The organism is Methanosarcina sp. 1.H.T.1A.1, from assembly GCF_000979295.1.
In the GTDB taxonomy this organism is placed as follows: Archaea; Halobacteriota; Methanosarcinia; order Methanosarcinales; family Methanosarcinaceae; genus Methanosarcina.
This window is the reverse complement of record NZ_JJQY01000008.1, coordinates 1-40,477: the sequence shown is the minus strand read 5'-3', so window position 1 is coordinate 40,477 and position 40,477 is coordinate 1. Positions and strand designations below refer to the sequence as shown.

Annotated in this window: 33 protein-coding genes; 10 read left to right on the top strand and 23 right to left on the bottom strand. The window is 40.7% G+C overall.

Features of this window, described 5'->3' with window-relative positions; all coding sequences use genetic code 11:
• Nucleotides 1-34 precede the first annotated feature (34 nt).
• Together EO95_RS01200 and EO95_RS16625 are read right to left on the bottom strand one after the other, a co-directional pair.
• Entirely contained in the window at nucleotides 35-271 is a 237-nt protein-coding gene (locus EO95_RS01200; protein ID WP_048131440.1) for a hypothetical protein, read from the bottom strand.
• Between the two features lie 441 nt (nucleotides 272-712).
• Entirely contained in the window at nucleotides 713-3,073 is a 2,361-nt protein-coding gene (locus EO95_RS16625; protein ID WP_082105882.1) for a disaggregatase related repeat-containing protein, read from the bottom strand.
• Between the two features lie 1,172 nt (nucleotides 3,074-4,245).
• On the opposite strand from EO95_RS16625, the gene EO95_RS01190 reads away from it, so the two are divergent.
• Entirely contained in the window at nucleotides 4,246-5,448 is a 1,203-nt protein-coding gene (locus tag EO95_RS01190) for a hypothetical protein (protein ID WP_048131439.1), read from the top strand.
• A 464-nt stretch (nucleotides 5,449-5,912) separates the two neighbouring features.
• On the opposite strand, the gene EO95_RS01185 is transcribed toward EO95_RS01190, so the two are convergent.
• Nucleotides 5,913-6,710 (bottom strand): AIM24 family protein, encoded by a 798-nt coding sequence (locus EO95_RS01185; protein ID WP_235282806.1) that lies wholly within the window; start codon nucleotides 6,708-6,710, stop codon nucleotides 5,913-5,915.
• 797 nt (nucleotides 6,711-7,507) lie between these two features.
• On the opposite strand from EO95_RS01185, the gene EO95_RS01180 reads away from it, so the two are divergent.
• Both EO95_RS01180 and EO95_RS01175 read left to right on the top strand, forming a co-directional pair.
• Nucleotides 7,508-8,209, top strand: coding sequence for a S4 domain-containing protein (locus EO95_RS01180; RefSeq protein ID WP_048131437.1), 702 nt, complete (start codon nucleotides 7,508-7,510; stop codon nucleotides 8,207-8,209).
• The gene (locus EO95_RS01175) at nucleotides 8,199-8,852 is read left to right on the top strand and encodes a DUF2119 domain-containing protein (RefSeq protein WP_048131436.1); all 654 of its coding nucleotides are present in this window, start codon (nucleotides 8,199-8,201) and stop codon (nucleotides 8,850-8,852) included. The genes EO95_RS01180 and EO95_RS01175 overlap by 11 nt, the downstream gene beginning before the upstream one ends.
• Nucleotides 8,853-9,107: 255 nt before the next feature.
• Here EO95_RS01175 and EO95_RS01170 read toward each other — a convergent pair whose 3' ends face one another.
• The 4 genes from EO95_RS01170 to aspS form a co-directional block, all read right to left on the bottom strand.
• Nucleotides 9,108-10,103 (bottom strand): zinc ribbon domain-containing protein, encoded by a 996-nt coding sequence (locus EO95_RS01170; protein WP_048131435.1) that lies wholly within the window; start codon nucleotides 10,101-10,103, stop codon nucleotides 9,108-9,110.
• 597 nt (nucleotides 10,104-10,700) lie between these two features.
• The gene (thsA, locus tag EO95_RS01165; RefSeq protein ID WP_048131434.1) at nucleotides 10,701-12,344 is read right to left on the bottom strand and encodes a thermosome subunit alpha; all 1,644 of its coding nucleotides are present in this window, start codon (nucleotides 12,342-12,344) and stop codon (nucleotides 10,701-10,703) included.
• Nucleotides 12,345-12,812: 468 nt separating this feature from the next.
• A complete protein-coding gene (rpiA, locus tag EO95_RS01160; protein ID WP_048131433.1) occupies nucleotides 12,813-13,517 on the bottom strand; it encodes a ribose 5-phosphate isomerase A in 705 nt (234 codons plus the stop codon).
• 92 nt (nucleotides 13,518-13,609) lie between these two features.
• Nucleotides 13,610-14,944: an aspartate--tRNA(Asn) ligase gene (aspS, locus tag EO95_RS01155; RefSeq protein WP_048131432.1), complete on the bottom strand. Its 1,335-nt coding sequence runs from the start codon at nucleotides 14,942-14,944 to the stop codon at nucleotides 13,610-13,612.
• A gap of 283 nt (nucleotides 14,945-15,227) precedes the next feature.
• Between aspS and EO95_RS01150 the strand changes: the two genes are divergently transcribed.
• Together EO95_RS01150 and EO95_RS01145 are read left to right on the top strand one after the other, a co-directional pair.
• Nucleotides 15,228-15,638: a cupredoxin family copper-binding protein gene (locus tag EO95_RS01150; RefSeq protein ID WP_235282805.1), complete on the top strand. Its 411-nt coding sequence runs from the start codon at nucleotides 15,228-15,230 to the stop codon at nucleotides 15,636-15,638.
• Nucleotides 15,639-16,322: 684 nt separating this feature from the next.
• On the top strand, nucleotides 16,323-17,063 hold the full coding sequence (locus tag EO95_RS01145; RefSeq protein WP_082105881.1) for a metallophosphoesterase family protein: 741 nt from the start codon (nucleotides 16,323-16,325) through the stop codon (nucleotides 17,061-17,063).
• 162 nt (nucleotides 17,064-17,225) lie between these two features.
• On the opposite strand, the gene EO95_RS16910 is transcribed toward EO95_RS01145, so the two are convergent.
• A complete protein-coding gene (locus EO95_RS16910; protein ID WP_268767879.1) occupies nucleotides 17,226-17,873 on the bottom strand; it encodes a phosphoribosyltransferase in 648 nt (215 codons plus the stop codon).
• A gap of 1,487 nt (nucleotides 17,874-19,360) precedes the next feature.
• Between EO95_RS16910 and EO95_RS01125 the strand changes: the two genes are divergently transcribed.
• A complete protein-coding gene (locus tag EO95_RS01125; RefSeq protein ID WP_235282804.1) occupies nucleotides 19,361-20,278 on the top strand; it encodes a hypothetical protein in 918 nt (305 codons plus the stop codon).
• A 149-nt stretch (nucleotides 20,279-20,427) separates the two neighbouring features.
• On the opposite strand, the gene EO95_RS01120 is transcribed toward EO95_RS01125, so the two are convergent.
• The 4 genes from EO95_RS01120 to EO95_RS01105 all read right to left on the bottom strand — a co-directional run bounded on the left by EO95_RS01120 (nucleotide 20,428) and on the right by EO95_RS01105 (nucleotide 23,651).
• Nucleotides 20,428-21,789 carry a PFL family protein gene (locus EO95_RS01120; protein WP_048131428.1) on the bottom strand — a complete coding sequence of 454 codons (1,362 nt, stop codon included), beginning with the start codon at nucleotides 21,787-21,789 and terminating at the stop codon, nucleotides 20,428-20,430.
• Between the two features lie 26 nt (nucleotides 21,790-21,815).
• Complete coding sequence (locus EO95_RS01115) at nucleotides 21,816-22,094, bottom strand: ACT domain-containing protein (RefSeq protein ID WP_048131427.1); 279 nt, start codon at nucleotides 22,092-22,094, stop codon at nucleotides 21,816-21,818.
• A 283-nt stretch (nucleotides 22,095-22,377) separates the two neighbouring features.
• Nucleotides 22,378-22,926, bottom strand: a complete 549-nt coding sequence (locus EO95_RS01110) for a shikimate kinase (RefSeq protein WP_255350190.1) — start codon at nucleotides 22,924-22,926, stop codon at nucleotides 22,378-22,380.
• A 308-nt stretch (nucleotides 22,927-23,234) separates the two neighbouring features.
• The gene (locus EO95_RS01105) at nucleotides 23,235-23,651 is read right to left on the bottom strand and encodes a hypothetical protein (RefSeq protein WP_235282803.1); all 417 of its coding nucleotides are present in this window, start codon (nucleotides 23,649-23,651) and stop codon (nucleotides 23,235-23,237) included.
• Between the two features lie 182 nt (nucleotides 23,652-23,833).
• Between EO95_RS01105 and EO95_RS17360 the strand changes: the two genes are divergently transcribed.
• A complete protein-coding gene (locus EO95_RS17360) occupies nucleotides 23,834-24,010 on the top strand; it encodes a hypothetical protein (protein ID WP_156161204.1) in 177 nt (58 codons plus the stop codon).
• Between the two features lie 158 nt (nucleotides 24,011-24,168).
• Here the strand turns inward: EO95_RS17360 and EO95_RS01100 are convergent, their stop codons facing one another.
• The 9 genes from EO95_RS01100 to EO95_RS01060 all read right to left on the bottom strand — a co-directional run bounded on the left by EO95_RS01100 (nucleotide 24,169) and on the right by EO95_RS01060 (nucleotide 33,741).
• Nucleotides 24,169-24,702, bottom strand: a complete 534-nt coding sequence (locus EO95_RS01100) for a tRNA (cytidine(56)-2'-O)-methyltransferase (protein WP_048131426.1) — start codon at nucleotides 24,700-24,702, stop codon at nucleotides 24,169-24,171.
• Between the two features lie 82 nt (nucleotides 24,703-24,784).
• Nucleotides 24,785-26,305 carry an AMP phosphorylase gene (locus tag EO95_RS01095; protein ID WP_048131425.1) on the bottom strand — a complete coding sequence of 507 codons (1,521 nt, stop codon included), beginning with the start codon at nucleotides 26,303-26,305 and terminating at the stop codon, nucleotides 24,785-24,787.
• A gap of 314 nt (nucleotides 26,306-26,619) precedes the next feature.
• Nucleotides 26,620-27,495: a DMT family transporter gene (locus EO95_RS01090; RefSeq protein ID WP_048131424.1), complete on the bottom strand. Its 876-nt coding sequence runs from the start codon at nucleotides 27,493-27,495 to the stop codon at nucleotides 26,620-26,622.
• Nucleotides 27,496-27,733: 238 nt separating this feature from the next.
• Nucleotides 27,734-27,940, bottom strand: coding sequence for a hypothetical protein (locus tag EO95_RS01085; RefSeq protein WP_048131423.1), 207 nt, complete (start codon nucleotides 27,938-27,940; stop codon nucleotides 27,734-27,736).
• A 552-nt stretch (nucleotides 27,941-28,492) separates the two neighbouring features.
• Complete coding sequence (locus EO95_RS01080; protein ID WP_048131422.1) at nucleotides 28,493-28,810, bottom strand: hypothetical protein; 318 nt, start codon at nucleotides 28,808-28,810, stop codon at nucleotides 28,493-28,495.
• Nucleotides 28,791-29,795: a hypothetical protein gene (locus EO95_RS01075; protein ID WP_048131421.1), complete on the bottom strand. Its 1,005-nt coding sequence runs from the start codon at nucleotides 29,793-29,795 to the stop codon at nucleotides 28,791-28,793. Before EO95_RS01075 ends, EO95_RS01080 begins: the two co-directional genes overlap by 20 nt.
• A gap of 16 nt (nucleotides 29,796-29,811) precedes the next feature.
• Nucleotides 29,812-30,597: a hypothetical protein gene (locus EO95_RS01070; RefSeq protein ID WP_048131420.1), complete on the bottom strand. Its 786-nt coding sequence runs from the start codon at nucleotides 30,595-30,597 to the stop codon at nucleotides 29,812-29,814.
• A 608-nt stretch (nucleotides 30,598-31,205) separates the two neighbouring features.
• Nucleotides 31,206-31,427, bottom strand: coding sequence for a hypothetical protein (locus tag EO95_RS01065; protein WP_200894970.1), 222 nt, complete (start codon nucleotides 31,425-31,427; stop codon nucleotides 31,206-31,208).
• Between the two features lie 880 nt (nucleotides 31,428-32,307).
• A complete protein-coding gene (locus EO95_RS01060; RefSeq protein WP_048131418.1) occupies nucleotides 32,308-33,741 on the bottom strand; it encodes a carbon starvation protein A in 1,434 nt (477 codons plus the stop codon).
• A gap of 689 nt (nucleotides 33,742-34,430) precedes the next feature.
• Between EO95_RS01060 and EO95_RS01055 the strand changes: the two genes are divergently transcribed.
• Nucleotides 34,431-35,288 (top strand): cache domain-containing protein, encoded by an 858-nt coding sequence (locus EO95_RS01055; RefSeq protein WP_162197336.1) that lies wholly within the window; start codon nucleotides 34,431-34,433, stop codon nucleotides 35,286-35,288.
• Between the two features lie 639 nt (nucleotides 35,289-35,927).
• On the top strand, nucleotides 35,928-36,554 hold the full coding sequence (locus EO95_RS16620) for a cysteine hydrolase (protein WP_052733448.1): 627 nt from the start codon (nucleotides 35,928-35,930) through the stop codon (nucleotides 36,552-36,554).
• 763 nt (nucleotides 36,555-37,317) lie between these two features.
• On the opposite strand, the gene EO95_RS01045 is transcribed toward EO95_RS16620, so the two are convergent.
• On the bottom strand, nucleotides 37,318-37,749 hold the full coding sequence (locus EO95_RS01045) for a PKD domain-containing protein (RefSeq protein ID WP_048131417.1): 432 nt from the start codon (nucleotides 37,747-37,749) through the stop codon (nucleotides 37,318-37,320).
• Between the two features lie 523 nt (nucleotides 37,750-38,272).
• A complete protein-coding gene (locus EO95_RS17355; protein ID WP_156161207.1) occupies nucleotides 38,273-38,425 on the bottom strand; it encodes a hypothetical protein in 153 nt (50 codons plus the stop codon).
• A 295-nt stretch (nucleotides 38,426-38,720) separates the two neighbouring features.
• Here EO95_RS17355 and EO95_RS01040 point away from each other — a divergent pair, with 295 nt between their 5' ends.
• A complete protein-coding gene (locus EO95_RS01040) occupies nucleotides 38,721-39,890 on the top strand; it encodes a DEAD/DEAH box helicase (protein ID WP_052733451.1) in 1,170 nt (389 codons plus the stop codon).
• Nucleotides 39,891-40,477: the final 587 nt, after the last annotated feature.

Genomic DNA, 40,477 nt, shown 5'->3' with positions numbered 1-40,477 from the left:
ACCGAGATCTACACCTCTCTATTCGTCGGCAGCGTCAGATGTGTATAAGAGACAGGTACTGCATCAGGGTACCCAGCAAGACCACATAAGGCCTTTTCAGGACTGCAAGGAAACTGTCCACTGACAGTGTGACTCCCATTCCGAGCATGATAAGGCTCAAAAGGGGTACAATGAAGCCTTTATAGGGGACAAAATATTCCGGGTATACATAGGCTACTGCGGATAAAAGAACCGCCCAGAGAGGAAATAAGGATGTGAACTTTTTAAACATTTTTTAGTACACCAGCTCTTCAAATTGACACTTTAGTCATTAAATAAACTGAGATTGTCATTTAAATATATGTCTATTTATTCCCAATAAATAATAAAGCTGTAATTAATTTTGAAATAGTATAAAATGGCAGTAAAGATTATATCAACTTACGCACTTCGCATACTTGTTACCACTCTCGGCTCAAACAAAAAATCCCTATTATTATATTTCGAGCGGCTTTTTTGAATCAGTTTTTGAGCTAGGGTCTTAGAGCGTGTCTTAAAATTAAATTTGATTCTACAATTGGAACACGGAGCATCAATTAATCCAAAAAATTACAGAATTAAACATAAAAACATTTTCTTTTAAAATATCGGATTGTTGATATTTCACTTTGAATCCCCCTTATTCATCTAAACTTCTCTGCCTGTTTATTTCCATATATTTATCAATAGAAATTTAACAAAAATCAGCAAATAAGTCTTCTTTGACATCTTTATAATATGCCGTCATTGATGAGAAAAAGGCCTGCAGTAGGTTCTCTTCTTTTAAGCCACTACTCACAATTCTCCCGTTTTGAACAAAAACAGTATTTAGTTGAAGTTTTGGCACTTGACTTTCGTTTCCGCAGTCACTGCTGTAGAATGCAATATAATCGTTGCTTTCTGTGCGGGCTTTTATCAGAAAACCAGTATTTTCGTACTTTCCACTAGTATACTCTTTTACAAGATCGGTTACATCCAGCTCGTAATATCTGTTATCAGGAAAATCACTACCTTTAAAAGTTAGCGTGGCGTATGGAGTACTGCCCTGAAGAGCACCGTTTTTATCGTACCAGTCTCCTCCAAGGTTTTTCCATGCAATTCCTTTATCCCTTTTACTCCAGCTCAAATAATTTGAGTTCCAGGCATAAGCCGGCCTGTAAATCTCAATTACAGTGTCCTCAGATCTTGTATTTCCTGCGGGGTAATACCAGCAGAGAGAAAGGATCGCATTATCAACCTGAGAGTCACTGTTATAGTTACTCAAGTCAAACCACATTACATCTCTATACCTGACATTATCCCTCCCACCGATATCAATAAAAGGCGAACTCTGGTAGACAGTATAAGGAGATGACTCACGCAAACGGTTGTCAGATATTTCTATTTCGGAAGATACAGGCTCCTCAGATACAGGCTGTTCGGACGCTTCTAATATTTTGTTTCCATTAATAGCAGCGTTTTGGATATTTATGATTGTGATTCCGGAAGAGGAATTCGATATGTTCACATCTGTTAATATATTATTTTGTATTTTCACGTCGCCATTTGTGAACGAATTTCCATCTATATACACTCCATCCAACTTTATATTTGAAAAAGCATTATTGGATATTTCCAAATTTAACCCGTCTATTAGAAACTTCTGATATACCCCTTGATGCGAAAGATTGCTAAAAGTGTTCTCACTTATTAATATATTCCTGACACTTCCCTGAAAGGGGAAAATAATTCCATACTTCCCACTGTTTTGAGTATTATTTCTAATTATAAGAGTGTTATCAATTCCATTTCCTCCCTCATACATAGTACCTAACATACCATTGAACGTGTTATTTTCGTAAATGTGTACTCCGTCGGTTACGGCGCCGCGTTTGAATATCCCTCCATATCCGCCAAAAATTTCATTGTTCGAAAAAATAGACTGTTGGGTACCATCTGAAAATGCAAAATGGTATGGGATCTCCAGTGGCCACCGATAATCTACAAATTCATTATAGTATAGGGTATCAGCTGATATTTGCGGATAGATCTTATTTCCAGTTACGACAAAATTAATAGTATCAGCGTGAGCATCAACAACATTAGCACCGATGATGTTTGCCCCTATCAGAATGTTATCGGTGATAAAAACGTCTCGATTTAAAGATTTGAGTTCAGCTGAATTGCCTGTTATGGCATGCCTGCAATTCTCTATGTGATTATGGTCGATATTGATAAAAGCCGAACCGCTGGCTGCATTTACACCATATCCACTTCCAGGGAGAAGTGAATTGTAAATCTCATTATTATTGACATTCATATTAAAACAGGAATACAGACAAATAGCACCAAACCCACTGTTATTGAACCAGGAATTAGTGACAGAACTGTCTTTGCAATATTGCATAACCAGTCCATGGTGAGACATCGTCGCACCAGTGTCCTCCAGTCTTATATTCTTTATATGCACTTGAATAGGTCTATATACTTCGACCTGTACAGTCTCGGACAAGCTGTAATCTCTAAGAAGTGGTTGATTTAAAGTGACGACATTTCCATTTACACTTTTAACAGCATACATTTCACCTGTCATTTGATCAGGATAATTATCAGGATAATCAAGAGGACACCACTGAACATTTTTCCAAATCTTAATCAAGTCGTTCTGGCGAACCTGGGAAGCGTCAGTTAAAACCACTTGAGATGAATCCTTATTAGCGTTAGAAGATAGGGTTTTACTGGTGATCAGTGATCCACCGAAGTAAATATCGTTAATTTCTTTGTCAGAAGTCTGAATGTGAAGAGTTACATTTCCTTCTCCGATTATGTTCAGACTTTTATCTTTTTGAACTATTCCTTTTGTGATGTAATAGTCCCCTTCGCAAATAGTTATTGTATCTTCGCTTTTTGAGTAGTCCAGTGCCGCCTGAACACAGGCTGCATCGTTTGCATAATTTGGTGTATGAAAAAGACCGGGTTCAGCTGGTCCGGATTGTTTATCAATCACGATATTTGCCGCCAGAGCTGCAGGGCTACTTAATTCAAGACAAAAAAGAGTAAGGGTAAGTATTATCATAAAACTTTTTATATTTTTCAATAAAGATTGCTCCTGGACCTGTTTAATTTAGAGCCTATCCAAAAATTGCTGTGATCACCAATTTTGCAACTGGCATATTCAAAACTGGAATAGATACTCAATATCAGAGCCCTATTATAGACGCCATTTTGACTTTTCGGAAGGCTCTAAAGGAATTTCAATAAGTTAATTTAAAGAAATTCGTGTTTTACTTTAATTAAGCCTTATTAATAATTTCATGAATTATTTCATGAAATATCAAATTTCCTATTTTATCTAAAAATCCTAACTCTTTAGAAGTTTTCGTGTGACTACTAAAACAAATTGATTGAAAAGAATACTAAATCAAAATAAAATTACGACCTCTAAATGAGCCTTATTACAGCTTATTGAGAAATACTTTCTGGCTTGAAGATATTCGTCTTTATCTTTCAAATCATCATAATTTAGACACAATGCCAGAATCTAGTGATGAACTCAAAATTAAAAATCACTAGATTTTGAAAATGGTCACAATCCTTTGAACATGACCTATTGATTGATGCCGGAAGATCTCGAATATTGAGTTTGATTGAATCCTGAATTCGTCTTGGAAATTCAAGATTTCAATCAAAAAATGCAAAAATTACTAGATTTTGGAACAGAGTCATAATTTAACGAGTTTTATAAATATAAAAACTAAAAAGAAAAAATTTAAAAGCACTTTACAAAATATATCTCCACCCAATTCATTTTTAAAAAGAGGAATATTACATACAAAGGGTGAAGTATAAATGTAAACATCAGGAAAACCATATCCAACTTATTTAGCTACAACGACCTTTATTTTAATTTTAATTATTTCTCTATTAATTATAAGGTAGCTACTGCACAAAGTTCTTCTTCAGCGACATATGCATATATCTAAATCGGTTCCATTGCAAAAAATCTGGCTTTGTTATAAAATCAGTGAAAATCTTCACAATTAGGAAAGTTGATCATCTCACCACGGAGAGAATGATACACAAAGGTAATAATTATAGTATCAAACTGAGGAAATATTATTTTTGCAACAGAACCTAAACGTTGACCATTTTCTTCATAGCTGGTATGTGTATGTTTTTGTACTTCGTTGTGATGCCATCATTTAGATTATACAAATTATTTACGACAGATTGGAAATTGGGGTTAAAATGAAACTGACACTAAAAATAGAAAGTGTCTTCTTAATCTTCGCTCTGCTGACATCATGTGTAGCAGCAACTGAAAACAAAGATCTCCCGACAAAAGAAGAAATAACTGAATTTATTTCTGGTATACCAGTATCTTCTAACTATATTATCACAACATTTGATGCCGTGAAAGAGAAACATCCTGCATGGAACTGTGATACATGGGTAGATAAAAATGGTAATCAGATACTCAGTTTGTATTATGTAGATCCAGACTCAGCAAAAGGATACGGTAGTATATACTTCAATGAGTTAGGGAAAGAGATCTCTATGCTTGGAGTTGAAGCCAGTCTGGTAAATCATTACGTAGGAGAGGCGGGTTCTGAAGAACAACCGGCTGAGGAGGAAGCCCAGCCAGTTGAAGAGGAAAACCAGCCAGTTGAGGAGGAAACCCAGCCAATTAAGAAGACGGAGCAGCCGGCTGAAACTGAAAACAAAGATCTTCCTACAAAAGAAGAAATAACATATTTTATTGCTGGCATACCAGTATCTGAGAATTATATTATCACAGTGTTTAATGCCGTGAAAGATAAACAGCCGACATGGAACTGTGATACATGGGTAGATAAAAATGGTAATCAGATACTCAGTTTGTATTATGTAGATCCAAACTCAGCAAAAGGATACGGTAGTATATACTTCAATGAGTTAGGGAAAGAGATCTCCATGCTTGGAGTTGAAGCCAGTCTGGTAAATCATTACGTAGGAGAGGCGGGTTCTGAAGAAAACACTCCTGTAAAAACCATGGCTGGTTTAATTCAAGAACAACCAGCTGAGGAGGAAAACCAGCCAGTTGATATGGAGGTTCGGTCGATTGAGGACAAACAACTGGCTGAGTATAAGGAACAGCTAGCTGAATATGAGGAACGTCTGGATAAATATGAGGAGAAGCAGTCGGTTGGGTATGGACTGCAGACTAAAAATGCAGTCCGCTCGATTGAGGGGGAAGATCAGTCGGCTGAATATAAGGAACTGCTGGTTGAGTATAAAGAATTGCTGGATGAGTATCAGGAAGCTCAGAAGGTTGGGATTGTGACCCCACCGACTGAGCCTGAAGATACAAAAAGGGGTATAGGAATCTGTGACGGGATTTTTGTTACAGTAGTTGGAGGCGTAATTGTAGAGTTTCTGATGCGGAAGCGTAGGAGGAGATCTAATCTATGACTAAAATTGCGTAATTTTAAACAATAAGACGGGACTGAAAGGAGATTAATTTTTGACTTTTACTCTTCTCTGTAGATTTCTCAGTTGTAACCACCTTTTTCAGTCAAGTCGTTCTTAGTACCTGAAAAAATCAACAATAATGATATATGACAAACTTTTTGATTGGAATCATTTGTATTCGGTAAAAATACAATCTATCAGAAATGTGTTCTTTTCATAGTTATTTTGTAAACTTATAAATATAATTCGAGATAAATTGACGATTGCAGTAGTCATTTTGATATCAACAGATTCCTTAACCGAATACAATGATTCTTTTTTAGCTCGTTAATCTATTTTGTCAGTTTGTTAAGTTGCTAGTGTTTTTGATGAATTCGTCTTTAAGTTTCTTCAAGTTCTCTTCAGTTTTCGAAATGTCTTAATTTTTTCATGATACTGTACTTGCAAGATAATTAAAATTAAAATCAGCTTTCATCACTGTCTCCAATACGGTTTGCAGTAGGCGAATAGTTACACTGTGCAAGTGTTTTATACACGGACTGCGTGGGAGCCATCCAGACCTGTCCAGTGCCTTCATAGGTATGAAGGGATCTTTCTCCACTGGTAAGATTTCCAACCAATTTCTTTGCAGATCTCTCAACAGTAAATTTGATAGAGGATGATCTTAGGAATACGAAATTTCCATCGACTTGCAATCTTTCGTTATTAAGCTCATATTTCAGAACCTCATCCATAGGCACTGGGATTTCAAGTACACATAAGCCTTTCCCACTGAGTTTGGTCTGGAACCAACCTTCTCCCCCAAAGAGCCCCGATGATAGGTTCTTCTGGGATGAGACTTCTACACTGACCCCACTTTCACAGCAGTAGAACATTCCCTTATCTACAATAATTGAATCATTATCCAGTTCCTTCAATATGAAATGGCCGAAACTTGGCTCAAGGAAAATCTCTCCAGTACCTGAATAGGTAGGAGTGAAGGCAGATTCCTCAGTCAGTGAATTCTTAATCAATTTCTTTGCAAGGCCTCCAACCCCTCCTATCTTGCATTCTGCACAAATATTCCCTTTATGAAAGTAAAGAGCTCCCGATTCGGTAGTTACCGCACTGTTTCTAAGGGTGATTTTTACTTGCTTGAGACTCATTCCTGCTTTCTCAATATGGTACAGGTTTTCTGCAAAGCAAACGTCTCTAAGCCCTCGCAGAGTTTTATACTGGAGGATCTCAATCTTGACCCCATCTTTCTCAATATGTTCCAACACATTGATGTTATCATAAAAATTTTGCTCGATTATGGGCTCACCACCTTTCGGTTAACTTGAAAAAAATTCATAATTCTATGCTTAAATTAAAGAAGATTTAAAGAAGATTTGAAGGAACTTGTAAAAAATTTTAGAGGATTAAACTTTTAATAAACTGGTTTTAAAATTCCGATTCATGTTTTTGACTAACATTGGGTATCCCATTTAGTTTAATTGATCTTGATAATTTACCAAGAAATTTTGATTCAGACGAATTATATTTAATTTTTAACCAAGATCAGTAATAATACTGTAAACTTAAAGCCAATTTTTTTGTCACTGTGCATCATTCGTTCTTTCTATATAGGATTATCTAAATAGGATTATCTAAATAGGATTATCTAAATAATAACTTCTTGATTTTTGTGATTTTACAGAAAATCAGCACACTGCCAGCAGGCTGCCTTAGAACGAAACTTGATTCTATGATTAGGATAAATTAATATTGTACAATGTCAATGTGTACCTTAATTTTGGAAAAATATATCATATAGAGTTTTATGCACTTGAGGTACAAAATCAAGCACATTCGATTTTGTTACTGGTTCACAGTTTTAGACAATAAAAAGTTTAATGTTATTGATCTATCAGTTCAACCGCGTAAGTCCTAAAAAGGAAAACTGTATACCTTTGGCTATCTATCCTTCCGGGAAACGGTCTTTTGCACTGTACTTTATTGAGTGTTTTCCTGCTTTTCTTACTTACTACCTGTTTTTACTTGCTACTTATATATACAGGCTCTGCCGATACAATCCCCCATGAGACTGGATTCATACCTTGTAGATATGGGACATTTCAAGTCAAGGGGACGAGCCAAGACTGCCATTCATGAAGGAAACGTTAAAGTTAACGGCACTGTGGTAACAAAAGTTTCCAGGGATGTCTCAATTGATGATGTAATAGAAGTTGCCGAAGGCCTGGACCAGCCGCAGGGCTACTTCAAACTCCGGTTTATTCAGGAAGAAAGCGGGGTCCTTAAACCCGAGGACAGAGTTCTTGACCTGGGATCGAGTGCAGGCGGTTTTCTCCTTTTTGCGTCAGAGATTGTAGACCATATAAAAGGCATAGAGTTCAGCCGGGATTTCAGAAGCGAGCTTGGAAAAATTGCATATGAGCGGGAAAACGTTGAGGTAATATTCGGGGATGTTTTCACCATACCTCTTAAAGAGCTCTCTGAGGAGCCTGTGGATGTTATTCTCTCAGACATGACTCTTGAGCCTGAAAACTCAATCAAAGCTCTTGCCAGAGTGCTCCCTCTCCTGAAAGAAGGGGGAAGGCTGCTCCAGGTAATAAAAACCGGAAAGAAGAAAAATCCGAGGCCAGTCCTGAGCAGGATTGAGAACCTGGGGCTTGAAATCCAGCAGGTCATCAATTCCGAAAAGCAGGAGGTTTACGTGGTTGCAAGAAAACTTCTGCCTGAAGAAAAAGAGTCCAGAGGAATTCAAACGGATGAAAGCTGATGAAAAAGCAGGCTTCTCTCCGAATAAGCACAACTGTACGGACAAGTACGCTAACGAGACCGGACTAAGGGTCTATGGGCATGGAAAACCTGTTCGCCTCTTTGCTGCAGGGCTGCATGGAGATGAATGGAGGGACACAACGGAAATCCTGATGAAAATAGAGCCTCCTGAAAAAGGCACCCTTGCGTTGATCCCTCTTGTCAAAAAGGGAGAATATACTTCAACTCTGGACCCGGCTTACTATCAGGTTATGGGGCTAAGTATACTCGAAGCCATTGAAGACCTGAACCCTGAAATTTATATTGAGCTCCATTCCTATTCCAGAGAAAACCTTGAAAAACTTGCAGGCAGGGACAGGCTGGAAAGGACCGGAGTACCTGCCTACAGCGTCCTGAAAGCAGGGGCATTATTGGGCTCGGTTTCTCCCTGGATTCGAAGGAAGTATTTCCCAAAAGAAGCCCTATGCCTCTCTTTTGAGGTCCAGAAAGGAAACCCCGGGTCAAGGGAGTTTGTTGCCAGTATGCTTGAAGTCCTCAAAGAAACTGAGTCAAGGGATGAGTTCGTTGAATACCTGAGAAAAGAATTTCCTGAACAGGCAAGAAAAGCTATCGAGGATTACCGGCGCTTTTATGGGGAAATCTGAGAGCTTGCCTGCTGAGATATAGATAAGAAAGGAGACTTCCCTCCTGAAAAGGGAGTCTTAAAGCACGGGAAGTGCATATTGAAATAGTAATATATTGAAATAGTAATATATTGAAATAGTAATATATTGAAATAGTAATATATTGAAATAGTAATATATTAAAATGGTACTATATTAAAATAGTAATATATTGAAATAGTAATATATTGGAGTAATAAGATATTGAAAAGAGTGATTATATAAAAAAATGAATATTTATCCGTACCGCAGTAAGGCATTCAGTTCCGAGTCTGTTTTAAGGAACGCCTGCTCTTTTTCATGAAGTGTGCGTTGAGCGACGTCAATCCCGCTTTTCATGGCAATCTGTTCGGACTGGCTTGCGTTATTGTACGTCTTTATAAGTTCGTTATAATAGGATCTTTCGTTCTCATAGTCAAGAGCCTTTATTTTCCAGTCCCTGTATAGGGAAAGGAAATCTCTATAGTTCCCCGGGTTACTGAAGGTCAGTCCCTGGTAGTACATTTCGTTTTCATCACTATAAACAATATACCCACCAGTACATTCTACGGCTAACCATGAACCCGGAGAAACTTCAGCCAGAACCCATGCATGATTGAAGCCGTCAATGGTGCTCGAGTTCGACACATTATATGTACGGCCAGGAACTTCAATCTCACCAAGGTTCCCGGAATCAGGGCTTTTATGGACAGTTTTCCCATTTGCAATTATACTATCGCCTGCAGATTCAAAATTTCCGACTGCTATTCTTGAGTTAATGCCTTTTGCCTTTAACATGTTCCAGACGTCCTGGGCCATGTTGTCGCAGTCATAAACATCATCTTTTGAATATGTGTGGCTATTGGAGTACTCGGTTGCTATTTGCTCGCATAACCGGATATTTTTATCAGTCTGTATCCGGTCCTGTGATATAGGACTGTTTGCACCAGGATATTCATTAGAGCCAAGGGCAAAAGTTGAATATGCAGTCAATAAGGTTCCTAAAATACAAATTAAAGCCACAATCCAGATCCCTTTAAAAATACACCTGTGGATGGGTATTTTATGGTTATTAAAAGAGAAGAATACTGTTTTAGTAAAATTGAGTTTTCGGGAAGTAGAGGTTTCGGACTCGAAATCCTTCATCTCAGGTTCAGAACTCTCTATATCAGGTTTGTTTTTAATTCTCTTTCCGCAACCTGAACAAAAAAAGTCTTCCGGATCTATTTTTAATCCGCAGTTATTGCAGTACACCTTCCACTACCTCTTAGGGGGGTTATCTTATACTCTTCGGGGGTTATTTTATAATTTTAAAGGAGCTTAAGGTCTCAGAACCTGTTAAGTGAAAAATGAAGCTTAACCAGCCAGTTCAAACTCTTTTTCCCAAAAGTCCGTTCAGGAGCCAATTTTTTGGACTCAGTTGACTAAGGGTCAGTTGACTAAGGGTCAGTTTGAGAGTCCAGTGATTTGCCCTCCATTTCCCGGAGACCAGAAACATGCAGCTTGAAAAGTATCCTGTAAATTGAGTTTTCTGGTTAGCCAAAAGCTGGACTTTAAATCCTCTAAATTATTTTCAATTCAAATATAAAATTTACTTACATATATAATTGAGGTAGTTTAATGATAGTTTAATGGTAGAAAATAATAGAGAAATCATAAGATCGAAGATAAAAACAGATAATCTTAAAAGAGGAAAGTAAAACAGATAATCTAAAAATCCAAAAAGAAGAAAATAAACCTGAAGTGATGACACTTCTTCCAAAAAAGAGAGTTGCAGAAAAGAATCTGCAACTTTTCCTGTAATAAACTAAGTTACTTCCTTTTCAATTGTTAAACTGAAAGGGTCAGGTTTTACCTGCGCATATTAAGTGCAGGTGCTGACATGCCGTCGTAGGTACTTGCCATATGCTCGGGTCTGACGTCCTGCATTGAGGAACTCTGGGCGCGGAGCATACTGTCCACACGAAGTACCATTGCAGCAGTTTCGGAGCCTGCTTTGATGGAGTTAACCTTTACCCTGAGAGGGTCAACAACACCTTTTTCAAGCATATCTTCAGCAGCACCGGTCAGGATGTTTAAACCGGCGTTTTTGTTTTCTGCATGCTTTGCGCGGAGGTTCAGGATGGTGTCGATGGTATCCAGGCCTGCGTTTCTTGCAATTGTCCTTGGAATCTCTTCAAGAGCTTCAGCAAAAGCTGTGATTGCCGTCTGTTCACGTCCACCTATGCTGGAAGCATAAGAACGGAGTAAGAGTGCAACTTCCATTTCCGAAGCTCCACCTCCGGCAACGACCTTGCCGTCTTCAACCACACATTTCACAACTTTAAGGGCATCATCAATTGCACGTTCCAGGTTGTCCACCACATGCTCGGTCCCGCCGCGAAGAACGATTGAGACTGATTTTGCACCCTTGCAGTCCCTGAGGTAGGTTTTACCCTGATCGCCGTCTCTGTCCTGCTCAAGGAGCCCTGCGTGCCCGAGTTCTTTTTCTGTAAGTTCTTTGATGTTCCTTACAGGTCTGCCTCCCGTAGCGTCAGCGAGGTGCTGCATATCGTCGTTTTTCACCCTGCGAGTTGCGTAGATTCCCCTGCTCTGGAGGTAGGCTGCGACCTTGTCATCCATGCCCTTGGAGCAGAAGACAGCATTTGCGCCTGCCCGGATTATGTAATCCGCCATCTCTAAAAGGGCTGCATCCTCTTGCTTTACGAAATTCTCAATATCACTTACGTTGCTGATCTGAAGCTTTGCCTTGTTTGCGGTCTTTTCGGTCTCCATAGGAGCATCAATGAGCGCGATATTGGGATTTACAATCCTGAGCGAGAAGTTTTTATCGAGTGCAACCTTGTCGATCACAACTCCCTCCACAAATTCAGTCTTCTCAACAAGCCCACCGATATCTTTTGAAAGTATAATGTTTTTAAGGTCAGCTTTTCCGTCCTCATGAATGGCAAGAACTGCATCCACGCAGAGTTCTGCAATCAAGCGGTTGTATTTTTCGGAAGCTTTGCCAGTGATGGAGGTTCTGGCAGTTTTTATAAGCAACTCTCTGTCTTCCTCGCCTGCAGTAACTGCCAGGTTCTCTAAAATCTCAACAGCTTTCTCTGCTGCAAGTTTGTATCCTTTGACAACAACTGACGGGTGGATTCCCCTTTCAATAATGCCTTCTGCTTTTTCCAGCAGGGCACCTGTGAACACAACAGCGCTTGTGGTCCCGTCACCTGCAGAACTTTCCAGTGACTGAGCAACTTCCACAAGCATCTTAGCTGTCGGATGCTCAATGGACATATCGTGTAAGATAGTAGCACCGTCATTTGTGATGGTGATATCCCCCAGAGGGTTCACAAGCATCTTATCCATGCCTCGGGGTCCAAGCGTACTCTTAACTATGGTTGCTACTGCTTTTGCAGCTGCAATATTCATGCTGAGTACATCTTTTCCCTTTGTTTGTTCTTTTCTCGGATCTATTATGAAGATTTGCTGGCCACCTTTGTCCATATGAACAAAACCTCCTGAAAATACATAGTATGAATTGAAGGATAAATAATTGATAATTTGAAGTTGTTTTCTGGCTTGCGGTTGCTTTATCTCAGGTATCGAACCCGAGAACCCTGTTTTGCGCAATTTGTTTGACTTGCAGATAGTAATTTTATCAGGAAATTACTGATAATACTTCTATAAAAATATTCCGGTAAGACCTGTGATTTTTCAAAATAAACGCTGTTTCCGCTTCCTGTTATGCTGTGATGAAAAAGGCAGTACCCTGTCCTGCTTGCAACAGGGACTTGAAGGAAAATGTTTGCAGGAAGCACTTCTGCCTTTAACTTCTATCACTTAAAAGAATATTTTAATATATTCATTCTTTTATGTGAAATATCGGTTTTTATGCTCTTTTCCAGGGAATTTATTTGTGATTCTGTTTATTTCTACCGAGTTATCCGGCTTATTTCTACCGAGTTATCCGGCTTATTTTTGCTGTGTTATAATCTTCACAGACCCGTCTTTATTTCCTATGTAAAGCTCATCCACATTGCAAAAAATCCCGTGTTCAACCACTCCTGGAATTGCAGATAGTTGAAGAGCAAGAGCTTCCGGGTCTTTTATAACACCAAATTCTGCATCAAGGACAAAGTTCCCGTTATCCGTTATTACGGGCCCGTCTTTTTTTACAGCAGACCTGAGTTGTGGTTTTCCACCCAGTTCCAGGATTTTCTTTACGGCAAGTTCTTTTGCAAAAGGCAGGACTTCCACAGGCACGGTTTTATCAAGCTGCGTGCTCGTTTTCGACTCATCAGCTACAACCACAAACCGTTTTGCAGAAACAGAAACGATCTTTTCCCTTGTATGAGCTGCCCCTCCTCCTTTAATGGCACGGAGTTCGGAGTCGATCTGGTCAGCTCCGTCAATGGCAAGGTCCAGTTCAGGGTGCTGGGAAAGGGTGGTCAGCCTGATTCCGGCATCTATCGCGAGCATCTCGGATTGGTAAGAGGTGACAACCCCCAGAATATCGAGCCCTTCCTCCCGCACAAGGCGTCCAAGTTCCTTTATGGTGTATGCAACTGTTGAACCTGTACCCAGTCCAACAACCATTCCGGGGCTGACAAGCCTGGCTGCAGCAATCCCAGCTGCCCGTTTTTCGGGAGAATCAGTAGAAGTATTTCTTTCCGTCATTTTATGTTCCGCCTTTAAGATTTAAAAAAGTTAACAACTATTTTTCAAAAACAGGAAGTCCTTTCAAGCTTAAAAGAAAAAATTGGAGGGTTTCAGGGAGAAAGTCTTCTCCTGTCCCTCGGGAAGAGTACTGTATCCCTGATATTGCCAGTTCCAAGCATGGTCATGACAAAACGTTCACAGCCCATTCCCCATCCGGCATGCGGAGGCATTCCGTATTCGAAAGCTTTAAGGTAAAACTCAAAACCGTCAGGGTTTAAGCCCTGTGATTCGATCCGGCTCTTGAGCAGGTCAGGAATATGAATCCGCTGAGCTCCTGAGGAAAGCTCCATTGTACGGTGCATCATGTCAAAGGACTTGCTGAATTCAGGCCTGTCCTCATAAGGCATGGCATAGAAAGGTTTGATCTCCGTGGGCCAGTCGATAATGAAGTAGTGGGATTCGCCTGTAGTTTCGTAGACATAATCTCCGACTGTGTGTTCCCCGAGAGTTCCAAGGTCATCTCCCCAGTGCATTTTCTCTTCAGAACGGCTGTTTATGATCTCGATTACCTCGTCATATGTAAGCTTCAGGAAAGGAGTCTTCGGGACCTTAAGCTCAACCCCGAGTGCTTCAAGGGAGACTTTGCAGTTCTCAATTACACGGGCATAGACGTAAGCAACCAGGTTTTCCAGAATTTCCATTACATCGAAGTGGTCGGCAAAGCTGACTTCGACATCTATGGAAGTGGCTTCGTTTAAGTGCCTGCGCGTATCATGCTCTTCTGCCCTGAAGATGGGGCCGATTTCAAAGACCCTGTCAAATCCGCCACTCATGAGGATCTGCTTGAAGAGCTGGGGGCTCTGGTTGAGGAAGGCTTCCCTATCAAAATAGGTGATCGGGAAAAGGGCAGTTCCACCTTCGGTTGCGGTGGCAACGACCTTGGGGGTTGCTGTTTCAATAAAGTTATTCTTTACGAAATATTCCCTGATTGCCTGGAGAGACTCATGCCTGATCTTAAAAACCGCAGTTGTCTCGGCTCTTCTAAGGTCTATAAAGCGGGAGTCAAGCCTCGTGTCAAGTTCGGCTTCTACCTTTCCGGTTGTGTCCATAGGAAGAGGGGAAGCTGCACCGTTCAGGACATTGATCTCGTCAGGGAGCATTTCATAACCGTTCGGAGCTTTTTCTTCAAACTTGACAGAGCCGGTTACGGAAATTACGGACTCGCGAACGAGCCTTCTTGCTGCATCGAAGAGTTCTTTGTCAATTTTTTTCTTTACGAGTGTGACCTGAGCCTTTCCTTCCCTGTCCCTGAGAACAACGAAACAGATCCCTCCGAGGTCTCTGACCTCATGGACCCAGCCTGCGAGGGTTATTTTCTGACCGTTATCAACATTTTCGGGCTTGACATCGGCTGTATAATGTGTTCTGAGATTTGCTAAAGACATAAATTCACCTTGATTAGGGAATAAATTAAACGTAAATATAAGAATGAAGCTGAAACGTAGGTGAATAGTCATAACTCATTATTAATGTATTTGTTGCACCGCCCGAATTGCGCATCGGGATCGCAGGAAATCGGAGATTTCCTGGGAGTTGCGATGTAATCGCAACAGTACGCGGTCCTTTTCGCTTCGCTCAAGAGGACTAACGATTGGATAAAGAAATAAAGAGTAAAAGAGTAGAAGCGAAATAGAAGTGTAAAAACTGAGATTTAGAAGGGAAAAGAGCGTGAGAAAGGAAATAATAATATTTATGATGATTTTAGGTGTGCTTTTTGTTGCGGGTTGTGCTGACAACGGAGTTTCGGAAGAGCCTGCACCTTCCACACCTGTAGACAGGGTGGATAACGAAGGAGCAGCAGGAAACGAAGAAACTGTTACAGAAATTAATTCTAATATTGTTGATGTAGAGATCCGGGGCTACAAATACATACCCCAGAACCTTACTGTGAAAGTTGGACAGACTGTCAGGTGGACTAACAACGATACTGTTCTCCATGATGTGGTAGGTTCGGGTATTAAATCCGAGTACCTTCAAAAGGGAGAGACATTTACTTACACATTTGAAGAGGAAGGAACATATGAGTATATCTGCAAAATACACCCCTGGATGGCAGGAGAGGTAATTGCAGAGGTCTGAATAGAGAAGAGAGTTCCTTAAACGAGCTCAGCAAGAATCAAAGGCTGATATGGAGTGGCGGTTAATAAATCATCACATATCGGCACTCTGGAAATGAGATTCTGAACTGTTGGAAAGGTACGCTGGAAGATCGATTGAACACGCATCTTTTGTAGTAAATATTTGTAGTAAATATTTGTAGTAAATATTTGTAGTAAATATTTGTAGTAAATATTTTGTAGAATATTTTTTTATAAACTCCAAAACTTGAAAAACGGAATTCAATTTCATTATAAGTTCAAAACCCAAAAACAGGGATCTTTTTTAAAAAAATCAACGTTGTGCTGGCGCACCCCACAGCAAGCTAGCGGGGTATTCAACTGAAATAAAAACCTCTGTTGAGAGCCCGAATCTGGCGCGCGCCCGGATTGCATCGAAAAAGAGGCTGAAATAACTGAAGAGATTACTGTATTTATATATTTATTTTTGTGCATATTGTACATGAATGAAAATTAACTAAATATTAATACAGTTTAAATGGGGTCGAATTATAAAGCCTCTTAATTATAACGAATTATAATTAGATTTACAAAAATATGTATTTTTCATAGATACCTATATATAATGTTACTGAACTCCAGGGTTCTGAATACAACTAGTATTATAATATTATAAAATTTCAGAGAAAAGAAGGAGTAAAAAATTATACAGATTGTACATCTATCAGATCTTCATTTTTCAGAAGCGTATTTTGTCCCGGAAATTGCAGAATCCATGCTGCAGAGCATAAATCAACTGGACCCGGACATTGTGGTAATTACCGGCGACCTGACAGAAAATGGGTTTTCAGCCGAATACGATGGAGTAAAAAAGTTTATTGACAGGATCGCGTGTAAAGACAAGGTCCTTGTTCCTGGAAACCACGACTCCAAAAATGCAGGATATATTCACTTTGAGGACCTTTTTGAAAATAGGTTCTCAAACCGGAATCTCGGGGGCGTAACCGTTGTAGGGGTTGACTCCTCCCAGCCGGACATTGACGAAGGACACCTGGGTAGAGAAAACTACGGCTGGATCAAAGAAGCCTTTTCCGGGCAGAATTTCAAGATCTTTGCCCTGCACCACCACCTTGTCCCGATCCCTCTTTCGGGCAGAGAAAACAGCGTCCTTGTCGATGCAGGCGATGTCCTTGATCTCCTGAACCGCTGCAAAGTAAACCTTGTACTTTGCGGGCACTGCCACATTCCTCATGTCTGGAACCTGAACAACATGCTCGTTGTAAACGCAGGTACCTTCTGTTCCTCCAAGACCAGAGGCAAAACCACGCAGTGCTTTAATCTGATCCAGGCTGAAAACGAAAATTCAGATAATAACAACTGGAAGGTCAGGGTTTCCAGGGTTTTCCCGCAGGGGAAAATGGAACTGATCACAAAAACAGTAATGTGAGGGTGCATAAGAAATTTAGACATTTCTTTGTCGCCGTATTTTCCTTCCTTTTTTATTTTTAATTACTCTGATCAGGCTGCAAAAAGGCTGCAAAAAGGCTGCAAAATCAGTGTCACTAAACCAGAAAATCGGATGAAATTAATTACAGTTAGACGAAATTAATTACATATACTTCCTCCGGATCCGCCATCCGACCAGATTATCCGTTTCAACCCTCTCAACCTCTTTTCTCTCAGCCAGGTCGGACAGAATTTCAAGAAGCTCTTTTTCCCCAATCTCAATCTCGTACCTGTCTTTAAACTCAGCAGTGAGCCGGGAGATATCAAGAGTCCTGTCCCCGAGAATCTTTTCCGCAAACCCTGCCAGATCCTCATAGCGGGCCCAGGGGTAGATTATCCAGCGCCACCTGAGAACCTTCTGGCCATAGAAATCCGGGGTGAAGGAAGAACAGGTCTTGTGCTGGAGGACTGCAGTTCTGATTTCAGCAGGTCTCAGGCTCTGCACGTAGTCAACCGAAAGGTTCAGGGTCTCTCCGGTATCGGTGACGTCGTCAACGATGAGCACTTTTTTCCCGCTGATGTCCACAGAGATGGGAAACTTTATCCTCGCTTCTGCCTGCATATCCGCACCCCTCATGTAGTGCTCGACCTTCATAGAAGTCAGGTCATTGAAAAGCAAAAAATCGCAAACCAGCCTTCCAGGCACATAGCCTCCCCTCCCTATGGCAACGATCAGGTCGGGCTGATAACCTGAAGCTTTGATTTTCCGGGCAAGAAGCCTGGAAAGGCGAAAAACCTCTCCAAAGCTTATGAGCTCGCACCTGAAAGATACTTTTTTTACCGGAGAGCACCTGGACTGCAGAGCTGCTTTTTCATTTTCGGTGTTCAGATTAATCGCCTTCTGCCTGTATGTCTTCTGCCGATATTCCTTCTGGCTGTATTAGAGTCATCAGTAAAACCGTAAAGTAAATGAGAAACTTATCCTTCCCGTAGTTGACATAAGCCCGGATAAAAAATGCATCCTTTTATCGGACTCCGGGAGAAAAACAGAAGTCGAAAGCATATTTGAAAAACACCTCCCGATTTTGATCCCCCAATTATAATTTATCTGGAAAATATATAAGGTTACTTCTGCAAAAGAATAAAGGATCTTCCCCTGTTTATTAATTCTAAACAACCTTTAGATTGACTATTTCAAGGTTCTGAAGCCTTAAAAACCAAAATAGACAGCCGGATAAAAAACAAAAACCTAACTCGACTGAAAAAACAGAAATGGGCTTCAAAAGCGGTAAAAAACGGCATTTTTATATACCTGCATTTCAGTACTATTTTTACATACAAAAAGGATTTTTCTTGATAGTTTTTAAAAGGAGGATAACAGTTATGGATTTTAAAGCAATTCTTGCAATACTTGCATTCTGCACTCTTTACTACATCTACCACTATTCATCCGGCGCCATAGTCTGAGAAAAAATTGTAGAAAAAGGAGTGTAAAGCTATGGATTTTAAAGCAATTCTTGCATTATTAGTCTTTGCCGTCCTTTACTATATATACCATTATTCCAACGGAGCCATAGCCTGAAAAGAAAAAATAAAAGCAATGCAATGCAAGAGACTCTCTGAAATTGCATTATGAGATCTAATGGATATGATTGTATTATGTATAAGTGCCGTATCTGGACTTAAGAAATATTTTAATTTATTATTAAAATTACATCGTTCTGCCTGATATTCTAAGTTCTGTGAAAACAAGACTGGAGACAGAGTATTTTCCAGGCAATATTTAATGTAGATTTAATTCGATTTAATTTATATTTTATTTAATTCATATTTAATTCATATTTAATTCGATTTTAATCGCACCCTTACTCGTTTTTTGGCATGTTTTATTCTTACTCTTAATTTTCTGTTACCTCTGAGTTAAAAGATTCAGGGATTTTACGCTTTGTTCTATAAATGCTGTAGAGGATTGCATCATATACTTGAAAATTCATCTTATTACCTGAAAATATTTGAACCAGGGAAAACATAAATATAATGTAAATTAGGGGAAAAAACAGAGGATAGGGGGGATTGATAAAATAAGGGATTTTTTAAAAAGAATAGACTTAAAAACTCTTCTTGCAATTCTCGTTTTTCTGACACTTTACTATATATACCATTTTTCTGGCGGAGCTATAGATTAAAAACAAATAAAATAGAAAGATCAAAAAAATAACATATTAAAGCAGTAACGGACGTCTTAGAAGTACTCATAAAAAGAGAAACAGGAGTATTATACTAATAAAGGCATAACTGATGAAAAGGAGCTTCAAAGCTGTGCTTTCAAGAGAAAATGATCAAGCAATGCATAAAGGGCTGGATTCCATCGATGAGGAGTTTGATGAAGGAGTCAGCCAGGCTCTTACCTCCCTGACAGAGATAGGTAAAGGTTACCTTAGCGAAAGAAAGGAACTGGAAGCTGAGAAGACGGTATCTTCCATAAAAGAAATAGGAAAGGCTGCTGCCCTTCAGGGTATGGAAAACGCAGCAGTCAATGCTATAAGATCCCTGGAGAAGATGCTCCAGATCTCAATGAAGCAGAATATGGAAGGCACAACTGTCAGGGTCCTGCTCTCTTTTGGGGCTATAGGGAAAATCGCTGCCGAACAGCAACTTGAGATGGTAGCCAAACTTGCAGCATCGGTGCTGGGGGAAAGCGGGAACACGGCGGCTCTCCTCAACAGGGAAAGAGAAACCATTGCTGTTACAATCGGCCTTGGGGAAATTGGAAAAGCGGTTGCCAGGATGAAATTCCCTGATTATTCAGAAAATGCCGCTATATGTATCACCTGCCTTGGAGAAACCGGAAAACTGGCTGCTCAGAAAACCCTTGAAGAAGCTGCAATAGGAGCAGAACTTATGTTAGAAGAGATGGCTGCAGCAGCCATGGAAGAAAACCTTCAAAGTGCGGCAGGAAGTATCGCAACTTCTATTGAGGAGATAGGAAAAAGCGCTGAAGAAGAAGATATGGAAAATGCCGTTTTCCAGGCTGCATCCGCACTCCAGACAATTATGAGCAGTGCTGGGAACAGATACCTGAATGATGCCTCAATTGCGGCAAAGGTTGCCCTTGAATCTTTTAACGAATTTGATATAATTAACGACGAAGCCAGTATAAGGAAAATAGAAGAAATCAGGGAAATGATGAGAGCACTGTGGATGAATACGAAGTAAAAAAGCGGAAAAAACAATGAAAGTAAAAAACAATGAAAGTAAAAAACAATGAAAGTAAAAAACAATGAAAGTAAAAAACAATGAAAGTAAAAATAATCCCAAAAAATAATCCCAAAAAATAATTCCGGAAAAAGTTTCCGGAAACAGCCTTAATTTGTCAGTGACTGGATAGGAGCCGGAATTCTTCCTCCCCGCTTTACGAAAGTCTCCGAACTGAAATTGCTTACTGCCATAATAGGTGCACTTCCGAGCAGCCCACCGAATTCCACGGAATCTCCCACTCTTTTTCCGGGTGCGGGAATAACCCTGACTGCAGTTGTCTTTTTGTTTATTACCCCAATTGCCATCTCATCAGCAATGATTGCGGAAAGGGTAGTAGCAGGGGTATCGCCAGGGACTGCTATCATGTCAAGACCAACGGAACAGACGCTGGTCATGGCTTCGAGTTTTTCGAGAGTCAGCGCCCCGACTTTAACCGCTTCGATCATTCCTGCGTCCTCACTGACCGGAATGAATGCCCCGCTGAGGCCTCCTACTGAAGAAGAAGCCATTGCTCCGCCTTTTTTTACGGCATCGTTAAGAAGTGCGAGGGCAGCAGTCGTTCCGTGGACCCCACAGCGCTCAAGCCCCATGGCTTCCAGAATCGCGGCAACACTATCCCCGATTTCCGGAGTTGGAGCAAGCGAGAGGTCGAGAATCCCGAATTCCACACCAAGCTTTCTAGAAACTTCCCTTCCTACCATTTCCCCCATGCGTGTGATTTTGAAGGCTGTCTTTTTGATCGTCTCGGAAATTTCAGTAAGGTTAGGGTTTTCAAGTTCGCGAACGGCTGCGTTAACCACGCCCGGCCCACTTACACCCACATTGATAACACATTCTGGTTCACCTATTCCGTGAAAAGCTCCTGCCATAAAGGGGTTGTCTTCAGGGGCATTTGCAAAAACCACCAGTTTGGCACAGCCTATCCCGTCTCTGTCAGCAGTTAATTCCGCAGTCTTTTTGATTATATTTCCCATCAAGCCGACTGCATCCATGTTAATGCCTGCTTTTGTGGTTGCAACGTTTACGGACGAGCAGACCTTTTCAGTAGAGGCAAGAGCTTCAGGAATGGAATTTATCAGTTTGAGGTCTCCCCGGGTTTCCCCTTTATGCACAAGGGCGCTGAATCCTCCTATAAAGTCCACACCTGCGGCCTTTGCAGCTTCATCCATTGTCTTTGCAACGGAAACGAAGTCAGGAGATTTGCAGCTTTCAGCTACTATCGCTATGGGAGTTACGGAAATCCGCCTGTTGATAATAGGAATTCCGTAAAGGCTCTGGATTTCATTCGTTGTCCGGACAAGCTCCTTTGCCCGGGAAGTTATTTTTTCATAGATGTTCTCGTTGAAAACCTCAATATCAGGGTGGCTGCAGTCCCGGAGGCTGATTCCCATAGTGACGGTCCTTATGTCCAGGTGTTCCATCCTGACCATCTGAATTGTTTCCAGAATTTCTTTCGGGTTTATAAGCATGAAAAATTCTCCTGCGTCCTCACAGATCAGATCCTGTGCATGAAACGGAAAGCATCTTCATGCTGCACCTTGATCTCAACTCCAAGGCTCTTTCCTTCGACACCCATAGCCTGCTGGAAAGCCGCAAGGTCAAAGTTTTCCTTCGGGGCTTCTGCAAGCATGATCATGGTAAAGATGCCCTGCATGATAGTCTGGCTGATATCGACAATATTTACATTGTAACTGGCCATCACCGTGGTGACTCTGGCAACAATACCTACCCTGTCACTGCCAATAACCGTGATAATGAAACGACTTGATGTCATGAAATGTCTCCTGTTGATCCTGCTTTATTCTACAGGTTAATACATAAAAGATGTAAACAAGGAAATTTTGTTCAGATTGAAGACCTGATAGATAATAAAGTAAACTGCTCAGCCCCTAAGTAAACTGCTCCAGTCCCGAAGTAAACCCTCTGATACTGAAGTAGATGCTCTGATCCCGCTATAACTAAAAATCTTGAGAGGATATGTAAAGGAAACAGGGGTTGGAAATAAAACAATATCGATGTCGAATTAACTCATCATCTATGAAAAGCTGATCCTTGGATCAGGCCTCCGTCTCAAAACAGAGCTGGATTATCTTCCCCATAATCCCCTTAATATTTTCCCTTCCTTTAAGTTTTATTGAAAAATCAGCATACTTAGAATACAAAACCAGCCTTTCTTCAAAAAGTTCTTTAAGGCTTCTGTCCCTGAGCCCTACTATGCCCCTCTTTCTTGCGTTAGGGATCCTTTTTACGATGCTTCTGAAAGGGGCGTCCAGAAAGACTATCTTTGAGATATCTGTTAAGTGTCCCATGGCTTTTTCGGAATAAACCACGCTTCCGCCAGGAGAGATAATACAGTTATCCACCTGCCCAAGCCCCAGAATAGCTTCTTCTTCAAACCTGATAAGAGCGTAATCGCCCTGTTTGTCAATCAGGGCTTGAAGAGGCAATCCAGTCCTCTGCGTAATCAGGCCATCGACATCAATAAAAGTATAATCCAGGTGCTTTGCAAGTGCCCTTCCGATAGTACTTTTCCCCGCTCCTGCCATGCCAATTAATGTTATGTTCATTGCCACACGCTTCCTGCCTGCAAAAATCAAGGAATTCACTGACTGAAATTCCCATAGGTGAAAGGCCTGCAGTCCATAAGTAATCAGGACAAAATATAATCTTCTGCTATATAAAATATACAACGCGAGTATTTTTAAAAAAAGGCAAAATTATGAGATGCGTCTTGAATTTCCTCAGTCTGACCAGGAACTTCCCGGAGAGTTTTTACTATTATTGGACAATTTTACGTAAAAATTTCATAAAGATTAGAATATTGCCATCTACTTCACCACATAAGCAGGAAGAGATAAGGCTTATTCTGTAATGCCATGAAAAAGATTTCAAAATAATATAAAACATTGAGAGGCTATTTCCTAACCTGCTGCTCTTTTCTGTTTACTTGCTGAGAGCTCAGGCTGCAAATACATTTTTCAACCTCTTTAGAGGAGTGCATGAAAGCAGAAATATACTCCAGAAGGATAACCCTGCTGCCGGAGATATAATGCCTGAAAAAGCTTCGTGTCGTCAGCTTATCCACCTGTTCCAGGGAAACAATTGAAAGGTACATAAGAAGCCGGATAAAAAATACAAGATGGAGCACAAACATTTTGACCCAGGGGCTGTCAGAACTGATAGCCAGCCCGCAGATCCAGTTGCAGAGCTTGAGGGAGTGCGAGAGCAGCCTGATATTATAAAAGTGCAAAAAAAGAGCCAGGACTGTAAAGAGAAACGCAGATACAGCTAATAAATTAATTTCCTGCGCTGTTAAGTCCATATGGTTCATTAACCTTTATTTCTCGCTATTATTTGAATTTATTCTTTTTTAAGATCCGGTTTTCAATTTAGATCAGTCAGGCATTTGCTGAAAGCAGATTTAAGTTTATACTTTCCCATTTAAAGCTCAATCCAGGGAAGTTTATTCAGAAAAAGAGTAAAGAAAACCGGGAGGGATGCCCGACAAATAAAGTGTCTGACCAGAAAAATTTGTCTGCCTGCACCCCTGTAACCGGACCTTACCTCAATTTTCCGGAGCCGTTAAAAAATCACACCTATCAGCCCCTTCTTATGGGAAAGAAAACGGAAAATCCGGATATTGCCGTTAGCATGAGGAATGGTCTGCCTATGGACACCCCTCTTATGTAAAACTTATATTTAACACTTATCTACAGATTCGTAATAATAGATGAGATCGTGCCTAATTAAAGACTTTAAATCTCAGGGATCTGTCTGTATTCAAAAAAATATAAAAATGGAAATTAATAGCCGGGATAATTTATAGCCCGGATAATTTATAGTCTGGCTTATTCCCTGACGTTTTCGATTACGTGTTTACCCCTTTCAGCAGGGATAATTGTCAGTTCGGCACCTGGAAACTCTTTCTCAAGCGGCTCGCCCTCTGCGATCCTGTCCATTGTGATTGCAACTGCCGCAACTTCGGAATGGGGCTGGCCGCCCACAGCTACGTTCCAGTCAGCGAGCTGGTAAATTTCAGGAGGGACCTTTTCTGCGCCGACAACGATCATGAGCTTTTCGCACTTTTTGAGTTCGCCAGTAACATCTGGCAGGTTAACCCCGTACATGGAAAGGTGACAGACTTTTCCGCCTTCTTCTTTCCAGTTCCTGATTTCCTGCTTGAAGTTAACATTATTTTTAATATAGAAATGCCCACCCCAGCGATTGACCACATCTTCGAGGCTCTGCACAATCCCCGGGTCATCAGAAGCAAGAAGCATGCCTTCAGCTCCCAGCATCCTGGCAGTTAAGCCAACATGGGTGGTAATTCTCTTATCCCTCTCAGGGCGATGCCCCAGGCGCAGCAATACAATCCTCTTCATGCTCGGCTAAAACCCTGACAAGGTATTAAAGGGTTTCACTGAAGTTTCACTGAAACAGGGAAAAAAGGAAAAAATATGGGTATTACTGGAACCCATAAATTCCAGGGATTCTCTTCAGAAGCATGCCTTCGACTATTATCGGGTTTGTTCTCTGGGCCGTTGTCAATGCGATATCGAGCTTGAATTCTTTTTCAGCATAGATTGTGAGAATAGAGTCTCCTTTTTTGACCTGTTCTCCCATTTTCTTGTGGATCGCAACCCCGGCTCCTTTGTCACTCGGAGCTCCTGCAAGCCTGGCAATCTCAATTATCCATTTATTGTCAAACTCGATAACATATCCATCTGTAGAAGCAAAGATATCAGCAGTGTACTGGCCTACCTGTATATCATCGGATTTAATATTCGGATCTCCGCCCTGGGCTTCAATGATCTGTCTCATTTTTTCAAGAGCTTTTCCGCTCCTGAGCGTTTCCAGTGCAATTTCTTTTCCGCGGTCCCTTGGAGCCGCCCCTCCCATCTCAAGAAGAATACCAGCAAGGGCAGCGCTCTTTTCAATAAGGCTGTTTGGACCTTCCATGCTTTCCAGCACTTTCAGGGCTTCCCTGACCTCCAGCGCCGGACCCACCCTTCTTCCTATGGGAGACGAACCGTAGGTGATAGCACACTCGACGTTCATTCCGAGCCTGTGCCCCAGGTTGATCAGGTCTCTTGCCAGTTTCTGCCCTTCCTGGACAGTGGGGACCTTTGTGCTTGGCCCGACGGGGATGTCCATTACCACATTATCGGCTCCTATAGCTCCCTTTTTTGCCATGATTGAGGCAAGCATCTGGCAGTACGGATCAATGGATAGAGGGTACTCAACTCTGATGAGCTTGTCATCCGCAGGTGCGATATTGGTGGCTCCACCCCAGACAAGAGCCCCTCCCACTTTCTCGGTTATCTCCTTGACTTCCTGAGAGCTGAACTCAACAGGACAGAGCACTTCCATGAGGTCTGCAGTGCCTCCTGCACCTGTGATTGCTCTGGAACTTGTCTTTGGGATAAGCAGCCCGTTTGCAGCGACGATAGGGACAACGAGGAGAGATATTTTGTTTCCGGGCACTCCTCCTATCGAGTGCTTGTCCATGATAGGATGAGTATCAAATTCGATCCGGTCTCCGCTGTCGATCATAGCCCTTGTCATCCATTCGACTTCATCATCAGTCATCCCATGAATATAAGAAGATGTTATAAAAGCCGAAAGTTCGATATCACTGAGGTTTTCCTCCACGATATCATTTACAAGCAATTTAATCTCGTCCTGAACAACAGGTTTTTTGTCCATCATCTTCTTGATAACGCTTGCAGATTTGGAGCGGAATGCCGGGACAACTTCTACTGGCTTATCCCAGTCCTGGAAGTGCGCATAAACTTCAGAAAAAACTCCAAGCGTGCCCGGAGGAACCATGTCCTCGGTTGTGTCCACAATAGCAGAAAGGCTTTTATGCCCACGGATGCGGACCCTATCTCCGGGATTAATTCCCAGCTCCTTCGCATCGGCAATATTAAATAATGCTTTGTGCTGCCCTATTTTTATGTCAAAATGTTCCAGTTGCAATTGCATTAATTAAACACCATCCTTTTCATTCTCAATATTATTGTGAATTTGTAATTGTAATTTATTTCGCCCGAATCAGACACTCTGCTGGTTTCTAAACCCCGTAAACCGACAGAAAGTCTGAAAAAGATGGAAATTAAGAGCAGAGATAATAGATATCAGGTAAGATCTCAGATCAGGTAAGATCTTAGACTATAATATTAAACTGAGCTAACATATTAACCTTCATATTATTTTAAGTAGTTCCGTAAAACCTTATTGGAAGCAAAAGAGACCTCAGGAAGAAAGACTGCAGGAAGAAAAAATAAAAGAAAAAAGGTTCATTTTCGGTCCTGTATCAGTATAACTGCCGCAAGTACAAGCAGAACCCCTGCTAACTGCCAGCCTGATAGCATTTCCCTGAAAAAGAAAAAACCTACAAGGGTACCCACAACCGGCTCTACCGTTGCTACTATGGATGCCCTGCTGGATTCGACTTCCTCAAGCCCTTTTGTGTACAGCAGGTAGGCTAGCACTGTAGGAAAAAAGCCCAGGCCTGCAAGGTAGATCCAGAAATTGCCCGTAAAAAAAGCTCCTGTAAAATTTTCAAAATTGTTAAAAGGCAGAAGGGCCAGGCTTGCAAAAATGAAGGTATAAGCTGCAATTGTCATTGTATGGTACTTTTTGAGGGCAGCTTTTCCGAAAATGCTGTAAAGGGCATATCCGAAACCCGCCCCTAACCCCGTAAGAAGCCCTGACCCGGAAATAGAAAAAGAATCCCCGAGCCCCGGAAGATAACCGGTTACAAAAGCGCATCCCACAAGAGTCAGCCCCAGAGAAACAAATTTTTTTACTCCCAGGCTTTCCCTGAAAAAAACTCTGGAAAGGACTGCAACAAATGCAGGAGCTGTGTAGAGCAGAGTAACGGCAATTGCAATCGAGGTTTCCCTGATTGTGGTAAAATAGCAGAGGTTAAAGAAAGCAAGGCTGAAGATGCCTGTCCCCACAAAATAAAGAGAATCCCGAACCCTTATTTTCAGCAGTTCCGGCCTGGTAAAAAGAAGATAAATCAGCATGATTACAGCCGCTGAGAGAACCCTCAGGGTTACAACCTGAAGCGGGGAAAATCCGAAACCATAAAAGCCTCGGACAAAAATCCCTATCGTACCCCACAGGACCGCACCTGCAGCAATCAGTAAATATGCCCGTTTTTGCATTCCGTAACCTTCTTTTGCCAGATCTTCAGTTTAGTGTACCTGTTCCCATTTGAAATCTTCGTTTAGTGGAATTTGTGACCGAAGGATCCAGCTGAAAAAATAGAGCATGATTTGAATAATCACTCATTAAATCAAAAAAGAAAGAGAGAAGAAAGAGAAAAGAAAAAGGAATAAAAATAAGTACGCATTGGAGTTTATTTATTTATTTATTTATTTATTTATTTATTTATTTATTTATTTATTTATACTTAGATATAGAAACAAGACCCCTGGCAATAGCTATTGCAATAATAGATATCAAGAACGTAGTTAAGAGAACCATGGTAAGATTCTCTTCATCAGCAAATTTGAACATAAAATAGAAGAGAATAGCACTTAACGCTAATCCAACAAGCAGCAAGATTGCTGCAGGTCCTCCCAAAATCTTTTCAGTATCCTTACGCATAAAGACAGTCCCTCCTGAGATAATTCACCAGCAAATTATATTTCCAAATTATTATTTTCAAGTTATCCATTTTAAGGATCTTTAATACATCAAGAAACCTGAATGTAACAAAATTAAGCGGTAACTATATTTTCTAACGGAAAGAATTGATTTTAATTCATTAAAGCAACCAGAGATGAGAATGCATTATTAAAGGGGATCTCTATAGCTTTAAGCGTACCGATTCTTAATATTTTAGAAAAGAATCAGGATTATTTAAATATATGCTTCAGGTATGTACAACCTTCTAAGTATTAAATAAATTTATAGTTTTTGATTTTGAAAACCAGATAATGCCTCTTAGAAAACCTGTTTTTTGAAATAACAAATTGCTGGCTCACCCGAATCTGTCACGCTCAACGCAGGAGAGCGGTCTTACAAAACAGCCTGTGAGGGACGGGGTATTCGTGATCCTCCGCACTCCATTAGTAATAAGAGATTGGGCCTGTATAAAGTTCGTCAAAAAAAGGAGTTGATTTTGGAAAAGGGATTTCCCTTCTCCAAAAGCTGTGGTCAACGTTTATTCGGAAGAAGGAGCCGGATTATATAAATTCCTATAACCAGGACTACCAAACTAAAGATTGCCTGCATAAGTGCCTGGTACCTTGGATGGAAAAGGGCAATTATCGCTTCTTGCATATTGAAGAAAAAAGAGAAAAGGGCAATGAAAATCAGCGCCACAAGGACGACCAGCACTGCTGCATTTACGAGTTTTTTAAACGATGCATCATTATTGTCCTGTGCATCCCCTTTCCCCGGCTTTCGGACCTCCATAGCCTGATGATCCGTATCCTTTTCCTCAACGCAGGAATTACCTTCTTCTCCAGCCATATAATCCCTCATTCCCATCTTTCTTACTCTTCGGGCCTTTCCTGTGCATAACACATGCTGTCAGCAAGAGGGCTGCAAATACTATCGAACCCTCAAACCCAGGAGTATCTTCTTTTTCCGGGGCTTCAACAGGCATGTCTTCTTCCACAAGCGGGTAATTTTTGGTAACTTGCCGCTCGATCTTATCCATTTTTATTGGTTCAGGAACTTCGGACGTGACTATTTCCCGGCCATTTTCTTCCACAGTAACCGAAAATGTATATTCGTCCCTTCTAGGGAACACAAAGCGCACATGCCCTCTAAGCCGGCTTGAACCTTTGACAATCCCGAGTTCGTCACTTTCGGTATATGCGGTGTAGGGATCGGTCCTTGCAGTGACCACCATGGTCAGAGCTTTGGAATCTCCTCCCTGATTATAAACCCCCGGAGAGATATCCACCACAACCTTTGCGTCCCTATCAGTGAACTGGGTAATTACAAGGTTCATGTCGGTAAGCAGGATATCGGCCGGCTGGTCCGCGAAGGTTTCCGCTTTTATAGTAACAAAGCTGCCCCCTGAATCAAGAAGCTGGCCTTCCTTGAAAAGCTGGACCTCAACCTCATAATCCCCTGGGTCCGCAACCCCCAGAGAAACACTATTGTAGGCCAGGGACCGGGCTTTGATATAACCCATGTCGAGATCTTTTTCTGCCACAATCAGCCGGGTTTCCTGATCAATGATCTTGACTTTAACGGAAAGCATCGAACTGTCAGTGTTCTGGTCATTCCGGATATAAGGGGTGACCGTCAGAAGAGCACCCTCACCCTGCGGAGTGGACATCACATCCACATCCTGGATGAAGATCTCCTCATACTCCCTGAAAACGCCTCCTGGCTTCTCAAAACAGCCTGAAGAGAAGGTAAAAACCAGGGAAATGCTGATAAAAAATCCAATAAAAAATAATAGGGGAGATTTTTTAGATTTAATCGAAACCCTGAATCCCATGGAAACCAAACCCATATTATAGTTTTACTTTAAGCACAAGGGTCTGGGAATCAATAAGATAATCACCCTGCATCAGATTTACATACACATCGGTCTCCCCGTTGGGAGCGTCGTTCAAAACTGGAAGCTTCACCCCCCAGGTATAGGAGGTCCCACCCTTTGCCATCGCCTCGGTGATGTTAATGCTCGCATTGCCTCCAATTAGCTTATTTTCAATATCAACAAGCACGTACATGGATCCGCCTGTTATGGTTGTCTGTCCATGATTTTTAGCAGAGAATTTCACAGTGACGTTTTCGCCTTTCTCAGTTTCCCAGGTCGAAACAGGAGGTGCTGCACGCAGCTTGTCGATGCTTTCGGCAAAGCCTACGAACTGCAGCTTCGCATCAGGAAGGACAACGGTCTGAACAGGCACGGCCTTTGTCCTGATTACGGGTTTTCCCTCTTCATCAATACCCGAAGCATACGACAGGATCAAGATAGAGGTATTTTCAACCCCGCCAAAAGAAGGAGCCATAACCCTGAAACTGACAGAAGCCCGCTTACCTGCAGGAATATTCACCTGTGAGCTTGACCCGACAATCGTAAAAGGATCAAATGAACTTACAGACACCGCATCAATCGCCTGGACGCTGTTGTTGTTGAATACGGACACGGAAACATCCTGCTCATTAAACTCCTTGATAACCAGGGGTTCTGTGCTCACATCCAGATCTTCAGAATCAACCGGAGAAGTCGTTGATTCGCAGCCAGATACAAAGATTACTGAAACGAGTACTATCAAAGCCAGAAACTTCTTCATATAAGTACCTCCTCAAATTTCAAAGTCCAGTATTTCTGGAGTTAAATAGCGATGAGTAGATGTGACTCCTTAGCCCCCTTAACCCAAAGATCGAAAATAAGCCTGAACATACCCAGTAAGCCGGAGCTTTAGTTTTTAACATATTTTCACTATCAATAAAATCTACATATGAACATATAAGGGTTACTATCCATAGACCGGTATAAATATAAATATTTAATATACAAAAGCTGAATAAAATTGCGTGCGGTCCCCCTCCATAAACAGGCTGTCCTGCAATTACCGCCAGTAAGAACTGAATTCCTTCTTTTTCGATTTAAAGGCTTGAGATACCTTATATTTTACATGTTTTTGCCCTAAAAATGAATTGTCGGACAACCTGCGAAGGACGGAATATTCGTGACCCTCCACACTCCCGTAATAATAAAAATTACATGAAAAGAGCAAATACTAAATAAGATAGAAAAATCGGTACGAGTACAAAAAAAGAGAATTAAGCACGCATTAACAGCACTGTTGTTACTCAAATTTTCATGACAGATCGGCTACAGCATTCGTGGCGAGAGAGGATACGGCCTGAAGAAATCAGCCGATAAAAAATTAAGTTTTTAGAGAAACTCAAGGCATAGGCATACGTAATATTCTCTTGCAATTCTTTTAAGCCAGTCTGGAACAATGCAGTACCTGTCAACAATAAGCTCATTCAGGTAGTAGAGGGACTCTTCAGTTTTGCATTCACTGAGCCTCTTTAAAGCCGTCCTTCTCCCCCATGCAGATCTCTCGTTGTCAAGAGCTTCAAGATAAAGCTGGTATTCTTTGCTGTCATCCATTAAAGTAAAATTATCTAACAAAGAATATAAATATTTGTATCCGGTGTCGGAAGCAGCGATATCCAGAAGGTTTTCAAGAGATTTTCAGAGACTGCAATTGTAGATTTCGATGGACAGGACAATTTTAGGACTTTTCAACGTATCCGAATAATGAACCTTCAGAATTCCGGGTAAATCTAAAAAAATAAGGACTTTTCTGAAGAAAAGGCCAGGGTAATCAAAAATCGATCCCTGAAAAGAAAATAAAAGGGAATCCCCTTTAGACAGTGATCCGTAAAAAAGTGTTATCAGGTCGTAGAGTATAAAAATAGGAAAGGAGAATTCCCATGCAATGATCAGTTGATGAGAATTCCTGCACAAGGTTTTTTGTTCGCTATGCTGACGAAGTAAGTAATAATTCTTCAAAAAAGATATATAATTACCGGCATTGAAATTTCAATATAGGTAACATATTGGCTCACATTGAAATGTTTAACGCCAGCAATAATTTTAAGAGCTTCACTAATTATTTACATCTAACAATTATTTTGAATTAAACGATGAAAAGTGGAGAACCAGGGAAATAATTACTAATTTAACAGATGTCTTTCCGTGTGTGGGACATACGTATTCAACTATACTTAAGTGCTAATTTATACTTATCTGCACTCATTTATACTTATCTGTACTCCTTATTTTACCTAAGTTTCACATTTTTTTAAGTTTTATTTCCTGAAGGTTGTATTCCCATTCACTGGTCATCGGTTAAGGACTTTGAAGGCAATTTTCCAGATATCTCTATGCAAAAGTGGGGAAAATACTCTATATAAATACTATATATGGACTTTCTGACGGTATAACTATCACAGTAATATACTGTTATCATATCCTCATTCAGCGCTCACTCACTGAGTAAAGCTAATGATAGAGATCTTTTCCTTAAAAAGGTGGCAAATAGAACACAAAAAGCGGCTGCACAGATCATTCCTGCCGGATATGAGATACTGCCTGGTAAGCCGAACCCCTCAGGAGCTTGTAAGATGTATGTTGTTACCACTGCTGTCATAAATGTAGCCGGGATGGTAGCGATCCAGTGAAATTTGTCGTTATTTGACAAATATACCGCAGATGTCCAGAGAACTATGGTAGCCAATACCTGATTCGAGAACGCGAAGTAACGCCAGACTTTACTGAAGTCGATCAGGGTCAGACTGAACCCCATGGCAAATATTGGAAAAGCTATTATTAACCTGTTCTTTAAAGGTCTCTGGTCCAGGTTCATGGCATCAGCTATGGTCAGACGTGCACTCCTGAAGGCTGTATCTCCGGATGTGATGGGACAGGCAATAACTCCCAGGATAGCGAGAATTCCTCCTGCAGGTCCCAGCAAACCCAATGACACATTTTTTACCACCAGGGCAGCACCTCCTGTGGTAGTGATTTCACTCAGGCCGACTACTCCTCCCGGAAAGAAAGACATTGCAGCAGCAGCCCAGATAAGGGCGATAGCCCCCTCTGCTATCATGGCCCCGTAAAAAATACGCCTGCCATATTTTTCATTTGTCAGGCATCGGGCCATTATTGGGGACTGGGTCGAGTGGAACCCGCTAACAGCTCCACAGGCGATGGTTATGAAAAGCATAGGCCACAAAGGAAGGCCGTCAGGATGGAAACTCCTGAAGGCTATTTCAGGGATCTCATATCCTTTGATGAGAAGCATGGAGCCGATGCTTAATGCCATAATCAACAGGACAGCTCCGAATAAGGGATAGATACGGCTTATGATCTTGTCGATTGGAAAGACAGTGGCTGCGAAATAATACAGGAGGATAAGGGCCAGCCAGAAATTCGGGTGGGCCAGCAGCCCTGTAAACCCCAGATTTGTCAGAAGTCCTGCCGGCCCGGACATAAACACCGTTCCTATAAGTATGAGCAAGATGACAGAGAACGCAATCATGGCAATCCTCGCCTGTCTGCCTAAATAGATCCCCACAATTTCTGAAACGCTTTTTCCCTCATGACGGATACTTAACATCCCGGAAAAATAATCATGCACTCCGCCTGCAAAAATACTGCCCAGGACGATCCACAGGAAAGCAGCAGGACCGTATAAAGCTCCCAGAATAGCACCATATATGGGGCCCAGGCCAGCGATGTTGAGAAACTGGATGAGGAATATGCGGGACCAACCGAGGGGGACAAAATCAACCCCATCTTCCTGGGTGTATGCAGGTGTCCTTCGTGAGGGATCAGCTCCAAATACATTTTCGACAAACACACCATAAGAAAAATAACCTAGCACAAGAGCGACTAGAGAAAGCAGGAAACTTATCATATTATTTAAGAATGAAACTTTTTATTATTTGTTGGTTTCCCTTCAAAATTTTTAGCAGCAGTTTTAATAAATCTAATGCGTTTCTTATAGTACTCAGTCTTATAGTACTCAGGGAGTTAATCTTTTTAAAATAATTATGTTAAAATGAAATATAAAGTAGGATTTATACAGAGCTTGAGTTTTCTTAAATTCTTAATAAATTTGATATAGTATTAACTAATAGTATTAAATAATTAATATGCCACGATAATTATAATAGCAATTCGTTGAGATAGGGAGAACAGGATACAGGCGTCACTTAGATACGAAGCTAAGAACTGAAACATGAATCAAAAATTCAGTCCTTACTGTACTAAGGGCTCGTTACAAAATAACCTGAATAACGTACAATTATTTTGGAAGTTAATTGAGTGGCGTGCTTGTGAAAATATCGACTACAGTATAAAAATACATGAATATTTGCAGATATTATTTCGCTGTGGGTCCTAATTTGAGCTTCCAATAAACCCTGATTTCTGTCTCTTCGCTGATTTCTGTCTTTTCGCTGATTCATGCCTCTTCGATGTTTCGAGTGGATAATTTCATCCATTTTTTTAAATATATTTGACAGGTGTTACAATATGAATCATTTTAAAAATGTACTTTGTGTTCTGTTCATTACTGTTCTCTTGCTGGCAGTTTCCGGTTGTGTGCAGTCAGAAAAAACAGGTGTTATTGAACAGAAAGGTGTTATTGAACAGAAAGAACAAACAATTGAAGAAAATCAGACCGACCTGTTAGCCCAGAAAGAGTATACAATGTCCCAGGTCAATGCAGCTATTGACCTGATAGAGGAAAAAGGAGAGCTTGCATTTCCCGATTTCAGAGAAAAAGACAGCCAGTGGTATCATAATGATTCCTACATCACAGTCTGGAAAACTGAAGGAATACGTATTGTTTTCCCTCCAAAAACAAGCGGCGAAGGCGAGAATGTGAGCGATCTTAAAGACTACAACGGCAAACCGTTAGGCAGGATGCTCATAGACACTGCTTTAAGCGAAGAAGGCGAGGGATGGGTCAATTATGACTGGCCAAAACCAGGTGAGACAGAACCTTCAAAGAAGTGCACATTCGTCAAGAGAACTTCTATCGGTAACCAGACATACCTTGTTCATTCCGGCTTTTACGTAGATGACTACATCTATAACAAAAACTTTGAAGACATTGAAGATATCAACTACTTTGGAGACGCAACCGTTAGAAATCTGATCAATCCGAATAGAGTTGAAATGGATCTGGACCTGGATTACAGCATTGCACATTTTCTAGTTAAACCAGGTGATCCCCTTGCTACCCTCATTATGAAGAACCCGGAAACATATTATGTTCTTGAGGGTGAAGGCATGCTCTACATAGAAGATGTACCATTTGAACTGAAAAAAGGAAAACTTGTCCTCGTACCTGCAAACGCAAAGCAATACATCGAGAATACCGGAGATGTTGACCTTGAGTTCCTGGCCATAAACCAGCCTGCATGGGAATCGGCTAACGAGGTAATTCTGGAGTGATTTTTCACTCCACTTTTTTAAAGAGATTCCACATTTATGAAGAATTACTGTCAACAAAAAACGAATCCATGAGTAATTATCTAACGCTCAACCGATGACGCATGTAATTCACTCTATTTTTTGATACCGAAGGTCTGTGAAGGCTGATAGTTTTTATCCGGGTTTTCGGAAATGCTTTTCTCTCAGGACTAAAATATGGAGATTTAATTCATTCTTCGGGATAAAAGTTAATACGGAAATTAATTTCAATCCATTGTAGAGACTCTGCGTGCTTTGTAGGATACCATACCCAGAGGGTTTTGCCTCTGAATTGCTGCAACTTGATTGAAAGAATCGGATATTAAATTTGATTCAAAGGAATTCAGGGGTTAGAATCTCATCCCTCGCACTAAATTAAGGGGATATATGCAACGTTGAAAAAGTGTACGCTATTTTTTGAGGCTAGAATTCTATAAAATATGGACTAATTTATTAATCCATTCAAATAAAATAAGATTCATCGTGAAAAATGATTTCTTTTTCTTCATTTCAATTAGTAATAAAGTTTAGTAAAAATGATTCAAAAATTATATTTTTTTACAAACCAACGTTACTATGTATACAATATTTGTACATTATTTTATTTTAGGGGGTGCATTAATGACGAAGATTAATGGAAATAGTACTGCATTCATCATTGTGGATGCACAGAACTTTGTTCTTCATGAAAACGGGTTTGGTGCAGGTTGGGGTGCCTGGAAATTTGCTCAGGAAAAGGATATGGTGAAAAGAACTGCCAAAGCCATAGAAAGATTCAGGGCAGCAAAGATACCCGTAATCTTCGTTGTAATGGAGCTGCGGCCTCAGATATCACAGGCTCTGAATAACAACCTACCGAACATCGATTTCTGGAAACCCATTAAGGAAATGGACTTCACTCAAATAAGTCATGAAGAAGGAGAATTCCAGGGGAGGATCATAGATGAATTCAAGCCTCATCCGGAAGACCTCATAGTCGCCAAACACCATACAATGAGCGGTTTTCACAATACGGATCTCGACCGGATACTCATGGCCTTGCACTGCGATACCCTGCTCTTTGGAGGTGCTGTGACGAACCTCTGTGTTGAAGGTACGGTTAGGGGAGCTTTTGACAGGGGATATAATTGTGTTGTCCTGAGTGACTGCGTTGCTTCGATTAGCAAAGAGGCTCAGAACTTTGCTACAGATGTGATCTTCCCTATGTTAGGTAAGGTTTGTACTTCTGAGGAACTTGAAATATCATGAAGAAACGTATTGGGAGAAGTAAATGAAGAAACGTATTGGGAGAAGTAAAAATTAGCTGAGTGTTGAGTAGGTATTTTAGAAGAATTATGGTATGACTCTTGTGTTTCGGGATTGATGAGTGTATATGAAAATCAAGCATTAGATCCACATATAAACAGAGAAAGGTTCAGAGAAGAATGGTTTGAATAAAAAGAGTAGATGGAAAAACAGTAAAAAGAGAAGGAAAATAAATCTTAACCGATGACCAATGAATTAGTTGTTATTATTCCTGAATGACCGTAAATTGCATCTCACATTCCTTCTTTCCATCCTCCGCGCTCCGCTTGAACCCTCCCGCGTACAGTAAATAAAAATGAAATCATTAGCCACGCCGGGAAGTCTGACCCCGGAATATCAACCAGATAGTCGGGGAAGACCAGAATTTTGGCTTCAGAAAAATTCATGCAGGTCAGCAGGAAAGTGAAAGTATTCGGTTGAGCCGTTTAAAAGGCAAAAATAAAAAAATCGATTAATTCATTACGGGGCGTTTCATCCTCTCAGGAAGAAATTGAAAAAATGATTGATTAATACTTTCAGTCCGCTATATAACTTTAGGGGGGTAAATGCAAACAAATAGTAAGAAACATATCGCTAAATTAATCTCGCGTTAGATGATTGCGATTTTAAACAAAAAAAGAATTTAATTAATATAAAGAATAATTTATAAAAAATTGAAGGGGTAAGTCAACTTTTAACTTTTTCAAATCATTTAATAACAACAGTCTTATGCTTTAATTATAAGTGTCTTATGAACCCACAACAATCCATTATAACCAGTACACCTGATAGTCAGACCACTAATATAATAACCAGTCTTTGGAAACTTATGTACCGGATTTTTTAGTTGTGGAGTAATTTTTGTTCCTGAGAGAGAAGTTCCATCTCCAAAGTCCCATCTGATATAGGTCTCTTTACCTCTTGAAAGATCCTTAAATTGTACTATTCGTGGATCAGTACTTGAAGCGGCTACTGCTGTATAATCAATGGAATTACCTCCACCGGTTAGACGTTGTGTTGCAGGGGGAGTTCCTGCACCAAGAGGAGTTTTGTATATAGTAAGTGATGCAGAGGCTGCTGTGGACAATAAAGTCAACACCATTAATGCGGTGAAAATAGATACTGTTATTTTCCATATAGACTTTCTATTATTTTTCATTTTATTTCTCCTGTTTTTTTTCTTAGTTTGGGCCGGGAACACCCGTAATCAAAAATAGTAGAGACAGTTAACATATAAACATACTTATATTCTTGAGACCAAATAAAAAACGCGATGCAAATTTAAAACTTTATAAAGCTTTATTTTTGTCTCTAAAACATTATAACACTCTAAATTAATTAAAGAATGTTCTCAATTGTTACAAGTTTAAAAATAAGGATTGTGAGAGGGTTATATAAGTATAGATCTTAAGACAGTTCTTTATTTCCAGAAAGAATCGACGCGTCTGTTGAAAATCAGCTTTGACCCCTTGACTTTAAAACTTAACTCCCCTTAAGCCTTAACCTGACCCCAAAACCAGTTTTTCCCCTGCCTTAACCCGCTCCAAAACGTGTTTGTTAAGGGTGAAAGACATATGGGTGAAAGGCATATCACTTTTTATTTTCCTGTTTCTTGCCTGGGCTGGTTCCTGGCATAGCTATGCTGTCCCAAAGCCGGTCCGCTTAGAGCCTGTCTTCTTCGGTTAAGGGGGTGCCTGACTGAAGATTACACCTTCGCAGGTCGCTATAAACCGCCGCCGGGGGTCATATGGGTGCAGATCTATGCCTTCCCCGTCCGGTTCTGCCATTCTGGGCCACATCTTATCCATTGCAGCCTGATATTCTTCGTAAGTCATGCCATCCGGGTCTACTCATTTGGGGTCGAACCTTTGGAAGAACAATGAATGCTGGGTAATCACATCATCAAAATAGGCAAAAGTATAAAGGGAGAGTTCACCGTTATAAGCGATTACTAACATTTAAGCAGTAAATTAATCTAAACTTTTCTGAAGTTGTGCTTATAGCTCTTAATTGTTTTTGATATATCATAAATATATAAATATGAAAAAGCAATTAAGTAGCTTTTTCAGACAAATCACGGAAAGTCTAACTATGAATAATTTTAAAAAACTAGGTCTCAGTAATGCTGTTTTGAAATCAATAAATGAACATGGTTTTGAAAACCCTACAGCAGTACAGGAAAAATCAATTCCCCTAATACTTGCTGGGGAAGATGTTATAGCCGGAGCCGCAACAGGTTCCGGAAAAACACTCGCATTTGCTTCCGGCATATTACAAAATTCCGAAAAAGGAAAAGGAATTCAGGCTTTGATCCTGACCCCTACAAGAGAACTGGCGGAGCAGGTGGCAAATTCGTTCAGGAAATTCTCAAAATACGACCCGTTAAATATCGTATATATCTATGGCGGTGTAGGGATCAATCCACAAATTAAAGAATTAAAGAATGCCGAGGTTGTTGTGGGAACACCCGGTAGGCTACTCGATCATATCAGCAGAAATACTATCAAATTCAATAATGTGAAAACCCTTGTCCTTGATGAAGCAGACCAGATGTTTGATATGGGATTCAAACCGGATGTAGAAAAAATTATCAAGGAATGTCCTCAAAACAGGCAGACCCTTTTGTTCTCTGCAACCATTACAAAAGATATTGTCCAGCTTTCCCGCAAGCACATGGAAAACCCGGTTCGAGTATCAGTAGAGTCTTATATCGACCCGCAAAAATTGAATCAGGTCGTTTATAAAGTACAGGATGACATGAAATTATCTCTGCTCGTGTATCTTCTACAAAATGAAAAGTCAAACCTCGGGATGGTTTTCTGCAACACAAAAAGAAACACTGAAAAAGTCGCAAAAAACCTGAGAAAATCAGGCATCAATGCCGTGGCAATTCATGGCGGATTGACACAGAACGAACGAACTCGCATAATGGAAAAATTCCATGCCGGGAACATAGGTGTCCTTGTATGCACAGATGTAGCCGGAAGAGGACTTGATATACAGGGTGTTTCCCATGTTTACAATTATGATATTCCCAGGGAGAGTAAACAGTATATTCACAGGATTGGAAGAACTGCACGAGCAGGAACAGAAGGAAAAGCGATAAATATCCTTTCCAAAAATGACCATGCTAATTTCATGAGTGTGCTGAAAGACAATCATGTAGATATTAAGGAACAGACACTACCTGCTCTGAAGAAGATTGTAATTGAAAGACCGGAAATAAGATTGCCAAAGCCGGTAAATAGGATGAACAACCCCTCCAGAAAAGGTCAGAAACCCAGGCACAAAAACTATTAAACACCGTTCGTCTGTGCATTGCATTATAACTAGCCATTGATCGATTGGCATCGGCAGGAGCAATGGAATGTTCCTGCAAAAACCCAGGCACGAGAATAAGAACGACGGCCAGTTCGTGCCACTACGATGTAGAAATGCACCCTCCCAATGCCTTCGGACCTATGGGCAGAGGTCGTTGACTGCGGGGTGGGAGATTTATGCTAAAATCAAAGTTGCGCTGGCGCACCCCAACCTGAACAGGCTGCCCGACAATTACCTCCAATAATAACGGAGTTCCTTCTTCTCCAATTTAAAAGCCTTAAATGCCTTTTTTACCATCTTTTTAGGGACCTATAGTGAATAGAAAAAACAGACTTTTACTCTGTTGCCAGAATTTCCACCACGACTTTATTTCCGTGCTCTCCGGAATTAACTTAATATTTAACCAACTCTCCCATGAAGTCAAAAACCGGACCCTAGAACTCGATTGACGCAAAGTCACGTCGAATTATAAAATAGGGTTTTGAGGTTCCAGCCGGTGGTAGAGACAATTTTCCTTTAGGTATTATCCCTGTCTCTTATACACATCTGACGCTGCCGACGAATAG

Excerpts from the sequence above, each read along its gene's own strand:
- EO95_RS01200 (WP_048131440.1), bottom strand. The coding sequence starts at position 271 with ATGTTTAAAAAGTTCACATCCTTATTTCCTCTCTGGGCGGTTCTTTTA.
- EO95_RS16625 (WP_082105882.1), bottom strand. The coding sequence starts at position 3,073 with ATGATAATACTTACCCTTACTCTTTTTTGTCTTGAATTAAGTAGCCCT.
- EO95_RS01190 (WP_048131439.1), top strand. The coding sequence starts at position 4,246 with ATGAAACTGACACTAAAAATAGAAAGTGTCTTCTTAATCTTCGCTCTG.
- EO95_RS01180 (WP_048131437.1), top strand. The coding sequence starts at position 7,508 with ATGAGACTGGATTCATACCTTGTAGATATGGGACATTTCAAGTCAAGG.
- EO95_RS01175 (WP_048131436.1), top strand. The coding sequence starts at position 8,199 with ATGAAAGCTGATGAAAAAGCAGGCTTCTCTCCGAATAAGCACAACTGT.
- thsA (WP_048131434.1), bottom strand. The coding sequence starts at position 12,344 with ATGGACAAAGGTGGCCAGCAAATCTTCATAATAGATCCGAGAAAAGAA.
- rpiA (WP_048131433.1), bottom strand. The coding sequence starts at position 13,517 with ATGACGGAAAGAAATACTTCTACTGATTCTCCCGAAAAACGGGCAGCT.
- aspS (WP_048131432.1), bottom strand. The coding sequence starts at position 14,944 with ATGTCTTTAGCAAATCTCAGAACACATTATACAGCCGATGTCAAGCCC.
- EO95_RS01125 (WP_235282804.1), top strand. The coding sequence starts at position 19,361 with ATGAAAAGGAGCTTCAAAGCTGTGCTTTCAAGAGAAAATGATCAAGCA.
- EO95_RS01120 (WP_048131428.1), bottom strand. The coding sequence starts at position 21,789 with ATGCTTATAAACCCGAAAGAAATTCTGGAAACAATTCAGATGGTCAGG.
- EO95_RS01115 (WP_048131427.1), bottom strand. The coding sequence starts at position 22,094 with ATGACATCAAGTCGTTTCATTATCACGGTTATTGGCAGTGACAGGGTA.
- EO95_RS01105 (WP_235282803.1), bottom strand. The coding sequence starts at position 23,651 with ATGAACCATATGGACTTAACAGCGCAGGAAATTAATTTATTAGCTGTA.
- EO95_RS01100 (WP_048131426.1), bottom strand. The coding sequence starts at position 24,702 with ATGAAGAGGATTGTATTGCTGCGCCTGGGGCATCGCCCTGAGAGGGAT.
- EO95_RS01095 (WP_048131425.1), bottom strand. The coding sequence starts at position 26,305 with ATGCAATTGCAACTGGAACATTTTGACATAAAAATAGGGCAGCACAAA.
- EO95_RS01090 (WP_048131424.1), bottom strand. The coding sequence starts at position 27,495 with ATGCAAAAACGGGCATATTTACTGATTGCTGCAGGTGCGGTCCTGTGG.
- EO95_RS01085 (WP_048131423.1), bottom strand. The coding sequence starts at position 27,940 with ATGCGTAAGGATACTGAAAAGATTTTGGGAGGACCTGCAGCAATCTTG.
- EO95_RS01080 (WP_048131422.1), bottom strand. The coding sequence starts at position 28,810 with ATGGCTGGAGAAGAAGGTAATTCCTGCGTTGAGGAAAAGGATACGGAT.
- EO95_RS01075 (WP_048131421.1), bottom strand. The coding sequence starts at position 29,795 with ATGGGATTCAGGGTTTCGATTAAATCTAAAAAATCTCCCCTATTATTT.
- EO95_RS01070 (WP_048131420.1), bottom strand. The coding sequence starts at position 30,597 with ATGAAGAAGTTTCTGGCTTTGATAGTACTCGTTTCAGTAATCTTTGTA.
- EO95_RS01065 (WP_200894970.1), bottom strand. The coding sequence starts at position 31,427 with ATGGATGACAGCAAAGAATACCAGCTTTATCTTGAAGCTCTTGACAAC.
- EO95_RS01060 (WP_048131418.1), bottom strand. The coding sequence starts at position 33,741 with ATGATAAGTTTCCTGCTTTCTCTAGTCGCTCTTGTGCTAGGTTATTTT.
- EO95_RS16620 (WP_052733448.1), top strand. The coding sequence starts at position 35,928 with ATGACGAAGATTAATGGAAATAGTACTGCATTCATCATTGTGGATGCA.
- EO95_RS01045 (WP_048131417.1), bottom strand. The coding sequence starts at position 37,749 with ATGAAAAATAATAGAAAGTCTATATGGAAAATAACAGTATCTATTTTC.
- EO95_RS17355 (WP_156161207.1), bottom strand. The coding sequence starts at position 38,425 with ATGACTTACGAAGAATATCAGGCTGCAATGGATAAGATGTGGCCCAGA.